Origin of the sequence: Emergencia sp. 1XD21-10 (assembly GCF_009936045.1) — a bacterium.
Taxonomy (GTDB): Bacteria; Bacillota; Clostridia; order Peptostreptococcales; family Anaerovoracaceae; genus Senimuribacter; species Senimuribacter intestinalis.
This window is the reverse complement of record NZ_QWEQ01000010.1, coordinates 113,768-171,438: the sequence shown is the minus strand read 5'-3', so window position 1 is coordinate 171,438 and position 57,671 is coordinate 113,768. Positions and strand designations below refer to the sequence as shown.

The following is a 57,671-nucleotide window of genomic DNA, read 5'->3' as shown; positions in this document are numbered from 1 at the left end:
GTATTTAGTGGGGAAGCCGATGATATAATGGTGGGAAGGCATTATACCGAAAAAGTAGAGATAGAGAAAGACAGACGGTCAAATGAGTATGTTTACCCCGCAGGTCAAAATAGTACGAATGCTACAAAGCGAGCTTTTTGCTATTCGGAGAAACATTATATTGTTTATCAAAGAAGAGTTGGTAATTCACCATATAAACGCAAATTGTATGATGAATATCATACTACTTGGAAGGGACAATGGAGAAAAAAGATTGACAATAGTTATTCAGAATGGTTTGATCATCCTGATTATCCTAAACAAAGTGAAGTTTCACGGGAGAGATCTCCACTTTTGACTATTCTAAGTATAATGGGCGCCTAATAACATTTAAAACTTTCCTGTGCATGACAAGTAGATAATATAGGAAAAAAGGGGGATTATGATGAGTATTTTTATATTCTTAGTGATGATAATTGTAATTTCTTTAACAGTACTTCGTTACTATTTAACAAAAAATAGCGAAGAACAAAGGGGAGAAGAGGAGCCATCTCTTAAGGAACTGATGCTAATGGGCGTTTCTGCACCATCTGAACAGAAAGTGGTAGCAACAACCAAGAACTCTAAAAAGTCATTTTGGGAAAAGGTTTACTCAGGAGAAGGTCCTCAGCCTAAATATATGCGTCATATAGCCAAGCAGGAAAGACTTAGATGTATAGAGGCAGCAAAATTAGCAGAAAGTAAGGAAAAGAAAGAAAAAAATATATAGGTATTCATCTGCAGTGGATTAAAAGGGAATATTAGTTTTTAAACTCATAGAAATATTTTCTTATACTATGGAAAAGTAGAGAGGAAACTCGCTACTTTTCTTTTTTGTTTCTTTTTTTGAACCTGTAAAGTTATTGACTATTGAGTAAAAGTTGCTATAATTATAAAGTCTATAGATAATGAAAGAAGGAAGTTTTATGTCACAGAAAAATCCACAGCAAATTTTAGAAGCGACGATTGATTCTGCCGTAAAGAAGACTGGCTATTCAGTGAAACAGCTGATACTTTTAGGTCTTATGGCAGGTTTTTTTATTGCAATCGCAGGTGCAGGTGCAAATATGGCTGCTTATCGTTTTTTGGCTGATCCGCTTACCAACGGACTTGGAAAAATGATTTCTGGTGTAATTTTCCCGGCGGGACTGATGATGGTAGTCTTTGCAGGGGCGGAGCTTTTTACTGGTAATAACCTTATGCTGGCAGCTGTTTTGGACAGAAAGATTTCTGCAGGCGCCATGTTGAAAAACTGGGTGATTGTTTACCTTGCTAATCTGATTGGCTCTATGGTGGTGGCATGGATGGTTGCTTATTCAGGACTTCTCGGAACAGGTGACGACATGCTTACAGATGTGACCATTTCTATCGCATCTTCAAAAATGGCACTGCCTTTTGGACAGGCCTTTGTGAGAGGAATTTTATGTAATTTTCTGGTATGTATTGCGGTCTGGATGGGAAACGGCGCTGATTCCACTGTAGGTAAAATCTTTTCACTGTTCTTTCCAATCTGGCTTTTCGTTACAGCAGGGTTTGAACACAGCGTCGCCAATATGTTCTTCATCCCGGCAGGGATTTTTGCAGGAGGCGCACAGGTAGGTATTACGTGGAGCGGGTTCTTTGTAAATAACCTGATTCCAGTGACACTTGGAAATATTTTAGGGGGCAGCGTCTTTGTCTCAGGTATTTATTATCTAGCGCTGAAGAAAAAATAGACTATTACATAATTTGGAAACTCCGTTAGAATTTGCGGAGTTTTTTCTTTCACAAAACCCTTGCTTGTAAAAAAGCACATTCTGCATTATACTAAAAAGGAATACAGAAACGAAAAGGAAAGACATATGGGAAACAGAATTGTCATTATTGACGGAAACAGTTTAATAAACAGGGCGTATTATGCGATGCAGCGCCCGATGATTACAAAAGAAGGAATTTATACCCAAGGAATTTATGGGTTTATCAATATGCTGACGAAAATCCAGGGTGACTATGCTCCGGATTATATGGCCGTGGCATGGGATATGAAAGCGCCGACCTTCAGACATCAGGAGTATAGTGAGTATAAGGCAGGACGAAAGAAAATGCCGCCAGAGCTTGCAATGGAACTTCCTCTGATGAAAGATATTTTGACCGCAATGGGTATTACCAATCTGGAAACCCGCGGCTTTGAAGCGGATGATATTATTGGAACTATTGCTAGAATCGGGGAAGAGGAAGGTTTGGCTCCGCTGATTATCACAGGCGATAAGGATGCGCTGCAGCTTGCAACTGATGTAACGCAGGTTTTAATTACCAAAAAAGGGATTTCCGAATTTGAACTTTATGACAGAGAGAAGATGATCGAACGTTATCAGCTGACACCAGAGCAGTTTATCGACCTGAAAGGTCTGATGGGTGATCAGTCTGACAATATACCGGGCATTCCGGGTGTTGGAGAGAAGACCGGCATTAAGCTTCTGACACAGTTTGGCAGTATAGCAAACTTACTTGCAAATACGGAGGAAATTGCAAATGTAAAGCTTAGGGCAAAAGTGGAAGAGCATGCACAGCTTGCCGCTATGAGCAGAAGACTTGCGACTATTAACAAATACGTGCCAATTGATATTGATTTGGAATCCATGAAAACAAAAGAGCCGGATTATACTGCCCTGATTAACCTCTATGTAAAACTGGAATTCAATAGTTTTTTGAAAAAACTGCATATCAAGGAGACTGCTGATATCACCTCCGATTTTACCGAAGATGAGGCAGATTATACTAGAATTACCGTACAGTCGCTAGCGGATATGCAGCTGCTTGATGAAGTGACAGCTGGAAGCGAAGCAATTCTAAAAATCTTTAGCGACAACAATCACGTGGAAAAACCAATCATTTATGGCGCAGGGTTTATATGCGACAAGAAATATTATTACGTAAACTTATCGGATGACCGATTCCTGACAGCCTTCTTACAGTTTCTGCAGAAAAAAAAGCTGCGTTTTGTAGGACATGATTTAATCCGGGATTATTATGTTTTGATGTGGAATGGTTTTTACGATGTAGTGACCGCTTTCGACACAGCTGTTGCCCAATATGTCATCGATCCGACTAAGTCCAACTATGATTTAAAAACTTTAGTCTTTGAGATTCTTCATTATGAAATGGAAGACGAGAAGTCCTTTATGGAGCAGGGCGGACAGATTGATCTTCTTGGAAACAGCGACGAAAGCTATGCAGATTATGGCTTTAAGTGGTGTCTTTCTGTTAAACAACTGAGAAAGAGTCAGCAAAGTCAGCTTGAAAAGGAAAGTCTGATACAGGTTTATGAAAAAGTAGAACTGCCGCTTGTGGAAGTTCTTGCCGCTATGGAAGCGGAGGGTTTTACTGTAAGCAAAGAAACTTTGGAAACCTTTGGAAAGCAGTTGACCTGTGAGATTGAAAAAATTGAAAATCAGATTTATGCCTTAGCAGGTACCAAATTTAACATTAAATCGCCGGTGCAGCTTGGGGAAATTCTGTTTGAAAAGCTTGAATTGCCAGCAGGAAAAAAGAGCAAACGAGGCTACAGCACCAGCGCTGATGTGCTTGAAAAAATTAGAGATTTACATCCCATTGTGGATATGGTGCTGGAATATCGGACTCTTACCAAGCTGAACAGCACCTATGTAGAAGGACTGAAACCATTGATTGGCACAGATGGCAAGATTCGGGCTCATTTTCAGCAGACAGTGACGGCGACAGGGCGTATCAGCTGCACAGAACCAAACCTGCAGAATATTCCAATTAGACAGGAACTGGGCAGAAAGCTTCGCAAGGCTTTTGTGCCTGAAAGTGAGAACTATACTCTAGTCGGTGCAGATTATTCTCAGATTGAACTTCGAATTTTGGCGCATCTTTCGGGTGATGAAAACCTGATTGCTGCATTTAACAACGGAGATGATATTCATCGGAATACAGCCGCCAGAGTATTTGGCTTGACCTACGATGAAGTAACGCCTCTTGACAGAAGCCGTGCCAAGGCAGTAAATTTTGGCGTAATCTACGGTATGAGTGGGTTCGGTCTTTCTGAGGAACTGCGGATTTCCAGAAAAGAGGCAGAAAACTATATCAGGGATTACTTTGATAAGCATCTTGCTGTAAAAGCTTATATGGACGGTCAGATTGAAAGCTGCAAAGAAAAAGGTTATACTGAGACCCTAATGGGGCGCAAACGTTATATTCATGAGATTAATTCTTCGGCTTTTATGGCTCGTCAGCTGGGAGAGCGTCTTGCCATGAACAGCCCGATTCAGGGAAGTGCAGCAGATATCATTAAGCTGGCTATGATTAAGGTCTACGGCGAATTAAAGGAACGCAATATGTCATCCAAACTGATTTTGCAGGTTCATGACGAATTGATTATCAAAACTGCAAAGGACGAAATGGAGCAGGTGAAAGAACTCCTGGTTCGCAACATGGAACATGCTATGGATTTGAAGGTAAAGCTGGAAAGTGATTTGAATCAGGGCGATACCTGGTACGATTTAAAGTAGGGGAACGCAATGAAAGTAATAGGTCTTACAGGTGGAATCGGTGCGGGGAAATCCACGGTGTCTGATTATTTGCTGGACAAGGGATTTACCGTCATTGACGCAGATAAAATTGCTCGCTCTATGACAGAGAAAGGCAGCGAAACTTTGCAGGCGCTTACTGAAGCATTTGGAGAAGATATTCTTTTTACAGACGGTTGCCTTGACCGAAAAAAGCTTGCTGCTATAGTGTTTTCCGACGAGAAAAAAAGGCTTGTTTTGGAAGAATTGACTACTAAAAAGGTGGTACAGATTATAGAGGAGAAGATTACTGGACTGCAGGAAGAAGGCTATGAAGCGCCTGTTTTTATAGATGCACCTCTGCTCTTTGAGTCCGGTGCGGACAAACTGTGTGATGCGGTCTGGCTGGTGGATGCAAGCATAGATATTAGGATACGCAGAGTGATGGCTCGTGATGACGTTACTTCTGAGGAAGTGAAGCGACGCATTCTAAATCAGATGAGCAGTAGCGAAAAAATTGCTCGTTCTACAGATATTATAGATAATTCAAAGGGAAAGGAAGCGCTCTATGAGCAGGTAGAGCGATTGTTAGAGAGATATGCTGAAACAAAATAAAGGGAATAGGAATTACAGAGTATTTGATTTTCTTCACAGACACATTATTATTATCATAATAGCTGTGGTAGTTCTCGCAGGAGGATTGTCCACCATCGCCATCGTGCGCGGCGATGTCAGTCCCTCGGAGGAAGAGCAGGAAACGGTCACTTATGAAACGATGGACAAAATTTATCTTGCTATGGACAGGGTAGAAACTTTAAATCCGCTGGTATCTGGCGACAGTGATGTGTATTATATCAGCCAGCTGTTATTCAGCAGTCTGTTTTATTTAGATGACAAACTGGGTGTAAAGTCTCAGGTGGTGGAAAGCTATAATACCAATGCGCAGGCTGGCAGCGTGTCACTGGAGCTTAGAAAAGACGTAAAATTCAGTGACGGTTCTTCGTTGACTGCCAATGACGTACGAGCAACTATAAACACAATTTTGCGTATTGGTTCTGACGGACCTTATTATGAGTACGTTTCTAAAATTGATTCGGTACAGATTTCTGATACATATGCGATGACTGTCCACTTTGAGGACCCAGCCGATGCAGCGCTGGATAATTTGGTATTTCCAATTATTTCCGCTACGAATTACGATGCAGACAGCGATAGAGTTGTGGGAAGCGGTCCCTATGCGATTAGCAGCTATGACAACACGAAGTGTTTGAATTTAAATCCTAACAAGTACTATTTTGGTGAGAAGCCGGAAAACAAACTGCGTTTTAAAGTGCTGCCGGACAAGTCCAAAACCTCGGGTCTTATGACGATGGAAGCGGTAACTGCCTATGTGAGCAGAGACCAGGACGCTGACGCTGATGCTGAAGATAAGGATTTGAATACGGAGAAGATTAGTTCAAGTGAACTTGAGTATTTGGGTTTCAATTTTAAGAATAAAGTGCTGGCAAAGAAAGAAGTCAGACAGGCTATCGCAAAAGCAATCGATGTGGAAAGTTTGATTCATGACAACTACGGAGGCTGTGGCATTTCTTCGGATTCAATCTATTTTCCGGGCTTTTTAGGTACTGAGAATAAGGGAGATACCTATGCCCAGGATTTAAAGGGCGCTTCGGATTTACTTGCTGCGGCAGGCTACCGTGATGTCAACGAAGATGGACTTTTGGAAGATGGAGAAGGAAAAAAGGTCTCTATGACCATTTTAGTCAATGCCAATGATGGAAATCGTAAAGATACCGCAGAGAGCATTGCCGTCTCATTAAGGGAAATCGGCATTGATGTGAAGATAAAAAGTCTCGGCTGGCAGAGTTATAAAACAGCAGTCAAAGAAGGAGCGTTTGACCTGTATCTGGGCGGCTATAAATTCGATAAGAAGTTTGATTTGAGGCAACTGTTTAGCAGCGGGAATGCAATCGGCTACAAAAACACCACAGTACAGTCCTATGTCAACCAGATGGAAACCTGCCTAAGCAGAAAGAAGCAGAAAGGGATTTATGAGAAACTGAAACCAGTTCTTGCTGATGAGCTGCCGTACTACTGCCTGTGCTACAAGACTTATGCGTTTATTACAGTACCTAGATTCACCGGAGAGGAACTGCCGACTTTCTTTGACATTTACAGAGGCTGTGAAAGCTGGAGCTGGGAACGAACCATGGTGACTGAGAACGAGGAGAAATAAAAAGATAAAATAAATGCTTTACTTTTTGTGCTGTATGGTATATAATCTTTTTTGCGGTTGTGATTTAACCGCATCCTGCGGCAGTGGCGGAATGGCAGACGCGCACGGTTGAGGGCCGTGTGGGAAACCGTGCTGGTTCGAGTCCAGTTTGCCGCACCATATGAGAACTGCTGATTGTCAGCGATGATAGTCAGCAGTTCTTCTTTCAAGGAAGTATTGACGATGAACAGTCGTTATGCTAAAATATAACCAATGTGCCGGCGTGATGGAATTGGCAGACGTGCGGGATTCAAAATCCCGTGGTGGCAACACCGTATGGGTTCGACCCCCATCGCCGGCACCAATAGAAAATCCGAATTGGAGATATGTAGGAGGAACATATGAGTAACGGTGGTGGCAACGCATTTGCAATGCAGTTAATAATCCTGGTAGTTTTTATCGGTGCGATGTATTTCTTACTGATTAGACCGCAGAAGAAGAAAGAGAAAACCATACAGCAGATGAGAAACACGCTGCAGGTTGGAGATGAAATTATCACAATTGGTGGTATCTGCGGCAAGATTGTAAAGACCAAAGAAGATTCCATCGTAATTCAGGTTGGTGCTGATAAGGTTAAGTTTGAGATGATGAGATGGTCTGTTTCATCAGTTGTAAGCTCCAGTAAGAGTGCAGGTAAGTCTGCAGTTGCAGAAGACGAAGAAGAAAAGAAGGTTAAGCCTAAACGTCTGAGAAAAGCTGCTGATGTAGAAGAGCAAATTCCTGAAGATGAGAAATAAGATGGCTCTATAAGTTCATATGTATGATTAGATTAAGACTCCCTACAGTTAGGGAGTCTTTTAGCATATGTGGGGCAGGACGACTTCGTCAACTCGTTTTTCTAAACTGTAAAAAGTTTTGTCTTTAGAAAACGAATACAGAATTTTGGAAAACAGCTATCCTTTGAAGATTTGATGTTTGCCTCATAAATTAAGAATTACCCCTTGCCCAAGCTCTGAAAACGTAGTACAATAAAGAGTAAAATAAAATGCCGGTATTATGGGCAAATTTTGACTATATAGAAGGTGAGAAGAAGAAAATGAATTCAAAACTAAGAAAAATTTTAGCTAGTTTAGTCATCATTGCGCTTCTTATTGGATGGTATATTTCCATCTTTGGGATTGGTTCGATAAATTCCATTAAGGACGTAATGAAGTTTGGGCTGGATATCAACGGCGGTGTCTATGTTGTTCTTGAAGCCGATGCAGAAGATATACAGGGACTTTCAGACAGTGATTTATCGCAGGTGATGGAGCAGACCAGAGCTGTTCTGAATAATCGAGTCAACGCAATGGGTATTTCCGAAGCGACTGTATCCATTGAAGGAAACGACAGACTTAGAGTAGAGATGCCTGGAGTGGAAGACGCACAGCAGGCAATCGATCAGATTGGTAAGACTGCGCAGCTTCGTTTCCTGCTTGCAGACGGCACGGAGGTACTCAGCGGCGATGAGGTAAAGAATGCTAACATCGACACTGATACAGAGAACGGCGGATATAAAATCGTTTTGGAGTTTACAAACGAAGGCTCTAAGAAGTTTGAGGAAGCGACCAGAAAAACTTCCGCAAACGAAATAACACCAAATCAGGAATTTTCTGATTTAGGAATCGGCGGACAGGCTATTATCATCATGCTGGATGATGAGATTGTAACTTCTCCAAATGCACAGACGGTTATCACCAGTACAACTTGCGAAATTACAAGTAACGGTGGTTATACGCAGGAGGATGCATCCAATACGGCAGCACTGATTCGAGGCGGTGCACTGCCTATTTCCTTAAACGAAGTAACATCTTCTGTACAGACTGCAACTATCGGTGTGAATGCACTAAACAAGAGTATTGTGGCAGGTGCTGTAGGGCTTGGACTGGTATTCCTGTTAATGCTGATCATGTACAATATCTTAGGTCTGGTTGCAGACATCGCGTTGCTGCTTTATGTACTGATTGTACTTTGGATTATGGCTGGTCTTGGAAGCGTGCTGACTCTGCCTGGCATTGCAGGTATTATTCTGTCCATCGGTATGGCAGTTGACGCAAATGTCATCATCTTTGCCAGAATTAAAGAAGAGATTGCAGCAGGAAAGACTATTAGAGTAGCCGTTTCTCAGGGCTTTAAGAATGCGCTTACTACAGTCCTTGACGCACAGATTACAACTCTGATTGCTTCTGTGGTGCTTTATGAAATTGGTTCTACAGCAGTAAAAGGCTTCGCACTGACTCTGATGATTGGTATCATCGTAAGTATCTTTACAGCCGTTGTAGTAACCCAGCTTCTCATCGGTCTGGTTGCTGACAGCAAAGCCTTTGCAAAGAACAAGTTCTTTGGCGTAAACGAAGACGGCACAGAGAAGAAACTCTTAAAGAAAGAATTCAACTTTATTAAAAATAGAAAGATTTTCTATGGAATCAGCGCAGTGATTATTATTGCAGGTCTGATATTCTCTGTAGCAAGAGGATTCAACTATGGTATTGACTTCACAGGCGGTACTATGATTCAGCTTGATATGGGCAAAAAAGTTGCAACTGAAGAAGTACAGGACGCACTTGCTGAATATAATCTGGAAGACGTATCCATTGTGCTTAGCGGAGACAATCAGGAGCAGATTATCATTAAGACAACCAATGCTCTTGACAACGACGCAAGAGGCGAGGTAATTAAGACTTTAGAAAGCAAATTTGGTGTAACCGATAAAGATGTGCTGGCTTCTGAAGAGTTTGGCCCAACAGTTGGAAAAGAACTGAAGACCAATGCAGTGAAGTCCGTGCTGATTGCAGCAATCGGCATGCTGATTTATATTATTTTCCGATTCAGATCCTGGAAATATGGTGTTGCTTCTATCGCGGGCATTGCTCACGATGTTCTGATGGTGCTTGCATTCTATGCAATCTTCAATGTAACTATTAACAATCCGTTTATCGCAGGTATTCTGACTGTAGTAGGTTACTCCATCAACGATACCATCGTTGTGTTTGACAGAATCAGAGAGAATAAGAAACTTTACAAGAAGGATAACAATCAGGTGGTAATTGACCGCAGCATCAATCAGACTTTGAACAGATCAGTCATGACATCACTGACTACTCTGATTTGCATGGTACCGCTGTTTTTGATGGTATCGACGTCTATCAGAGAATTTGTAATTCCGCTTATGGTCGGCGTTTTGGTAGGTACTTATTCCTCCATCTTCCTGTGCAGCCCGCTGTTCTATGAATTCAGCAAGAATGAAGAAAAATCCAAGTATATGATTGCAGCACAGGCAAGCGAAAAGAAGAAAAATAAGAAATAAATTAACCAAAATTAGATTAAACTGATTGCAGGAGCAGAATAGACATTAATGGAAACAAAAGCAAAATTTTTAGAAGAAATTACCAGTATCAATAAAAATTATGACACCGATTTAATAGGGCGAGCCTTTGATACGGCTCGCACCTTGCACGATGGTCAGCTTCGTAAGAGCGGAGAGCCGTATCTGATTCATCCTATTGCTGTCGCCAAGTTATTGGCGCAGCTTGGTATGGACGAGGAAACCATCGTCGGTGGGCTTTTGCATGATGTCGTTGAAGACACAGAATATACCAGAGAGCAGCTCGTATGTGACTACAGTGAAGAGATTGCTCTCTTGGTAGATGGTGTCACTAAACTGGGAAGCATAAAATTTGACAGTAAAGAAGAGGCGCAGGCGGAAAATCTCAGAAAGATGTTTCTCGCCATGTCCAAGGATATTCGCGTACTGATTATCAAGCTTGCAGACCGTTTGCACAATATGCGGACACTGCAGTTTATGCGTCCTGAGAAAAAAATTGAAAAATCCAGAGAGACTCTTGATATTTATGCGCCTCTAGCAAGTCGTCTCGGTATTTATACTGTGAAATTTGAGCTGGAAGATTTGGCGCTTTCCTATCTTCACCCGGAAGAAGTAGGAAAGCTGGAGTCTGAAGTTACTGAGAAAAAAGAGCAGAGAGAACAATTTATCAATACAGTAATAGAGGAAATTAAAGAAGCACTGGACCAGATGAACATGCACTATGATATTTCTGGACGTTCCAAACATCTTTACAGCGTATATAAAAAAATGGTACTGCAGCACAAGCAGCTGGATGAAATCTTTGACCTGACTGCAGTTCGCGTTATTGTAGAAAATGTCAGGGATTGCTACGCTGTTTTAGGTCAGGTGCACACCATGTGGAAACCTATTCCGGGTAGATTCAAAGATTATATTGCCATGCCGAAACCGAACATGTATCAGTCGCTTCATACAACGGTACTGGGCGATAACGGTGAACCGTTTGAAATTCAAATCAGAACTTACGAAATGCACAGAGTTGCGGAATATGGTATTGCTGCTCATTGGAAGTACAAAGAGGGAAATACGAAAGGCGACCAAAATCATGAGGAAATGAAGCTGGCATGGGTGAGACAGACGTTGGAATGGCAAAGTGAACTGAATGATCCAAAGGAGTTTATGGAAACTCTTAAAATGGATCTTTTTTCCAGTCAGGTTTTTGTATTTACGCCAAAAGGAGAGGTCATCGACCTGCCGGCAGGTTCTACGCCGCTGGACTTTGCATTTAAAATTCATACAGCAGTTGGCTGTAAATGTGTTGGCGCAAAAGTAAACGGAAAAATGGTCACCATCGACCATACCTTGAATAACGGAGATATCGTTGAAATTGTCACTTCTTCGAATTCAAGCGGTCCAAGTATAGATTGGTTAAAAATTGCCAAGAGTTCTACTGCTAGAACAAAAATCAGGCAGTGGCTTAAGAAAGAAAGTAAACCGGATGACGTCTCAAGAGGAAAAGACGCACTGGATAAATATATTAGAAAGAAGGGCTTTGATCCACAGCTTGTGGGTAAAGCAAGCTATCTGACAAAAGCGACCAAAGAGATGAATATCGCAACCCAAGATGAAGCTTATATGCAAATCAGTAAAGGCGGTACCATCTTAAGTAAATACGCAAATCTTCTGTTCAGCTATTTTAATGAGGATAAGAAGCTTGAGCAGAAGAGAGAAGAAAAGCAGAAAAAAATGCTGGAAAATGACGCTAAGAAGGAAAAAATGCAGCGTTACCAGCGAGAAAATCCCGGCATTATTGTCAAGGGAGCTGATAATTTGATGATTCGAGTTTCCCGGTGTTGTAATCCTGTTCCGGGGGATGATATTGTCGGATTCATCACAAAAGGCAGAGGCATTTCTGTTCACCGCAAGGACTGCTCCAATATCACTTCGCTTCCAGAAGGAGAGAAAGCAAGATTTATTGAAGTAGAATGGGAAGACCTGAAGGTCGGAAAATCCTATAATGCGGACATTTGTATTGCGGCAGGCGAGAGAAAGGGAATTTTTTCGGATATTTCCAGAGCCTGTGAAGATATGGACGTGAACATTTCCGGAGTCAATGCAAAGAGCGGAAAGGACGGCGTAGTCAATATCACTCTGACCCTGTCCATTGCCAGTACGCAGCAAATGCAGAGAGTATTGCGGACTCTGAGAAATGTCCAGAGTGTCACTAACGTTTATAGAGCAAGGAGTTAATGGACTTGCTCCAATTTACAAAGTAAATTGATGAGAAGTCCTTATGCTGTTGCACCCCGAGAGCGCAGCGATTGGCTAGGTGCAAGTCGTATAAGAAAGAGGAAAGAATATATGAACATTCTTAAGTTTATTACCTGTCCGATTCAGGTAAACACCTATTTGGCTTATGATGAAACAAAGGAAGGTTTTATTGTGGATCCAGGCGGCTACAGCCCGCTGCTGACCCAAAAAGCAAAGGAAGAGAATATTGAAGTAGCATACATCATTTTGACCCATGGTCACGCTGACCACATTGGTGGTGTCGATGACTTTTTAAAGGATTTTCCGAGTGCAAAAGTGGTTGCATATGAAGCAGAGAGAGAAATGCTGATGGATTCTAACTTGAACGTTTCTCTGGAAATCTGTGGAAAACCGGTCATCGTTGATGCGGATATCTATGTGAAAGACCGAGAAAATCTAACGGTGGGAAACACTGCTCTTACCTTTATCCATACGCCGGGACACACCAAAGGCGGTATGTCCATCATTACAGATGGGGCAGTATTCAGCGGTGATACGCTGTTTCGCCAGTCCATAGGCAGAACTGATTTTTATGGTGGAGATTTTGGAGAAATCATCAATTCTATCAAGGAAAGGCTTTTCGTGCTGCCGGACAACACCATGGTATATCCGGGTCATATGAGCGAAACTACGATTGGTTACGAAAAGGAGCACAATCCTTTTGTTAGATAAGATAAAGATTCAGATTTTTCATTTTGAAAAAAAATATTTATTAGAAGAAATGATCAAGATATTTCTTCGTCCTGACCAGTATGTTCTGGTTTCAGAGGATTATGTACAGCAAGATGGAGAAACGTTTCTTGTCTTTAATAAAGAAAATTTTTCTGATAAGAATCAGATTAAAAGACAGATTTACGATCAGCTATCTGCGCTGACCGGAGTATATCCCCAGTGGGGGATTTTGACTGGAATCAGACCGGTAAAGCTTACTGGGGAAATCTACGAAAAAGTCGGCAGTGAAAATGCTGTGCTTCAAATCCTTATGAGCGAGTATTATTTAACAGAAGAAAAGGCGAAACTGCTGATTGAGATGTATTTCCATCAGCAGAGGACATGCGGTAAAGCTGTACCGAAGTCTGCAGGCGTTTATATCGGCATTCCATTCTGTCCGACCAGATGTGTCTATTGTTCCTTTGCGTCCAATCAGGTAGCAGACAGTGAAATCGCCAGATATTTTGAGGCGCTTTTAAAGGAAATTGCCTATGTAGGAAGACGAATGCAGGAGTGCGGTATGATGGCGGAAACCATCTATGTGGGCGGCGGCACACCGACTACGCTGAGCGCAGAGCAGCTTAGGATTTTACTGCAGAGGGTAAAACAAAATTTCGATTTGATGGCGCTTAGGGAATTGACTGTAGAAGCAGGACGACCAGACACTATTACGGCAGAGAAGTTGATGGTACTGAAAGAGGCAGGGGTAGATCGAATTAGCATCAACCCGCAGTCTATGCATGAAAAGACGCTGGAACGCATCGGAAGGAATCATAAGCCGGAAGATATCATCAGCGCCTTTGAAATGGCGAAGAAACACGGATTTAGCAGTATTAATGCAGATCTAATCGCAGGACTTCCGGATGAATCTGAGGAAGATTTTGCTAGATCTCTGAAAGAAATTATCGCGCTTGGGCCTGACAATATTACGGTGCACTGTCTTGCGGTAAAGCGGGCGTCCCGCCTTGTGGACATTGACAAGGATTTCCACTATAAACAAGCTGATCTTGTTTCTGAGCAGCTTTCTGAAAGCAGACGAATCCTTAAGGACGCAGGCTATATACCGTATTACCTGTACAGGCAGAAGCATATGGCTGGCGCTTTTGAAAATACCGGATACTGCAAAAAAGATAAAGATTGCATTTATAATGTGCGTATTATGGACGAACATCAGACGATTATTGCCCTTGGAGCAGGAGGAATCACCAAGGTTTACTACCCGGAGGAAAACCGTCTGGAACGAGTGCCCAATGTAACCAACTATCAGGAATACATAGCGCGTATTGATGAAATGCTGGATAGAAAAGAGAAAAATTTATTTATGGAGGTAGAAAAATGGCAATCATAGCACCAAAAGGAACGAAAGATACGTTGCCTGCACAGGTGTACAAGTGGCAGTACGTTGAGAAAAAATTCTCCGAATTCTGCGATAAATACGGCTTCAAGGAAATCAGAACGCCGGCATTTGAACACACCGAGCTGTTTAAAAGAGGTGTTGGAGACACAACCGATATCGTACAGAAAGAAATGTACACCTTCGACGACTATGCAAAGAGAAGCATTACTTTAAAACCGGAAGGAACTTCACCGGTGGCGAGAGCTTTTATTGAACACAAGCATTATGCGGAAGTGCAGCCGACCAAATACTATTATATTACACCGTGTTTCCGCTATGAAAAACCGCAGTCTGGAAGACTTAGGGCATTTCATCAGTTTGGTATCGAAATTTTCGGAACCACCAACATGCTGGCTGATGCAGAGGTTATCTGCCTTGGTTATGATTTCCTACACGACATGGGAATTAAGGACATCAAACTGAAAATTAACAGTGTGGGTTGTCCTTCCTGCAGACAGAAACATAGGGAGGCTCTGAAAAAATTCTTGGAGCCGGTTTATGACCAGCTTTGCAATACCTGCAAAGACAGATATGAGAGAAATCCGATGAGAATTTTGGATTGTAAATCGGAAATCTGTCAAGAATTAGTAAAAGATGCACCGGATATGATCGATTACCTTTGCGATGACTGCAAAACGGCATTCACTGATGTACAGAAGAACCTGGACGCTATGGGCATTGAATATATTGTGGATCCGAGAATCGTAAGAGGGCTGGATTACTATACCAAGACAGCTTTTGAGTTTGTAACAGATAGTAACGGAACACAAGGAACCGTATGCGGAGGGGGCAGGTACGACCACCTCATCGAAGAAATTGGCGGACCTCCGATTCCTGGCGTTGGTTTTGGACTGGGTATTGAGCGTCTTTTGATGCTGATGGAGGAAAATGGTGTTGAAATTCCACAGCCGGAGCCGCTAAAAGCCTTTATCGCTGTCATGGGCGAGGATGCAAAGGCATTCGGTCTCAAACTTCTTCGCCAGCTTAGAAACAAAGGTGTGAAAGCTGAGATGGATACTCTTGCAAGAAACATCAAGGGGCAGTTTAAATATGCCGATAGACTGGGCGCACAGTACACCGTAGTCATCGGCGATAACGAACTTGCTGAAGGCGTTGTTTCTGTAAAGGAAATGGCAACCTCCCAGCAGAGAGAAGTAAAATTAGAAGATCTGACAGAAGAATTAGCAAAATAGGAGAGATAAGAAATACATGGCAGAATTATTAAAGAGAACCCATTATTGCGGCGATTTACACATTGCAAATGTAGATGAAGAAGTCGTGCTTAACGGTTGGGTTGCGAAACAGAGAAGTCTGGGCGGATTAATCTTTGCTGACCTTAGAGATAAGACCGGCATTGTGCAGATTACTTTCGACGATACGATTTCCGAGGATGTTTTTAAAAGAGCAGAATCATTGCGCAGTGAGTATGTCATCGGTGTGAGAGGCATTGTAAAGGAGCGAAGCTCGAAAAACCCTAATATTCCGACTGGTGAAATCGAAGTATTTGCAAAGGAACTTCTGGTTTATAATGAATCAGAAACACCGCCAATTTACATCAAAGACGATGACAATGTAGACGATAACCTTCGTTTAAAATACAGATATTTGGATTTGCGCAAGCTGAAAATGCAAGAGAACATCAGATTCAGACATAAACTTGCCAAGCTGACCCGGGATTATTTTGACGAAAACGGATTTACCGAAATCGAAACACCGATTTTAATCAAATCCACACCGGAAGGTGCCAGAGACTATCTGGTTCCGAGCCGCGTTAACGAAGGCAGATTCTATGCGCTGCCCCAGTCGCCGCAGCTTTTCAAGCAGCTTCTCATGGTCAGCGGCTGTGATCGCTATATTCAGATTGCAAAGTGCTTCAGAGATGAGGACCTGCGTGCAGACAGACAGCCTGAATTTACGCAGATTGACATGGAAATGTCCTTTGTAGATCAAGATGATGTGATTGCTATGCAGGAAGGCTTCTTAAAGAGAGTGTTTAAGGAGCTGCTCGATGTAGAAATCGCTGTGCCGTTTCCTAGAATCCCTTTCGATGAAGCTATGGAGCGTTACGGCAGCGACAAACCTGACACCAGATTTGGATTTGAACTAAAGTCTTTAAATGATGTGGTTGCCGGTACAGAGTTTAAAGTCTTTGCTGATGCGCTTGCCGCAGGCGGCGATGTCAGAGGTATCTGCATCGATAACGCTTCCGACAAGTTCAGCAGAAAGGATATCGACAAGCTTACAGAGCAGGCTAAACATTACGGTGCAAAGGGTCTGGTATGGCTGAGAGTAGAAGAAAACGAATATAAATCTTCCGTAAATAAATTCTTTACGCAGGAACAGCTTGCTGAGATTGCAAAGGTCTTTGACGCAAAGGTGAATGATCTGATTCTCATCGCCGCTGACAGAGCAAAAGTCGTATTTGACACTTTGGGATTCCTGAGAAGACATATTGCAGGCATTCTGGGACTCTTAGACGACAAGCAGTTCAATTTGCTGTGGGTAACGGATTTTCCGATGTTTGAAAAGGATGACGAAACAGGTGAACTGAAAGCAATGCACCATCCGTTTACACATCCGAGAACAGAAGACATTCCGCTTCTCGATACAGCGCCGGAAAAGGTTAAAGCGATCGCTTATGACATCGTAATGAACGGTGTAGAAGTAGGCGGCGGCAGCATCAGAATCCATGAAAAGGATTTACAGGCGAAGATGTTTAAGGCATTGAGACTGACAGAGGAGGAATGCCAGGAAAAATTTGGTTTTCTTCTGGAAGCTTTCAAATATGGCGCACCGCCGCACGGAGGTCTTGCTTACGGTCTTGATAGACTGGTTATGCTTCTTCTTGGCGAGCACAGCATCAGAGAAGTCATTGCATTTCCGAAGAACCAGAATGCACAGTGCATGGTCTGCGAAGCGCCGGGCGTTGTAGAAGAAGAACAGCTGACTGAACTAGGAATCAACTTGAGGTAATCATGAGTGATATCGGAATATTAGGCGGATCCTTTGATCCATTCCATAACGGGCATTTATCCATCGCAAAGGCTGCAATGCGCGAATGTGGCCTTTCGCAGATTATTCTTCTGCCTGCAAAGGTGCAGCCCTTTAAATTGGGACGTCACATGGCTGCAGAGGAGGACAGGGTCAATATGGTCAGTCTAATTGCCCATCAGAATCAAAATTTTGTTGTATCCACTGTGGAGGCATTCAGCGAAGAGATTTCTTATACTTATAAGACGCTGCAGACATTGAAATGTCAGTACCCCAAAGACCGCCTTCACTTTATTCTTGGTACAGACTCGTTTCTCAGTTTGGAAACGTGGTATAAGGGGGCTGATCTTTTGCGGGAGTTTCCTTTCGTTGTCGGTGTAAGACCAGGTTATAAGGAAAGTGAAACTATTGAGATGGTTGAGAAAGTACGCCGCTGTTATGATGCGAAGATTAAAATTTTGCACAACAAAATTTTGGAAGTATCTTCCACGGAAATTAAAGAAAATATAAAAGCAGGAAAATCTATCAGATCGTTGGTACCTTTTCCGATAGAAAGGTATATCCATGAACACAGACTCTATCAAGACGTATATTGAGAAGAATTTTTCAGAGAAGAGAAAACTTCACACAGAAGGCGTCAGAGTTACTGCGATGAATCTTGCGAAAAAATATGGTGCAGATCCCGAAAAAGCAGAGGTTGCGGCATTGTTTCACGATATGTATCGGGGCGTTAGCGTCGATGTACTGAATTACTATGTAAAACATCTGGGACTTTCTGAAATCTATCTGAACAACGGCAATCTGGCCCACGGAAAAATTGCCGCTATCGTGATGGAACGGGATTTTGAGATAACAGATTCGGATATTATTAATGCGGTCAGCTATCATACGACAGGACGACCTGCCATGAGCGCGCTTGAAAAAGTAATCTATATTGCAGATGCCATTGAGCCAAATCGAAATTATCCGGGTGTAGAGGAGATCCGACAGGCGGCAGAAGAAGATTTAGATAAGGCGTGTTTACTTTCTCTGAGCAGAACCATAGAATATGTTCGGCAGCAGGGAAATTTCCTTGATACAGACACGATTGCTGCCAGAGATTATTTACAGAAACAATATGCCATAAAGGAGAACGAAAATGGACAATAAAAGTTTTGCGCTGCTTGCGGCGAAAACCTTAGATGACAAAAAAGCGCTTGATATTGCTGTCATCGATATCATGGAAAAAGCAACATTTGCAGACTATCTGGTGATTGCAACCGGTAATTCAGAGAGACAGGTAAATAGCCTGGTTGATGAAGTAGAAGATCAGTTTGCAAAAGAAGGACTTCTTGTAAAGAACATTGAAGGAAAGCAGAACTCCGGCTGGGTTTTGATGGACTTTGGCGATATCATCGTCAATATCTTTACAAAAGAAATGCGAGAAAAATATAATATCGAAAAGGTGTGGGGCGACTGCAGCTTTTTAGATTTGGAGGATTAATAAAAGCAATGAACGAAAAATACAACTTTAAAGAAATTGAAAGTAAATGGCAAAAGCACTGGAAAGAGAATGATTCTTTCAAAACTGACATTGATGAGAGCAAGGAAAAGTACTATGTGCTGGAAATGTTCCCTTATCCTTCGGGAAAACTGCACATGGGACATGTGAGAAACTATTCTATCGGTGATGTCATTGCAAGATGCAAGGCAATGCAGGGATTCAACGTGCTGCACCCGATGGGCTTTGACTCCTTTGGACTTCCTGCTGAAAATGCAGCGATTAAACACGGCGTGGAACCGAGCAAATGGACCTGGGACAATATCCACGAAATGGAAGCGCAGCTTGACCAGCTGGGGCTTGCTTATGACTGGGACAGAGAGGTGCAGACCTGCAATCCGGATTATTACAAGTGGATGCAGTGGATCTTTATTCAGTTCTACAACAAGGGCCTTGCCTATAAGAAGGAAAATCCTGTAAACTGGTGCCCGAGCTGCCAGACTGTACTTGCCAATGAGCAGGTCGTGGATGGCTGCTGCGAAAGATGTAAATCACCGGTTGGAAAGAAGAATCTTTCCCAGTGGTACTTCAAAATTACAGACTATGCTGACAGACTTTTGAACAACCTTGACAAGCTGGAAGGCTGGCCTAACAAGGTTAAGGTCATGCAGAAAAACTGGATCGGAAAGTCCATCGGTGCGGAAATCGATTTTACAATTGATGAAACTGATAAGTTGTTAAAAGTATTTACCACTCGCGCTGATACGCTCTTTGGTGTTACTTACATGGTTATGGCGCCAGAACACCCATATGTAATGGACCTTGTAAAGGGTACAGAATACGAAGCGCCAGTTCTTGCATATCTGGACAAAGTACAGCATATGAACGACATCGAAAGAACTTCCACCACCAACGAGAAGACTGGTGTATTCATCGGAAAATACGCAGTCAATCCGGTCAACGGAAAGAAAGTTCCGATTTTTATTTCTGACTATGTGCTGATGGGTTATGGAACAGGTGCCATCATGGCGGTACCTGCTCACGACCAGAGAGATTTCGACTTTGCAAAGAAGTTTGATTTAGAAATTATTCCGGTTGTAGATTCTAACAATCCAGAAATTGATGTTCATGACTTGAAGGAGGCCTTTGCCGCAGAAGGTACTATGATTAACTCCGGCAAGTTTGATGGTATGAACAATCAAGAAGCTATCGGTGCAGTTATCGAATGGCTTAGCGAAGAAGGTATCGGTAAGAAAACTGTCAACTACAGGCTCCGTGACTGGCTGATTTCAAGACAGAGATACTGGGGTACTCCGATTCCGATGATTTACTGCGAAGAGTGCGGCTGGGTTCCTGAAAAAGAAGAAAACCTGCCGGTGCTGCTTCCGACTGACGTAGAATTTACCGGAAAAGGCGAGTCTCCACTGACCACTTCCAAAACCTTTGGCAAGTGCACTTGTCCGAAGTGCGGAAAAGAAGCCAGAAGAGAGATGGATACCATGGATACTTTCCTGGATTCCTCCTGGTATTTCCTCCGATACTGCGATCCGAAGAATCAGGAAATAGCTTTTGCCAAGGACAAAGTCGACTACTGGATGGATGTTGACCAGTACATCGGCGGTGTAGAACATGCGATTTTACATCTGATGTACGCAAGATTCTTCCAGATGGCACTTTATGACCTGGGACTGACCAAACACGAAGAACCGTTCAAGAACCTGCTTACACAGGGCATGGTAAACAAGGACGGCAAGAAGATGAGTAAGTCACTGGGTAACGTTGTCAGCCCTGAAGAAATTATCAACAAATACGGCGCTGATACTGCAAGATTATTCATTCTCTTTGCAGCACCGCCGGAAAGAGAGTTGGATTGGTCCGATGCAGGGGTAGAAGGAAGCTACCGTTTCCTAAACCGTGTATATCGTCTGGTTTATGATTTCACCCAGAATTATCAGGGCACAGGTGGTGCATACGAAATCAAAACAGACGCAGATAAGGAATTGAATTATGTCCTCAATACTACTATCAAGAAAGTAACCGACGATGTAGGAGGAAGATTCAGCTTCAATACAGCCATCAGTTCTATTATGGAACTTGTCAATGCGCTGTACAGATATAAAGAATTGGAAGACGCAAACCAGGACTTCATGAAGAAGGCAATCGATACACTGGTTATCATCCTTTCACCGTTTACACCGCACATTTGCGAAGAAATGTGGCAGACTCTGGACGGCACTAAGACCTTGACCGAGGTTAGCTGGCCTGCATACGATGAAGCTGCACTGGTGAAAGATATGGTTGAAATTGTAGTTCAGGTGAACGGAAAATTAAAAGAGAAATTAAATGTAGCAAATAATTTAACAAGAGAAGAACTGGAAAAAACTGCGCTTTCTGATGACAAAGTAAAAGCTTTGACAGAGGGCAAGAATGTGGTAAAAGTCATTGCAGTCCCTAATAAGCTTGTAAATATTGTTATAAAGTAGAGGGGAGTATATGAGAGATTACAACAGTAAGAAGCCGCAAGCTAAAAAAGCGGCTGTCCGGAGACCGCAGAATAAAGAGGTTTTGCCGCTAAAGAAGTCTACGAAAAAATCCTCACCAAGAAAAAATGTAATGAGGACAGTGAAGCCTGCGCAGCAGACGAAAAAGGCAGAAAACCTGAAAGTTATTCCAATCGGAGGTCTCAATGAAATAGGTAAAAACCTGACGGTTTTAGAATATAAAGACCAGATATTACTCATTGACTGCGGCATGTCTTTTCCAGAAGATGAAATGTACGGCATTGACGTCGTCATTCCAGATTTCAGCTATCTGGTAAAGAATGCGAAAAAAATTGTAGGTATGGTAATTACCCACGGTCACGAAGACCATATCGGCGCAATCCCATATCTTTTAAAACAGATTCAGGTACCGATCTATGGAACCAGGTTAACCCTTGGACTCATAGAAAATAAACTGAAGGAACACGGACTGAAAGCAAAATTTCATATTGTAAAAGCTGGAGAAAAATTTAAAGTAGGAGAATTTAAGGTAGAGGCAATTAGAACTACTCATTCCATTGCGGACGCCATCTGTCTGTACATTCAGACACCGGCTGCGACCCTGTTTCATACAGGAGATTTCAAAATTGACTACACGCCGATTGATGGCGAACCGATTGATTTAGCAAAGTTTGCTGAAATCGGAAGACGCGGCGTAGATTTAATGCTTGCAGACAGTACTAATGTGCTCAGAAAAGGCTACACTGCCTCTGAACGAGTGGTAGGTCAGACGCTGGATGGTATTTTCAGAGAGGCAAAGAATCGAATTATTATTGCCACTTTCTCTTCCAACGTCCATAGAGTACAGAAAATTGTAGAACTTGCTGCAAAATACGGCAGAAAAGTAGCTGTTTCCGGCAGAAGTATGGACAATGTAGTAAATCTGGCAAGTGAACTTGGCTATCTGCATTTTCCTGCAGGCACCTACGTAGACCTGAATAAGACCAGAAATATTCCTGACAACCAGTTGGTGATTATTACTACGGGAAGTCAGGGTGAACCGATGTCTGCGCTGTCGAGGATGGCAAATGATGAGCATCGCAGTGTAAAGCTGAAAAAGGGCGATACTGTGATTCTGTCTTCGACGCCGGTTCCGGGAAATGAAAAGACCGTATCAACGGTCGTAAACAGACTTTACGAAAAAGAAGTAGAAGTCATCTATAACGATATAGCGGATATTCATGTTTCCGGTCACGCCTGTCAGGAAGAACTGAAGCTGATTCATACGCTGATCAAACCAAAGTTTTTCATGCCCGTACACGGTGAACACAGACATTTAGTGCAGCATGCAGCTCTGTCTGAATCCATAGGCATGAAAAAGAAGAATATTTTTATCTTGTCTAATGGAGATCAGCTCACTGTGGATAAGCGCAATGCAACGAAGTTCCAGAATGTTGTCAGCGCAGAAGATGTATTGGTTGACGGTCTGGGTGTGGGTGATATTGGAAATATCGTTCTTCGGGACAGAAAACTGCTCTCCGAATCCGGTTTGATTATTGTGGTTGCAGCCATCGACAGAGCTAGCGGAGAGGTGATTTCAGGACCAGATATTGTTTCTCGTGGTTTTGTCTATGTCAGAGAGAACGAGGATCTAATCAACGATGCCAGAGCTGTGGCAAGACAATCTCTGGAAGATACTCTATCGGGAAATGGCAGCAAAGACTGGAGTGCCATTAAGAACAACGTAAGAGAAGACCTTCGGAAATTCATCTTCCGAAAAACCAAGAGAAGTCCAATCATCCTTCCGATTTTCCTGGATGTATAATGGTCCTGCCCCAAGAAAACGAGCGAAGCGAAGTTTGCTTGGCAAGGCAGACCTTATGCTTTTGCGTCCCAAGAGAATGAGCTAAGCGAAATTCGATTGGGTAGACGCTAGTCGTATAATGGTCCTGCCCCAAGAAAACGAGCGGCAGTATTAAGGAGGTAACACATGAACGTTTATGATCAGGCTCACGGACTTGCCAAAGCAATCAGAGAGTCCGAAGAGTTTAAACAGTACGATCAGCTGAAAAAAGTAGTTGATCAGAATGAGGAACTTGCTTCGATGATTAAAGATTTTCAGGCTAAGCAATTTGAAGTGCAGGCAAAGCAGATGATGGGCGATGACAGTGCGTCAGGCATGATGCAGTCTGTGCAGGATCTCTATCAGATTATCATGAAAGATCCTATGGCAGCTCAGTATATGCAGGCGGAGATGCGCTTTTCCCTGATGATGAATGATGTCTATAAGATTTTGGGCGAAGTAATGGGTATTGGCAATATGCAGTAAATCTGTTATAATACCGATAGAGTTTATTTTATTAAATTGTTTTATATTGAAGAAAGTGAGAATAGACCGATGATTTATGCAAGTGATTTTAGAAAAGGCAGAACATTTCAGATTAATGGAGAACCTCATGTAGTTCTTGATTTCATGCACGTAAAGCCGGGCAAGGGCGCAGCGTTTGTAAGAACCAAGTACAAGAACATCATTACTGGTGCTACCAGAGAAGAAGCGTTCAATCCTGACGATAAGTTTGAAGAAGCAATTATCGAAACCAAGAAGATGCAGTACCTGTACAATGATGGAGATTTGTATTACTTCATGGACGGAGAAACTTATGAGCAGGTTCCTGTTGCCTACGATATGGTAGAGGATGCAATCAAGTACATGAGAGAAAACGATGAAGCAACATTGAAATTCTATAAAGGCGAACCGTTCATCGTAGAAGCCCCGAATTTTGTTGATTTGGTAGTTACCGAAACCGAACCAGGTGTAAAAGGCAACACTGCTACAAACGTTACAAAGGCTGCTACAGTAGAAACAGGCGCAGTCGTTCAGGTTCCAATCTTCATCGAAGAAGGTGAAAAGATTCAGATTGATACCAGAAGTGGAGAGTATCTGGGAAGAGCAAAATAATTTGCAAAGCATAATTCAAAGATGAAGGGACGAAGCTTTCGTCCCTTTCTTTTTCATCACACCAGGAAGCACGAAAAGAGGTAAGGGACATTGAAAAAATCCAAAATCATTATTATAGCAATCGCCGTAGTTCTTATCGTTATTGCCGCCGCGGGATATCTTTTTTATCAGAATGGTCTCAATGCAGCAAAGCCAGGAGATACAGAGCCGGTTACTGTCAGCATTCCATCGGGCAGCGGGGCTTCTGCAATCGTAGAAATTCTGGATGAAAATGGTCTAATCAAGAATAAGACCTGCGCTAAAATTCACGTGCGTATAGCAGGGTATGATTCATTGCAGGCCAACACCTATATCTTTAATAAAAGTATGAACTTACTGGAAATCATGGATGCTATCAATACCGGAAACTTTGCCTACCTGTCCAAGAATGCATTTACAGTTATTGAAGGCGCTACCGTGCCGCAGGCTGCAGAAGCGATGGCTGAAGGACTTCCTTTTACCGCTGAAGAAGTTTTGAAAAAATGGAACAGCAAGAAATATCTTCGCCAGCTCATCGAAAAATACTGGTTCCTTACTGACGAAATTCTGCAAAGTGGCATTATGTTTCCGCTCGAAGGATATATCTATCCTGAAACTTACTTTGTGAGCGATGAAAATCCGTCCATCGAACAGGTAACAGAGATGATTTTGGATAAGACAGAGGAAGAACTGACAGCAAGAAAAGGTGCTATTACTGAAATGGGAATGACGGTTCATGAGTTTTTAGCTCTGACTTCTATTGTTGAAAACGAATCCCTTTTTGAAAAGGACAGACCAATTATTGCAGGAGTTTTTGTCAATCGTCTTGCAAAGGATATGACACTACAAAGTGATATCACGGTTCTTTATGCCCTGCAGGAAAAGCGGGTTGACGTAACTTATGAAGATTTAGAGGTTGATTCAAAATACAACACCTATAAATACGCAGGACTCCCTGTAGGACCTGTTTGCTCACCGTCTGCGCCTGCTATGGATGATCTTTTAAACTACGAAAAATCCGACTATCTCTATTTCTTTGCAACTGAGGACGGAAAAGTGCTTTATTCAAAGACTTTAGAGGAGCATAATAAAGTCGTAAGGGAAAACATGTGGTACTGATATGAACATCACCAATGATATCGTAACAGAATATTTGACTAGCTTTTACAGAGCGGTAAGCGAAGAGCTTGCACTGCTTCGGGAAATAGGAGAAAGAGACCGGGTTCCTATCATTTTGCGGGAAACAGAGATGTATCTAAATACGCTGCTTTCTCTCACGAGACCGAAAAAAATTTTGGAGATAGGAACTGCAATCGGCTATTCAGCGCTATATTATGCCGAAATGTGTCCAGCGGCTGAAATTTACACCATCGAAAAGGATGAAGCTGCTTGGAATGCTGCCAGACACAATATTTCAGCCGCAGGAAAGACTGTGCAGATACACAGCCTCTTCGGTGACGGGCAGGAGCAGATAGAAAAACTGCGGGATCAAGGCTGCTGTGACTTTGATTTTGTCTTTATCGATGCTGCGAAGAGCCATTATAAGCGGTTTTTAGATGCGGCGCTTTCTGTATGCAGAGAAGGGGCAGTTATTGTTTCCGACAATATTCTGCAGAAAGCCATGACGGCTTCTGATGCTTATGACCCACAGAACAAACACAAAACTAACATTAGACGAATGAGAGAATATCTCACCTATATTACCAGTGACAATACCTTGCAGACGTCTCTTCTCAGCATAGGAGATGGTCTTGCAGTAACAATTTACAGAGGAGAACATGAATAAAGAACAGTTTGAACTGCTTGCGCCTGCAGGCGATTTGGAAAAATTAAAGACAGCCATTATTTATGGTGCAGACGCTGTGTATTTCGGCGGCGAAATGTTCAGTTTACGAGCAGGAGCAGGCAACCTGACCATTGAAGAAATGAAAGAGGGCATTGCGTTCGCCCATGAAAGGGGAAAACGCTGTTATCTTACCATCAATATCTTTGCCCATAACGAGGATATTGAGCCGTTGACTTCTTATCTGCAGCAGATTAAAGATTTGGGGCTTGACGCTTTTATTGTGTCTGACCCGGGCATTGTAGATCTGATTCAGGAAGTGATTCCTGCTGCTGAGATACACCTGAGCACTCAGGCAAATATGACTAACTACAGAACGGCCGGATTCTGGCATAAATTAGGCGTAAAACGACTGGTTTTAGCCAGGGAACTGACACTGCCGGAAATCAGACAGATCCGTGAGAATATCCCACCAGAAATGGAAATAGAGGCTTTTGTTCATGGGGCAATGTGCATATCTTATTCAGGAAGATGTCTTCTCAGCAACTTTATGATTGAACGCGATGCCAACAGAGGTATGTGCGCTCATCCGTGTCGCTGGAAATATGCCTTAGTAGAAGAAAAAAGACCGGGCGAATATTATCCGGTGGAAGAAGATGAACGAGGCACTTATATTCTCAATTCTAGGGATTTGTGTATGATAGAGCATATTCCGGAGATTGTTGGCTCAGGCATTATGTCTGCGAAAATCGAAGGCAGGATGAAAAGTATCTTTTACGTGGCGACAGTAGTTCACGCTTATAGAAAAGCAATTGATGCGTATTTTGCAGATCCTGAGCATTACAAGTTTGATGAAGACTGGATGCGTGAACTGAAAAAGGTAAGTCACAGAGAATTTACGACAGGATTTTATTTTCATCAGCCGACAAATAAAGATCAGAACTATCAGACCAGTGCATATACCAGAGAGTACAGCTTTGTAGGGCTTATAAAAGAATACGATGAAGAAACTGGTTTTGCTTTGGTAGAGCAGCGAAATAAGATGACCCTCGGCGAGGAAATTGAAATTTTTGGTCCTGATATTGATTTCTTTACGCAGAATATCACAGAAATGCTTGATGCGCAAACTGGTGAAAACCTTGAAAGCGCGCCGCACCCCCAGCAGCTTCTGAAAATGAAGATGGACCATCCGGTGAAACCTCACTATATTTTGAGAAAGAAAAAATAATTACCAAGTAATAAGGAGATGATTGAACATGACACCTGACCCCAGTAGCCTGCCGCTTGCGTTAAAAGTCACTTTTATGGTGCTTGCAATGGTTGGTAACGGCATTGCAGTTTTGATGAACACCGCTATGAACAGCGTAAACAGAAGCAAAATCAGACAAATGGCAACAGAAGAAAATGAAGTAGCAATACGTCTTGGAAATTTGCTTGCTTTACCGACCGATTATCGGTTTACGAACCGGCTGCTTAGTTACATTTTTATCGTTATCGGCGTATATTTTGCACTGGCACTGCCTCAGCACCCAATTCTTTCTGCGCTGGTTTACGTAACAGCGACCATCACTTTTAGTGAGTATTTTACTCGTAAGCTGGCGCAGCAGCACAGTGAATCTATTGCTATGAAGCTTTCCGCACTGCAGAAGTTCTTTGTCATCATATTAAAGCCATTTGTTGTAATATTGACTTTTATTGCAGATGTTTTTCTGAAGATGTTCAGACAGGAAACGAAGATTGAATACAGCGGATATTCCGAAGAGCAGGTAATGTCCATTTTAGAATCAGGGCAACAGAGTGGAGCAATCAAAGAAGAAGGTAAGAAGATGATCAATAGTATCTTCCAGTTTGATGACGAACTTGCCTATGAGATCATGACGCCTCGTACCGATGTGTTTCTTATCGACATCAATGATTCAACCGACGAGTATTTAGATGAGCTGATGGAACTACGCTATTCCAGAATTCCGGTATGTGAAGACGATACAGACAACATTATCGGTATTCTTCACATCAAGGACTATCTCATAAAAGCTAGAGAAACGGGATTTGACAAGGTGGATATTCGCTCTATTTTGCGCAAACCGTATTTTGTCCCTGAAACAAAGAATATCGACGCGCTGTTTTTTGAACTGCAGATTGAAAAGCAGCATATCGCCATTCTCATCGACGAATACGGCGGCTTCAGCGGTATTGTAACCATGGAGGACATCGTCGAAGAAATCGTAGGCGACATCGAAGACGAATATGATGAACAGGGGCACGTCATCAACAAGGTAGACGATAATAATTATTATTTAGATGGAAACGTTTATCTCAGTGACCTTTCTGAAGAGATCAATATCAATCTCGAATCTGAAAACAGCGAGACCATCGGAGGCTTTATCATTGATATTCTGGGAGAAATTCCGGAAGAAGGTGATGAAAACAGGGAGGTTGTCTTTGAAAACTACATCTTTACGATTCTCTCCGTAAAGGAGCGTCGTATTGAAAAAGTAAAGCTGCACATTGAAGAGCCTGAAAAGGAAATTTCGGAAGATGAATCAGAAGAATAATAAACCCACCCTTCCGCAAAGCAAAGCTTTAGGTGGGTACCCGGGAACCTTGTTGTACCCGGACAATAAGCTTACAATGGGCATTGTCGCTCATGTGGACGCCGGAAAGACAACTTTGTCTGAAGGCGTCCTTTATCAAAACGGCATTACCAGACAGATGGGAAGAGTGGACCATGGGGATTCTTTCCTCGATACGTTTGTGCTGGAAAAAAACCGCGGCATTACTATTTTCTCTAAGCAGGCAATTTTTCCACTGGGCGATAAGGAGGTTACACTCCTGGACACACCGGGTCATGTAGATTTTTCTGCAGAAATGGAACGAACCCTGCAGGTTCTAGATTATGCTATTCTTTTAATCAGCGGTCCTGACGGTGTGACCGGACAGGTGCTGACCCTATGGGAACTGCTTTCCCGCTACCACGTACCGACTTTTATTTTTATCAATAAAATGGATCAGCAAGGGATGGATTTATCCGCAATTATGGAGGAGGTTCAGGCTCGTTTAAGTGCGCAATGCGTACTGGCGGGCAGCGAGGCTTTCTATGAAAAGGCAGCGCTGTGTGATGAAGCTTTGCTGGAAGCCTATCTGGAAACAGGAAGAATACCAGCGGAATCATGCGCCGGGTTAATCAAAGAGCGAAAGCTGTTTCCATGCTATTACGGCTCTGCACTGAAAATGCAGGGCGTAGATACACTTCTTGAAGGTCTTGCAAATTACACGATCTGTCCAAATTATGGAAGCGATTTTGGTGCTATCATTTATAAAATCAGCAGAGACGAACAGGGCAATCGCCTAACGCATATGAAGATAACCGGCGGTAGCCTTTCTGTGAAGGAACAGATTGGAGAAAGCAAGGTTCATCAGATTCGAATTTATAACGGTAAAAAATATGAGGCAGTGCAGCAAGTGTCTGCTGGTACGGTCTGTGCTGTGACAGGTTTTGCTGACACTTTTTGTGGACAGGGACTGGGCTTTGAACCTGCCGGCATTGAGCCGTATCTGGATACTGTGCTCAGCTATGAGGTGCTGCTGCCGCCCGATTGGGAGCCTCATGAGGCTTATGAGAAATTTTTGCAGCTGTCAGAGGAACTGCCGGAGCTGCATACCTCTTGGAGCGAAGAAAGCAGCTGTCTGCGGATTCGTATGATGGGAGAAATTCAAGGAGAAATCTTAAAGAGTCTCGTCTCTGAACGCTTTGGAAAGTCTATCGAATTTGGAGAAGATACGGTTTTATACAAGGAAACTGTCGCAGATACAGTTGAAGGTGTAGGTCATTTTGAGCCTCTTCGCCACTATGCGGAGGTTCACTTGCTTCTCACGCCGCTTCCTTCCGGCAGCGGTATCGTTGTTGATACAGCTTGCAGTGAGGACACGCTGGACAGAAACTGGCAGCGACTGGTTATGACACATCTGAAGGAGAAAGTTCATACAGGCATTCTGACAAATTCACCTTTGACTGATATAAAAATTACGTTAACCACCGGTCGCGCCCATGTGAAGCACACGGAAGGTGGTGATTTTCGTCAGGCAACCTACAGAGCACTTCGTCACGGTCTCAGAAAAGCCGGCTGCAGACTTTTAGAGCCTTACTATGATTACCGGCTGGAACTGCCAACAGATTTTGTTGGCAGAGCCATGAATGATATTCAGAATATGCACGGAACCTGTGAACCGTCGTCTGCGGCTGGAAAAAACACCGTTTTAACCGGCAGAGCACCAGTTTCTACTATGAAGGACTATCAGAAGGATGTTACTTCCTATAGCAAAGGGCAGGGAAGACTTTACTGCACCTTGGCAGGATATTTTCCATGCCATAACGAAGAAGAGGTCGCACAAGCTGTCGGATATGAAGCCGATCGGGACCTGGAAAATCCCAGCGATTCTATCTTCTGTAAATCCGGCTCTGGTGTTAGTGTCCCTTGGCAGGAAGTTGAACAGTATATGCATCTGCCTCTTTCCTGGCAGCCTGAAAAAATACAGAAAAATGAAGGGTCTGTACGAGGTGGCAGTGAATCTCGCCAGTACAGCGACGAAGAGCTGGAAGCAGTATTTAAGCAGACCTATGGTACAAGTAAAAGAGAAACAAGTCGCTTTAAGAAAAGTGCCAGAATCATTACGGCAGAAAGCGGATTTTCCGGTCCCCGGATTAAAAGCGCCTATAATAACGCTTCTGCAGAGGAAGTGTTGTTGATTGATGGATATAACATGATATTTGCATGGGAAGAGTTAAAGGATATGGCTGCACTGAGTCTTGCAAGTGCCAGAGATTTACTGATTGAAATCCTTGGCAACTATCAGGGCTACAAAGAGAATCGAATCATCGTTGTCTTTGATGGTTACAAGAAACCAGGTAATCCCGGCACCACCCAGACTATTCATAATATGCAGATTATCTACACGAAAGAAGGCGAGACTGCAGACCAGTTTATCGAAAAATTTGTGCTGGAACATGTGAAAAAGCTGCGAATTACAGTTGCGACCTCCGATGGACTAGAGCAGATGATGATATTTGGTCAGGGAGCCCTTCGCATGTCAGCCAGAGAGCTTCGCATGCATATCATGGATACCAATGAAGAAATCAGGCAGAAATTCCTGCATAAGTTCTAAATACTACCATCTATTTGCAAAAAAACACCATTTATCATAAATGTCTTGAAATGGTGTTTCTTTTGTTGTAAAATGAAATGGTATGAGTATTTACATTAAATGTAAAATTTAGAACAAAAAGAGGTGGAAGAGATGGAACAGGCAATCAAAGTAACTCATTTATCGAAGCGATTTAAAGATACTGCTGCCTTATCAGACGTATCCTTTGAAATCAAAAAAGGCGAGATTTTTGGTTATCTTGGACCTTCAGGGGCAGGAAAAACAACGACAATCAAGCTTCTCAGCGGACAGCTTTCTGCTGACAGCGGAGAGATTTCGCTATTTGGCACATCGCCTTTTGATTCTGAAATTCGAGATAGAATTGGTATCATGAGTGATAACAGTGGTCTTTATGATAAGATGACTGTATATGAAAATCTGAAATTATTCGCAGATATTTATCAGGTTTCCAGAGAGAAAATCGATGACGTATTAAAGCGTATCGGTATGGAAGACGCAGTAAAGAAGCCGGTTGAAAAACTTTCAAAGGGTATGCGTCAGCGGCTTATTTTTGCGAGAACCATTCTGCATAATCCAGAGATACTCTTTCTCGATGAACCTACAGCGAATCTTGACCCTGCAACAGCAGAAGAAGTGCGCAGTCTGGTTTTACAGATGAAAGAGCAGGGAACAACAGTATTTTTGACAACGCACAACATGGAAGAGGCCAATGAACTCTGTGACCGCATTGCATTTCTCAATTGTGGGAAAATTATTGAGTGTGGAAGTCCATATGATCTGAAACTGAAATATGCTAAAAAACAAGTAAAAGTTACGACAGCTTCGGAAGAAGTGCTTTTACCGCTGGAAGCGGATAAACTTTCTGCATATCTTGCCGGTGCTGGTGAAATCAAGATGATTCATTCTATCGAACCAAGCCTAAAAGAAGTATTCTTAGCGCTGACAGAAGAAGGGGGGAGAGCATAATGGGAAAGAGAATTAGGATGCATGTACTTCGTACTTTGTTCAAAAAGGATATGAAAGGATGTTTCGGCAATCGAAGCATTCTAATCACACTGCTGCTTCCGGCTGTCTTTGCGTTGCTTTATACATATGTATTATCAGATATTACGGGACTTCCGGCTGATTATGTGCTGCTTCTTTGCAGTGTAATGGAGCTATCTATCATTCCGCTGACCGCGCTTTCCACGATGATTGCAGAAGAAAAGGAAAAGCATACCCTGCGTTCACTGATGATGGCTAATGTATCAGGCGCAGAATTTATCTTGAGCAAGGCTCTTGTATGTTTGCTGCTGCTTATTGTAGAGGGTGTGATTCTATTTTTTGTCTGTGGCGCCGATATGGCGGGATTTGCCGGGTATCTGTTTATTATGATTCTAGCCTCCCTTGCGATTATCTGCTTCGGTGCAGTGGTAGGCATTGCGGCAAAAGACCAAATGTCAGCTGGAACGCTGGGCTCTCCTTTGATGATGCTCATGTTAATGCCGCCGATTTTCGGGCAGTTTAGCGAACTCATTGGAAAGATTGCTAAGCTGTTTCCTACGATGTCACTTTATACAGTGTATCCGTCTGTTGCAGCAGGAGAGTCCCTTGTTCTAGCGGATAACCTCGTTGCAATTGGAGTATGTATTGTATGGATCATCGCAGGTGTCATTCTGTTTCAGAGGATTTATAAGAAAAAGGGCTTGGATGATTAATCGTTCAATTTTGAGTAGTGAGGATTATTTGCCATGGCAAAACGATTTATCATTATACTTTGCATTTTTCTTGCACTTCCTATAGAAACTTTCAGCGCCAGCAGCGATATCGTCAGTACCAGCGATAGCAAATATACCTACAGTGATTTTATAGAGGATCTGAATGCGCTGACCGATAAATATCCGGACAGACTCTCTAAAACTTATCTGGGTAAAACGGCTGATCGCAGAAGTTTGTACTGTGTCGTTCTTGGGAATCCCAAAGCAGAGAAACAGATTTTTGTGACCGCCGGTATCCACGGCAGGGAGTACATTAACAGCCAGCTGGTTATGGGTATGATTGAGTATTATTGTAGAAACTACAAATCAGGTCTTTATTGCGGCGTTTCTTACGAGGAACTTTTTGATTCAGTCAGTATCATCATCGTCCCTATGGCAAATCCTGACGGTATTGCAATCAGTGCCCTTGGACCTGACGCTATCAGAAATGCAACTCTTCGAAAAAAGATCAAGAAAATGCCGAGAACCGGAGCTTATTCCAACTGGCAGGCCAATGCAAGAGGGGTTGATTTAAATAGAAATTACAAGATGTACAGTACGTATCCAAGTACAAAGACTTATGCCAGTCAGTATTATCCGGGACCAAAGCGTTTTTCTGAGAATGAAACCCAGAGTATTTTAGCAGCTTTAGAAGACTGCTCCAATGTACAGGCTGTCATCAACTACCATAGTATGGGAGGGGTGATTTACTGGGGCTATCACAACAAAAGCTATAAGAAAAAGTGCTGGAGCTTTGTAAAACTGTTTCGCGACATGACCGGCTACAGCACCATTGATGAAAGCTACACTAAGGCGACATACGGGGATTTTGAGCATTACATCATGCATGAGTATAAAATTCCTTATGTATGTATCGAAAATGGAATCAGCGGCGTACCCGTTCCAAACAGAGAGTTTTCCTCAATATTTAAAAAGAATAAATTGGGCTTTGCTAAAGCTGCGTATCAGTACAGGTAGTAGGCAGGGCTTTGAAAAGACTGTTTTTACTTGAAAGTAGAGGCAGTCTTTTGTGTATTTATTTTTCGTAATTTTTTTATTGTAAACTAATAGGGTTTTGGTAGTAATTAGGAGGATTTAGCTATGAAACGAACTACAAAACTTTTACTCATATGTCTGCCGCTTCTCATGCTGTACAGCTGTAAAAATACAGAACCTGCGGCAACAATCGCTGCGCCGTCTGTCAGTGTGCAAAGCTTTCCGGGATCAGGAAAAATGCTGATTTCGTGGAAGCCTGTTGAAACCATAGAAAATGTAGACGGTTACGGTGTTTTTCGTGCAGACAGCAAAGACAGTGAATTTCAATGTTTGTACGAAACTGATAAAGTCGAAAATACGTTCCTTTATAACTACCTTGATACCGATAGAAAAGTAGGACAAACTTATTTTTACAAGGTAAAGAGGTATCATTTAGACGGTGAAAACAGGGTATACAGCGATACCGAAAGTCCTATTATATCTGTGAAAGCAGAACCATCAATCGCTAAAGACCCTGAAGATCCGCTAATGCTGGTAAATAATTCCTGCTGGCTTTCTGAGACCTATGTACCGTCAAATCTGGTTTCAGTCAGTGAATTTGCTATGAAAGCCATTGATGCAAAGAAAATTGTTCGAGATGCCTATGAAAAACTGTATCATGACGCAGAAAAAGCCGGTTTTGATATCAAAATCGTATCTGCGTATAGAGATTACGCACTACAGGAATATCTGTTTGCTTATTGGTGTGAAGTCGATGGGGAAGAACTGGCTCTAAGACTCAGCGCAAAGCCTGGAAGAAGTGAACATCAGACCGGCTATGCACTGGACGTATCCTGTGAATCTTCCGGTTGGGATCTTCTTGAAAGCTTTGGCAGCACACCTGAAGGAATATGGCTTGTTGAAAACTGTCACAAGTACGGTTTCATTATTCGCTACGAAAAAGATACAGAAGATATTACTGGATATGCTTATGAACCATGGCATTTAAGATATGTCGGTGAAAAAACTGCAGGAGAAATCAAGTCCCAAGGCATTACCTTAGAAGAATATCTGGGAGCTGGTATAAGATAAAAGGTGATTGGTCGTAAGTGTAATAACTATTCCTAAAATCATAATTTTGGGAATAGTTATGGAAGGTTTATGAACACTTTGCCAAAACCATATCAAAATACCTTAAGTTTCTAATCCAACATCAGCAAAATTTGTTCTCTAATCATCAATAATTTTTTTTTATTTTATCTTATCTTGTTTCATAAAACTTATCTTTAAAGATTCAAAATAAATCTTCATAGTTTCTGCTTTGCGTTTACATCTACTCACGTAATCACTTATGTTTTTTCTTAGACAAAAAACTCAGGACTTATGTGTAAAGGCACATATAGTCCTGAGTTTCGGAATGTCTTCTACTTAAAAGGAATTGGCGCAGCAGACATTCCTTTATGGGATAAAATTTCTGAAGCTCTAATTTGCGTTTTAAGCGATTTTATCGTGTGTAATCGATATCTTGGTCGACGAAAAAACTCGCTCAAAATGGTGTTTTTTCTAAATATGTCTAAATTCATAAAAGCAAGTTTATTGATATACCGGGACGACGATTTTCTGACCGGCTGTCAGTTCATCTGCGGTGATTTCGTTAATGTCACAGATATCCTCAACGATTCGGCGTGCGTCTGAACTGGTCGGTCCATATTCTGTGGCGATATCCCAGATGGTGTCGCCGGCTTCAATCTCAACTACGTTATATAAATCCTTGGAGGAACTGTTTGCGGTATTGAAACCCAGTAATGTTCCTGCAATAGTAACAAGACAAAGAATTAAAACTGTCATAAAAAATGTAAATCTGAATTTGGAAACTACTCTATATTTCTTGGTCATGTGTTCTCACCTCTCTAAACATTTGTTCGTTTTCTATATATTATCAGAATAAATGTTCTTTGTCAAGAGAAAAATAAACAAATGTTCGAAAATAGTATAATAAAAAACGTTCGCCCTGAAAACAGGCTGCGAACGCTTGCTTTTCCATATGAAATTATAAGGACTTTCCAAGAATATAAGCTTTTTCAGGATAGTCGGTCTGCTCGATATCCCCTTTCTCTGCACAGGCTATGGCATAAATTTGCCCTTTATCCTCCCACTTCAGATAGTGTATTGCCTCTTCGTAAACAGCCTGAATTCCTCTCGCCGTGCGAACATCTGTGTCTGCTGCAGTAACCAGCAGTGCAGATGATTTTTGAGCACCGCAGAGCATTTTATCGATACTGTAGAAGCGATCGATGACAGCTTTTATCTGAGAGGTAAACCCGGAATAATATACCGGCGATATGAAGACCACCATATCCGCAGAAAGCAGAGCCGGAATCAGCTCCTGCATATCATCCTCAAATACACAGACTGCGTCTCCTTGTCCACAGGCGTTACAGGCAATACAGCCATTCACTTCTTTCTGTGCAGCGTCAAAGCGATAAATGCTGTGGCCGGCTTCTTCTGCGCCCTTTATAAATGAATCTGCAAGAACAAAAGATGTTCCATTTTCATGAGGGCTTCCAGTTAAGACTACAATTTTCATTAAAACCTCCATTTATTTAGTAACTTTATCATAAAATTTATCAAGATATTGATTGATTTTATCTCTGTAAATGACGCAGAGAACAAATGCGATGACAGCAAAGGCGCCGATTACAGCCATTCCAATATAATGCTGTTTAAAATAGAATGCGCCAATCAAAAGGCTTCCTCCCATGCCGAAGACTCTTCCTGCCATAGAAAATGCCATAAATGCCTTAAATTTCATCTCGGAAACACCAGCAGCGTAGCTGACTACATCTTTCGGCAGCCCCGGAATCAGGTATAAAAGAAAGACTATGATATATGCCCTTTTGCTGTTCAGCCTGTCTATAAAATGGTTGATTCGTTCTTCGCCAAAGAACAGATGTACTGCGTCCTTTCCCAGAAGTCTCGCCAAATAGAAGGAAATCAGTGTGCCGAGAAAAGCACCTATCATGGAAAAAATCAGCCCTGGGATAAATCCGTACAAATATCCGGCGGCAAACTGAAATGCCTGTCCTGGAATCACGCTGATGACGATTTGCACCACCTGAATACCAATGTAGATGAAGATACTTTCAAATTTATATCTCTCCAAATAAGCAAGCACATCGTTAAAAGAACGGAACTGCTCGATAAAATCCCTCTGGCAAAAGATAATGTATAAAGGGATGCCGATTACAATGCCAGAAAGCACCGCCAGCTTTAAAATAGAAAGGATCAGCTTAGTTTTCTTCGCCTTTTTGATATTCTCCTTTACATCATCTTTTGTTTTATGCGCATTTTCTTTCCATGTTTCTTTGTCCATAAATTCCTCAAATCCCTTTTAAATATCTAATAACCCTTTTTTGTAAAGCTGCTGAATTGACTTAATCACGCCAAATTTTGAGTGCTCGTAGGTAAGTCCCCCTTGGAAATACACGATGTATGGCTCACGAATCGGCGCATCGGCGCTGAGCTCAATGGAAGAACCCTGAACAAAAGCGCCCGCGGCCATAACCACATCAGATTCATAACCCGGCATAGCCCAAGGCACAGGTGTTACGTGAGCGTCAATAGGTGCAGCCGCCTGAATTCCTTCGCAGAATGCAACTACAGCCTCTGGCGAACCCAGTTTCACAGACTGAATAATATCGCTGCGACTGTCGGAAACGCCTGGCCTGATTTCAAAACCCAGCATTTCATAAGCCTTTGCGCAGAGCATTGCACCTTTCACTGCCCCGTTTACAACCTTTGGTGCCATAAACAGTCCCTGCAAAATAGCGCGGGTCTGTCCGAAGGTAAGACCGCATTCTGCACCGATTCCCGGACAGGTCATGCGGTAAGAAATCTTGTCAATCAAATCTCTGCGTCCGCAGACATACCCGCCGGTCAAGGCAAGTCCGCCACCCGGATTCTTGATAAGAGAACCCGCTATCACGTCAATTCCAACGTTTGTAGGCTCTTTCACATCGAGAAACTCGCCGTAGCAGTTGTCCGCCATACAGACGATATCCGAATTGATGCCATGAACAAAATCAGCAACTTCTGCAATTTGGTTTACAGTAATTGAATTACGCCAACTATATCCGGTAGCTCGCTGAATGGAAACCATTTTGGTTTTATCTGAAATGGTTTTACCAAGGGTCTCAAGATCAATGGAACCGTCCGGCAGCAAGTCTACCTGTTTATAGGTTACGCCATATTCTTTGAGAGAACCCATGCCTTCACCGCGAATACCGATGACTTCTTCCAGGGTGTCGTAAGGACCACCACTGCAGTAAATCAGCTCATCGCCGGGACGAAGGATGCCCATTAGCGTAATCGCTAGAGCGTGAGTACCGTTTACGATGGTCGGACGAACCAAAGCAGCTTCTGTTCCAAAAATCTCTGCATAGACCTTTTCAACTGCCTCTCTTCCTGGATCATCGTAGCCGTATCCTGTATTCCAAGCAAAGTGCATATCCGCAATTCTGTGATTTTGCAGCGCCGACAGTACTTTATACTGGTTATATGCCATGATATCATCAAGGGTCTGGTAGGAGTCAGCAATCTCCTCCTCTGCCCTGTTTACAAGATTAAGAACCCTTGGGCTGATACCAAATTTTTCGATAAGTAGTTTGTCTGTGTAATTCATCTGTATTCTCCATTTATATTACAATTAAAATTATAAGCCTCTTTTCAGGTTTGTAAATCCCCCTGCATCATTCTTCACAAAACCTTAAGATTTTCGTTGCATTTGTGAAAGAATGATGGCGCAGAAAATCAGTCCGCAACCGAGATATTCTCTGAAAGCCAGCTTTTCCTGAAAGAAAATCATGCCCGCAATCATGGTAAAGACGGTCTCGCTGGAAAGGAGCAGCGACGCCTTTGCAGGCTCCATATAGCGCTGACCGATGACCTGAAAGGTGTAACCCAGCCCGCAGGAGCAAATGCCACCGTAAAGAAGCGGAACTATAGCCGCCTGCACGTCAGCAAGACTTGTATCTTCAAAAAGAAGAGATATTACGCTACATACAATTCCAGTCACAATAAACTGACAAGAGGAAAACTTGACAGGATCTAATTGCTGCACAAAGTGATCCACCATATAAAAGTAAACAGTATAAAACACGGCTGCAAACAACATCATCATATCACCGCGATTAAAAGCGGCACTGCCGCCGTAAAGGCACATGAAATAAAAACCTGTCATTGCAACCACTACTGCAATCCATACTGTCTTTTCTATTTTTCTCCCCAGAAAAACACCGGCAAGGGGTACTAAAATAATATACAGCGCCGTAATAAAACCTGCTTTTCCAATAGTTGTAAACGGAAGCCCCAGCTGCTGTGCAATCGTAAAAGTCATCAGATTGAGGCCGCACACAATGCTGCCGATTACAAGGGTTTTCGGATTGCGTTCCACTTCCCTTTGCGCCGGACTTTTTCTTTTGTCCACAAATAGCCAGAGTGGAATCAGAGATATGCCGCCTAAGAGACAGCGATAACCGGTAAAGGAAAAGGGCTGCAGATTTTCCGTACCTGCTTTTAGGGCAACCATGGCAAAGCCCCAGATGAAAGCAGCCACAAGAAGGAAAACTGCGCCTTTTAAAGTATTCTTATCTGTCACTTTTCGGTCCTCTCCTTTTCCCATTCCATGCCGCTTACCAAATCACGTTTTACATTTTGCTTGTGCTGTGCGTAAAGCTGGGTTGTCGTCACCTGTTCATGATCCAAAAGAGCTGCCACATCGTAAATCGAATTGCCCCTGCCGATTAAGCTGGTCGCAGCCGTCGCTCTCAGCTTATGAGGGCTGTAACCGGCTTTTGATGAAGTCTTTAATGCAATTGCGGTATATTTCTTTACAAGCTCTCGAATCTGTCTGTCAGTCATACGAGTGCCTTGCAGAGAAAGAAATAATGCGTCGCGGTGGTCTTCTAGCAGAGTTTCCTCCTCAGGTCTTTCATTTGCCAGATAGTCCTCCAATACAGCTGTTACCGACTGGTTTAAAGGCATGATGGATTCCTTACCGCGCTTTCTATAAATCTTAAACTCGCCGCGGGAAAAGTTAAAAGACGAGACATTCAGCTGCTGCAGCTCGGAAAGTCTGAGACCATAGGTCAAGAACAACATCAAAATGGCCTTATCCCGCTTTTTTGTTTTTTGCCAATAGGAATAGGCGTGCTTGGTTAGGCCTGTGCCGTTTGTCACAGCGTCCAGCATAATCATGACCTCATCATCCTGCAGCGCTTTAATCTCCCGTTCTCCTGCCTTCGGTACGCGAATCGGGTCAAAGCCGTCGGTAATATTCTTTTCGAGGAGCTGATCCCTGTACAGCTGCTTAAACATTACTGAGACAGAAGATTTTTTCCTCGCCAGTGTCTTATTGTTGTTTTCATAGACGTAAATGTTTTTTTCTGTTTCTACTTTATATTTTCTGCAGTAATCCAGATAGATATTGATGTCAGCGGCTTTTATTTCGGCAAATTCTTTTAAAGTAATCTGTGAGGTCGTCTCCGCCTTTGTCAAATCCGTTTCAGCAATCAGATAATTGCAGAAGAATTTAATATCGTGCAGATAGGCAAGTCTGGACATAGGCAGCACATTCCCTTTTAGATAGATGAAAAATCCGCGTAAAAACTTGGGAAGTTCCGACTCAATGTCTTCGCACTCTTGAAAAATCTGCGCTTCTTTTTTTACGATATTATCCGGTTTGTCACTTTTATTGTGAATTTTTATTTCTTTTCCAGCCATTTAAAGATCTCCTCAAGACAGCTTTCGTCACTGCCATATTCTGAAATGTTAAACCACTGCATATCCTTATATCGTTTAAACCAGGTCAACTGCCTCTTGGCGTAGTGTCTGGTATTTTTCTTGACTAAATCGACAGCCTCTGCTAAATCGTAGCGTCCCTCCAAATAGCCGATAATTTCTTTGTAGCCGATGCCCTTCATGGAAATATCGCTTTCTGTAAGACCTCTTTCCATCAGCCCTTTTACCTCATCACAAAGTCCCTGCTCCATGAGCAAGTCAACTCTCTGATTAATTCTATCATAAAGCTGCTGTCTGTCTCTGGCAAGCCCGATAAGTCTGGCACTGTAATCAGAGGTCAGCTTTAAATCTGACGCAAAGTCCTTTACTTTTTCTCCCAAAGATGCCGCCTCGATGGCGCGGACTACTTTCTTGATGTTGTTGGGGTGTATCCGTTTTGCGGCTTCAGGGTCCGCTTCTTCCAATTTCTTGTGAAGCCAGGCAGGTCCGTAGGTTTCAGCTTCTTTGTAAAGGCTGTCGCGAAATGCCGTATCACCCGGCGGCGCGCTAAAATCCATATCGTAAAGCAGCGCACTCAGATAAAGACCCGTACCGCCTGCAATGACCGGCGTTTTGCCTTTTGCAAAGATTTCCTCGATGGCGCCTTTCGCCAGCTTTTGATATCTTGCTGCTGAAAAAGCCTCAGTCGGCTCAATTTCGTCGACCAGATAGTGTTTCACACGTCTTCGTTCCTCTGCCGTAGGCTTAGCGCTGCCGATGTCCATGTATTTGTAAAGCTGCATGGAGTCGCAGGAAACCACTTCTCCATCCATATGCAGCGCAGTCTCTATGGCATATTTTGTTTTTCCCACTGCGGTAGGTCCGCAGATTACAATGATTTCCCGGTTCATAACATTTATACTCTCTTAAACATCTTCTCTATTTCGTATTTTGAAAGTCTGATAAAGGTCGGTCTACCGTGAGGGCATGAAAACGGATTTTTACATGCGGAAAGCAGTTTGATAAGTGCTTTCATCTCCTCCATGGAGAGGTTGTCGTGAGCCTTTACCGCCGCTTTACAGGATTTTGTAATCAGTTTGTTTATGACAACGGTATTTTGAATCTTTGTACCATCAGCGACGCTGTCGATAAAGTGTTTCACAAAATCTTCCGCTTCAGAAATAGTCATAAAGGTTGGAATTTCCTTGATAATATAGGAATTCTGCCCGAATTCCTGGACAGCAAATCCCATATCAGAAAGGCAGTCTAGCCAGTCATATTCATTTTCCTTTACAGCCAGAGGTACTTCTAGAAGTATCGGTGTCAGAATAGGCTGGCGCAGCTTTTCTTCCTCCAAATACTCACCGACAAGCTTTTCATAGAATACACGTTCGTGAGCTGCGTGCTGGTCAATCAGATAAAAGTAATTGCCGTCAACAGCCGTGATATAGGTGCCAAATATGGCGCCGGTTAAAGTAAGAACCTCAAAATCAAATGGCTGCATTGCAGGTGTATCAATGGAAAGCACAGGCTTTTCAAGCTCTGTATTTTCAGCTTTCGACTGCGGAAGTTCCGAAAACGCATCGGTTACTTCGTCTGACGGTTTGTTCGCTTCATGGAAGACCTGCGGCATATCATAGGACACTTTTTCTTCGGCAACCTTTAAAGTTTCTCGACGGGTGGATAATATCTGTTTTATGTCTACCCGCGGTTCGGATTTATTTTCAGATTTTTGCTCGTGTTTCTGTTCAGGCTCTGCCTTTGACTTTTGCGGCGGCTCAGGTTCAGAAATTGTAACTTGAGTTTCTACAGGGCGCACGTTCTCCTTTATCGGCGATTTAAAGATGTTTTTGACCTCTGTAACAGCGGCCTTGGCTCCGAGCGCCTGCACAATTCCCTCTGCCACTAAAGCAGTGATATCTTCCTCCTTGTCAAAGCGGACTTCCTTTTTGTTTGGGTGAATGTTGACATCCAGCTTTGCAGGATCTGTCTTGATAAACAAAAATGCAACCGGATATCTGCCGTCAAAAAGTCTTTCTTTATAGCCGGCAGCGACTCCTCTTTCGATGACTTTGCTGGAAACAACCCTTCCGTTGACAAAGAAAATTTGATTTTTCCGATTGGTTCTTGACAGAGATGGTCTTGATATGTAGCCGCTGACCTTACTACCGTCTTTCTCATAAGTAACAGGAACTAAATCCTTGTATTCACTGATTTTATAAACCGCCAGAATAGCAGCCAGCACATCACCTTTTCCGACTGTAGAAAATATGATATTACCGTTATTGATGAAACGAAATTTGACCGCAGGGTAAGCCAGCGCAATCTGGGACATAAAGTCGATAATCTGACCGCTTTCTGCACCATCAGATTTAAGGAATTTGCGTCTGGCAGGAGTATTATAAAACAGATCTGTTACGATAATGGTCGTACCGTCAGGACAGCCAGTTCCACTGTTTGCAATGACTTCGCTGCCGTGGATCAATAGTTTCACGCCCATTTTGGCATCCTTTGTCTTAGTGATAAATTCCGTATGGGTTACTGCGGCGATGCTGGCAAGAGCTTCACCACGAAAGCCTAGGGTTTCGATAGCATCCAGATCTCTTGCTGTAGAAATTTTGCTGGTTGCATGGCGAAGAAAGGCTGTTTCTGCCTCTTCCCGCGGTATACCGCAGCCGTTATCAGTGACACGAATATAGGTTTTTCCACCGTTTTTTATCTCCACTATGATTGAGTCAGCGCCTGCATCAAGGGAATTTTCTACAAGTTCTTTAATAATGGAGACTGGTCTTTCGATGACTTCTCCAGCAGCGATTTTATCAGCGATGTTCTTTTCTAAAACTTTAATCATCGATTGCTTCCTTTAACTCTTCTAAAATACCAATAGCTTGCGAAGGCGTAATTTCCATCAGATTCAGTTTGCGAATCCGGTCTACTACAGGATTTGGTCCTGGGGTAAAAAAGGAAATTTGTTCCTCAACAGAAACTGCCGCAGGCTCTTTTGCAGCGGTTTGCACATATGTATATGGGGATATTTCTATGCTGCCTGCTTCCAATTGCTCCAGCTTTTTCTGGGCATTTTCAAGAAGCGGACTTGGTACCCCTGCTAGTTTTGCTACATGAATGCCATAGCTTCTGCTGGCAGAGCCGCGCACAATTTTGTGTAAAAATACGATGTTTCCATTTTCTTCTGAAACATCCACATTGAGATTGCAAACCCCCGGTATCTGCTCTTCCAGTGCAGTCAGCTCGTGATAATGGGTCGCAAATAGGGTTCTAATATGGGTAGCTTCATTGCAGAGGTAATCCACAGCAGCCCAAGCGATGGAAAGTCCGTCGTAGGTGCTTGTTCCCCTGCCGATCTCATCGAGAATAATCAGGCTTCGCTCTTTGGAGCAGCTGAGAATATAGGCGAGTTCGCTCATTTCTACAAAGAATGTAGACTGTCCCTGTGCCAGATTATCAGAGGCTCCGATTCTAGTGAAAATCCTATCTACGACACCGATTCTGGCGTACTCACAAGGGACAAAACAACCCGCCTGCGCCATCAGTACAATGAGTGCGGTCTGCCGCATGTAAGTAGATTTACCAGCCATATTAGGTCCGGTGATGACCAGCATACTGGTGTCTGTGTTGTTCAAATAGGTATCGTTGCATACAAACATACCATCTGTAATCATCTGTTCGATAACCGGGTGTCTGCCCTTTTCGATCTGCAGTTCAAAACTTTCGTCGATAATTGGCTTTACATAGCCCAGCTTATTGCTGACATTGGCAAAACTGCAAAGGACATCCAGCTGCGCAATAGCTTGAGATGTTTGCTGAATTTCTCTGATAAAGGCTTGAATTTTATTTCTGATTTCTGTAAAAAGTTCATATTCCAGCTGGTTAATTTTCGTCTCCGCATTGAGAACCAGATTTTCCATTTCCTTCAGCTCCGGCGTGATGTAACGCTCATTATTGACAAGGGTCTGTTTGCGGATATAGTCCTCGGGAACCAGCGCAGCATTGGCTTTCGTTACGTCAATATAATAACCGAAAACCTTATTAAAACCGACCTTTAAGGTACGAATGCCCGTTCGTTCTCTCTCAGTATTTTCTAAATTTGCAATCCACTGTTTGCCGTCTTTGATGGAAAACTTGATATCGTCAAGTTCTTTGGAATAGCCTTCTTTAATCAGCCCACCTTCTTTGATGGCAAATGGCGCATCTTCTCTGATGGCGCTTTCTATCAGGGTATAGATTTCTTCTAAATCATAAATCTGAGCAGAAAGCTGCTGCAACAAGGCTGAATCTACGTACTGCAGGCTGTCTTTAATTTCAGGCAGCACAAAGACCGAGCTTTTCAGTGCAATCATGTCCTTGCCGTTGGCATTTCCTGACGCAATTCTTCCGGCAAGCCGCTCAAAGTCATAGACCTGTTTCAGTGCTTCGCGCAGGTTATTCTCTAAAATCGGCTGCTCGGAAAGTTCCGATACTGCGTCGAGGCGCAGATTGATTTCGGCGGCATTGTTCAAAGGTTCCCTCAGCCACTGTTTCAGTTTACGGCATCCCATAGCCGTTGCCGTCTTGTCCAAAACGCCCAGGAGCGAGCCCTGAACTCTTTTATCGTATAATGTCTCTGTAATTTCAAGGTTTCTGAGTGTCGCCTTGTCGAGAGACATGTGTTTTCCTATTTCATAAAATCTGCACTGAGTCAGCTGTGAAAGGTTTTGCTTCTGGGTTTCCAGCAGATATGAAAGCAGCGCCCCAAGAGACAGTACGCACAAGTCTCTTCCCGAAAGTCCTAAACTTGTCAGCGAAACCTGGCTGAATTGAGCCTTAATTGCGTCCTCAGCGGCTTTTTGCGCATAGTAGGATTCATTCCTTGCAAAGACAAAAGCGCCAGTGACAGCTTTGATTTCGTCACAGTCTATGATGGACTGTGCACCTTCGTTTATCATGATTTCTTTTGCATCGATTTTGGCAAGCTCATTGAGCATATTCTGTGCAAAATTTAGTCCGGAAAGTTCTTCTGTTGTATAAAGCTCACCTGTTGAAATATCACAGTAAGAAATGGACATACCCTTCTTGTCCAAATATACCGAAGCCAGATAGTTATTTTCGTTTTCCTTCAGCATGGTCTGTGAAGTCACCGTGCCTGGTGTAACAATCTGTATAACCTCACGTTTTACAATACCTTTAGCGGCAGCAGGATCTTCCACCTGTTCGCAGATGGCTACTTTGTATCCTTTTTCTACAAGACGAGCGATATAGGTATCAGCAGAGTGAAACGGCACGCCGCACATAGGAGCTCGCTCCTCCTGCCCGCAGTTTTTGCCGGTTAAAGTCAGCTCCAGTTCTCTGGACGCAAGTTTGGCGTCGTCGAAGAACATCTCATAAAAATCGCCCAATCTAAAAAAGAGAATACAATCCTGATATTCTGCCTTAATTTCTAAATATTGCTGCATCATTGGTGATAGCTTGTTTTTTGCCATGAAAGTATTACTCCTTTTTTATAGTTCATTTCTTCTAAAAATAGTCCGAAAATGTATAGAGGAGATTGTCCATACAGTCCGGTTTCGTCGTCGGCAAGCAGCGCACCTGTGTTAGACTTATAAAATCGTTCCAGCGCCTGCTCCTCAGTTATTTGAAATTCCTTTGCAATCATCTCTACGATGAGCAGAAAGTTTGAAAAGATAGCTTACTCATAAAATTTCTCCGAATATCCATTTAGTTTTTCAAAATATAAATCCTCTGCCAAATACTGATCGCTCATGCAGTGCATATCGGAAACGCCTTCACTTAGAAGCTCATAAGTCTTTGAATGATAAAAAAACGATAATGCTTCACGCTTTGTTATATTTGAAAGTGCTGCAAAGCGGCTGATAACACGGGCGTATTTCATCTGCAGCAAAATGGGATTTGCATTCATATCGAATCACTCCTTTCAAATTTCAAGCATTTTTCTATCATATCTTGACTTCTAAAACAAATTTGCAGGTTTGGATCCTCAAATTTCAGCCGTTTCAGAGCTTCAGTTTTGTCGATTAAACCATCGAAATACAGCTCTATCGTATTGAATACTTTATCGTTGGCAACACCGCCGATTACCATATCATAGTCGGTCTTGTCCTGACCGTTTCTGCACGCCAAAACAAAATCCAACCAGGATTCAGAGTAACTTTCAAATCTCAATATCTTGAATTGATGACTTTCTAACTCACAAAACTGATACTGGTTGAGAATGGCCTGCTGGTCACGCCGCTTAAATTTTTGACACCAGTTTTCAGCCTGTGCCAGAATCGGTGTCGTATAAAACCCTTTTCCAAAATCTACATTCAATCTAGAAAACTGAATATCGGGGTATTTAATTTCTGTATTAGAACCATGGTATAAAATCATATTTTTATTCCTTTTTCGTTCAGGAGCGACAGAATGTCTTCTAAAATATATTCTTTGCTCTGGGTATGAAGAATCGGATAATTTGGGATAATGTAACTATAAAGAATATCGCTGTCTTCCGTAAAAGCCTTAAATATCCTCTGGCTGCCTACACTTAGTTTCTTTTCCAGATTCTCAACACAAAATACAGCAAATTCAAGTTCCTCTTGGCTGATGTCATGTTCTTTTTCTCTAGACGCCATTTCCTCATCTCCATTTCCTATAATACTTAATTATACCAAAAAACACGCTATAATAAAAGTCAAAATCCGGTTTTTGTTTCGTACATACGAATCTCGGCCCCATCGTCTTCTTTGATGATTCCATAGAACGCCCAGCCGCATTTCTCGTAGAATTCAGTATGATCTGTGATGAGATATAGTTTGTCAAAACCTGCTGCTTGGGTTTCTTTTCTCGCAAAATCCATCAGCTTTTTCGCTAAACCTTGTTTTCGATAGGGCGGTTCAACAAACAGCGCGCACAGGTTTGGAGTTAAATCCTTTCTCTGATGAAAGTCATTTTCGATGATACCTGCGCCGGCAATAGTACTCTCTTTCTCATCTAAAATAACAAACCATTTCGGAATTCCGACAGGATTACCAATATATGCTTTCATACTTTCCATGTATGCTTCTAAAGGCACGCCCCATTTGTCCGAAAACCAAGAGGCAGCTTCGACTAAAAGCTGTGGATTATCGCAAATTGTTTTGATTTCCATTTATATACACTACCTTCCATTTAAAACAAAAGGGACACAGAATTATCCATGCCCCTTGCTTATCTTTTTTATCAACATTGACAAAATCAAAATATTTTTCGTTTTTTGTCAATAAATCAGGTAAAAACACCTCAATTTCCCTCAATTTTCTCGAAGTTTTTGACAGAATTGACAAGAATCTTAGAATCTGTCAATTTTAGCAATGTTTTAACCCGATTTCTTTGACAGAATTGACTAAATCATGATTTTTTGTCAATTTTGTCAAGGCAGCCGCTGAGTCGATGCACAAACTTCTCGGATTACAATGTTCCACAGCTTATGCAGATTCTGCAGCTTGGTACTCTCGCAGTGCTTATCTCTTGTTATAAGCCTCGATTCCCAATCTGATCAGCTCTACGCCTCTTCTCATATCTGCCTGATTCAGCACGTATGCGATACGCATTTCATCTTTACCAAGACCTGGTGTTGCATAGAAACCTTCAGCAGGTGCAAACATAACAGTTTCACCGTTATCTTCAAACTCAGTCAGAAGGAACATCAGGAAGTCTTCTACACTGTCCACAGGAAGTTTTGCAGTCATATAGAATGCGCCGCCAGGCTTTCTGCAAACAACGCCAGGAATCTTCATCAGTTCTTCGTATACGACGTCTCTTCTTCCGCAGTATTCAGCTTTTACTTCATCGTAGTAAGAAGCTGGCAGTTTAAACAGTGCAGCAGCGCCAACCTGGTCAACGGTGGATACGCAAAGTCTGCCCTGTGCAATCTTCATCACGCTCTGCATAAATTCCTGATTCTTGGAAACCAGCAGACCGATTCTTGCGCCGCAAGCGGAGAATCTCTTGGAAACGGAGTCAATGATGATAACTCTGTCTTCTACGTCCTTGACCTGACCGAAGGAAACGGCTTCTCTTCCGTCATAAGCAAATTCTCTGTATACTTCGTCCGCGATAATCCACAGGTCGTGTTCCTTTGCGATATCGCCGATCAACTGCATTTCTTCTTTAGTAAGTACAGTACCGGTTGGATTACCTGGGTTAATGCAGCAGATAGCCTTCGTTTTTTCTGTAATCAGCGGTTCAATCTGCTCTCTCTTTGCATAATGATAGCCTTCCTCTGCTTTTGTAGTAATAGGAACAACCTTACCGCCTGCAGAAGTAGCAAATGTATGGTAGTTGGTATAGAACGGTTCTGCGATGAGAACTTCGTCACCTTCATTGAGCAGTGCCAGGAAAGTCATGGTCAGTGCTTCAGAACCACCGGTTGTAACGATCATATCGTTTCTGCCGATTTCCATACCGTAAGTTTTGAAGTAATCAGATACAGCGTCCTGCAGTTCAGTAATACCGCCGGATTCAGCATAAGCGATTACTTTGTTTTCATAAGCTCTGATTGCATCCATAAAGCATGCCGGTGTTTCTACGTCCGGCTGACCGATGTTCAGGTGATAAACTTTCTTACCTGCGTCCTTTGCTTTCTGTGCAATCGGGTTGAATTTTCTGATTGGTGAAAACTGCATTGCTTCCACTTTGTTTGATAATTTCATTTCTCTCGATCTCCTTGTTTTCCTAAAAAATATACGTGCTTATTCTAACTCTGCATGAGAGTTTTCAACCACTTCTTGTATACATGATACATTATAACACATTTCCCTTGATTTGGAAAGATGTAAAAGATATTCTATATTACCTTTTGCGCCGGTAACCGGAGAAAATGTCAAACCATGGGCATATAGACCGTTAGCCTCCCCATAAGAAATCACATTTTCGATGACTTCTCTGTGAACATTTCGATCTCTGACAATACCTTTTTTGCCAACCTGCTCTCTTCCGGCTTCAAACTGCGGCTTTACGAGGCAGACGATCTCCCCGGCATCTGCAAGAACAGCAGCCGCCACAGGAAAAATCAACCGCAGAGAAATAAATGACACATCAATACTGATAAAATTGATAGGTTCTGCAATCAAATCGGTATCCAGATAGCGGACGTTACATTTTTCCATATTGACGACTCTCTCGTCATTTCGAAGTTTCCAGTCCAGCTGTCCATAGCCCACATCGATGGCATAAACTTTGGAAGCACCGTTTTGCAGCATGCAGTCGGTAAAGCCGCCAGTGGAGGCACCGATGTCCATGCAGACTGCCCCATTAAGTTGCAGATTAAAATGCCCCATAGACTTTTCAAGTTTCAAGCCGCCTCTGCTCACATAAGGACAGAGATTCTCTTTTACGAAAATCTCTGCCTCCGTATCTACCTGATTTCCCGCTTTATCGCTGCGCTGTCCATCGACATAGACAATCCCTGCCATGATGGCAGCTTTTGCCCGCTCGCGGGACTGATAATATCCTTTTTTTACTAATAAAATATCAAGCCTTTCTTTCAAGGTGTTCACAAATCCTTTCTGCAATGGACGCCGTATCAAGTCCGTACTTATGATACAAATCGTCACAGCTACCATGTTCTATAAACTGGGCAGGCCATCCAAAACTGAGTACATCACTGCACCCTGTCTCTGCCCGAAATCCTTCGCCAAAGCCTCCGGCAAGGAGATTATCTTCTAAGGTTACAATTGTTTTATTTTTTTCAAGGCAAGACAAATCCATCGGCTTTACACAGCCTACTTCGATGATGCCTGCTTCAATTCCTTTCTCCAAAAGAACCACCCGGACCTCCTCTGCAACAGTGGTCATCTTCCCCACTGCCCAGATATCAACGTCTTTACCTTTTGTCTTGCGTCGGTTTTCTCCGGCATACGGCATCAGATTTGCAGTATCAAAGTCGCAGACGCCTCTCGGATAGCGAATTGCTACAGGTGTACCAAGGGAGAGTGCATAACTCAGCATAGTGCAAAGCTGAGTACCGTCTCTTGGAGTCAACACGGTCATATTTGGAATCGATCTCAAATATGAAAGGTCGAAAACACCATGGTGTGTTTCTCCGTCCGCGCCTACAATCCCTGCCCTGTCGATGGCAAAGACTACTGGCAGTTTCTGCAGACAGACATCCTCAATAATCTGATCGTACCCTCTTTGCAAGAAAGAGGAATAGATGGCAACCACCGGCTTCATACCGGCTTTTGCAAGACCTGCTGCAAAAGTTACGCCATGAGCTTCTGCGATACCTACATCAAAAAATCTGGTCGGATACCGCTTTGCAAAAGCCCCGAGACCTGTAGCATCACACATGGCAGCAGAAATAGCAACAATTCGTTCGTCTTCCTCAGCAAGCCCCACTAAAGCACTGCCAAAGACTTTGGAGTAGGTTCGCTCTGCCTGCTGCAGAGCAGCGCCGGTTTCCGGATTGAAAGGTCCGATTCCGTGAAATTTATTGGGATTAATTTCCGCCGTCCGATAGCCTTTTCCTTTTTTTGTTATAATATGGATGAAAACTGGGCCGTCAATATTCTTTGCGATCTGCAGCACATCTAAAAGTTCCTCCAGATTATGTCCGTCCACCGGTCCCAAATAGGTAAATCCCAGTTCTTCAAAGATGACGCCCCCTGACAGCAACGCATATTTTAACCTGTCCTTTGCATGCGCCAAATTGGAACTGATATCGTTTCCGATGACAGGAATGCTGCCCAGTGCTTTCTTGATAGCTTTTTTTGCATGAAGATAACTGTTAGAGGTCCGAAGCTTCGACAGATGCTGCGATACGCCGCCAATGTTTCTTGAAATAGACATGCCGTTGTCATTGAGCACCACAATCATTTTGGACTTAGAAGCCCCTACATTGTTCAATGCTTCATATGCCATACCGCCGGTGAGAGAACCATCACCGATGACTGCAATGACTTCATGGTCTTCGCCTTTTAGATCTCTCGCAGCAGCCATGCCCGCAGCAGCGGAAATTGAGGTACTGGAATGTCCAGTCTCATACACGTCGTGAACACTTTCCTTAGTCTTTGGAAATCCGCTGATTCCGCCCATCTGGCGCAAATGGTCGAATTCTGAAGCTCGTCCGGTTAAAATTTTGTGTACGTAGGACTGGTGCCCTACATCCCAAATAATTTTGTCCTTCGGGCTGTCAAAGACCTTGTGCAAAGCAATCGTTAGTTCCACTACGCCAAGATTGGAGGCCAAATGGCCTCCTGTCTTTGATACCTTATCTAATAAAAAATCCCGTATAGCATAACTCAAAAGAGACAGCTCATCCTTGTCCATCTTTTTCAGGTCGTCCGGAAACTGATACTGTTCCAGTTCATTACTCATTCAAATTCTCCGTTTTATCCTTTATTTTGTGCGGTTTTCCAGTCTCAAAACCAAATCTCTGAAAAACTCCGCATTGTCGTAATATTTTTCAATGGATTCCACAGCGTTTATGGTCAATTCTTTGAGGCGCTGCTCTGAAGCCTCCATGCCGTTTAAGGCAACATAGGTAATTTTTTCACATTCTGCGTCTTTTCCGGTGTTTTTGCCCAGTTCTTCTACATTGCCTTTGATGTCTAAAATATCGTCGGCAATCTGGTAAGCAAGCCCCAGATTCTCCGCATAGCAGGTCAAATCTTTCATCATCTCTTCGTCAGCGCCGCCAAGGTAAAGTCCTGCTCTGATGGCTGCTACAATCAGGGCTCCTGTTTTATTGATGTGAATGTATTCCAGCATTTCGTTGGAGCATTGTTTGTGTTCGGAGTCTATATCCGAAGCCTGCCCTGCGACCATGCCCTGCACGCCGGAGTGCTTGACGATGGTGTAGGATGCGTTGATACGTTTTTTTAACTCCTTCATATTATCAAAGAACAAGAACATGTCCTTGCTCATAATTTCAAAAGCAGTGGTCAGAAGACCGTCCCCGGCAAGTACCGCAATGCCGTCGCCAAAGACCTTGTGATTGGTCGGAATGCCGCGGCGTAAATCATCGTTATCCATAGCCGGCAAATCGTCATGAATTAAAGAATAGGTGTGAATGTACTCGATAGCGCAGGCATAAGGCAATGCGTCTTTTGCGTTTCCACCTGCAAACTCACAGGCAGCTAAAAGCAGCACAGACCGTATCCGCTTTCCGCCAGCCATCAAGGAATACTTCATTGAGTCATAGAGAACGCTGCTCTTGGTGTCAATGCTCGGCATAAAATCCAATAGGTACTCGTTAATCATTTCTTTGTATTCATCATAATTTTCTCGCATCATGGGTTACACCTCTCCTTCAAAGGTTTCGATTTTCTGTTTCGCTTGTTCCAAAATATCGCTGCAGGTTTTGTAATACTTCATGCCTTCCTCATAACAGGAAATGGCTTCTTCAAGGCTTGTCTCTTGAGATTTGATTTTTTCTGCCATAGTCTGCAGTTCACGCAACGCCTTTTCAAAATTCCCCTGATTCATCGCTGGTTTCCTCCTATTTCTGTAATCCTGCATTTGGCGAAACCGTCCTGCAGGGTAATTTTATATTCTTGCTTTTCGCAAAGCTGGCTGATTGCGGAAATGACTTTACCATCCTCATCTGTAAGGACGCTGTAGCCATTTTCCAGAATCTGCGTTGGATTGTTCTCCTCAAGAAGCAGTTTGGACTGTGTAAGCTCATTCTCCAGCTTGGCAATCTGCCCATTTAAGCAGTTTTTCATCTCCTTTGCCAGATTGTCGATGAGCAGCCTGTGATACATCAGCTTGTTGGAAAGCTGAATGTAGAGATGTTCCTTTAAATCTTCCATTTGCTTTCGCATTTGCTCCGTATCGGGTACAACAAGCTGCGCCGCTGCGGTCGGAGTCTCAGCCCGCAAATCCGCCACAAGATCAGCTATGGTGAAGTCTATTTCGTGTCCCACAGCAGAGATAATAGGAATTTCCGAGCGATAAATGGCTCTCGCCACGTTTTCCTCGTTAAATGCCCAAAGGTCATCGGCAGAGCCGCCGCCCCTTCCTACAATCAGTGTATCGATATCATCAAAATTCTCATTGATATAGTCAAGCATAGCGGCAATATCCGCAGAAGCCGCCTCTCCCTGCACAAGCACCGGAAAGATCATCACATCGACAAGGTGATTGCGGCCTTTTAAGATTTTGAGAATATCCTTGACCGCCGCTCCCGTGGCAGAAGTTACAATGCCGATTTTGTTCGGATACTTTGGTATAGGTTTCTTGTGGGACTGGTCAAAGAGTCCTTCCTTGCTCAGCTTTTCTTTCATCTTTTCAAAGGCGATAGCAAGGTTTCCCTCCCCTGAAACCTCCACGATTTTTACGTAGAGAGAATAAGTGCCATTCTTTTTAAAGACACTGACACTGCCAGTCAAGGTCACTTCCATGCCGTCTTCCAGTGGATAATGCAAGCTCATGGCGTAATCCCGTGGTAAAAAACAGTTGATTTTGCTCGTCGCGTCTATAATGGAAAAGTACACATGTCCGCTGCCGTGATACTTCAAATTGGAAATTTCACCTTTCACTACTACAGCGCCAAGAAGCGGATCCGTGCCGATTACCCGGGAAATATATTCATTCAGTTGTGAAACAGTTACCGGTTTTAAAGCCATTGTTTCTTTCCTCCAAGGAGCGCAATGCCTGCCGCATTGTCGGTACAAAGCGCTGGTTCACCGAAGTGAATCTGCATCTTTGAAAGCTTTGTTTCTAAATTTTTTCGTATCAGACTGCTTGCTGAAACACCGCCAGCAAAGAGAATGCTTTCCGTCTGATAGGTGTTTACAAGATATAGACTCATATCACAAATCGCCTCAGAAATTCTTTGAAACAACATAGGAATCAGAACTTCCGGCGCTGTTTCTGTAAGGCTTCTCTGGCATCTTGTCTCTATGCCCGAAAGATTGATATATCCTTCTTCACATTTGATTTTAGGCAGGAAATTATCCTTAACCTGTCCGTCGGCAGCCTGTGCTGCCACTGCTATTTCGTCCAAAGACTGACCACACGGAAATTCCATGCCCAGTGCAACGCCTACCCTGTCCAGCACTTGCCCAAAGGCTAAATCCTTTGAACCACCTACGATGGAAATTCCATCTTCGCTCACCAGCAGCGCCTCCGTGGTGCCGCCGGAAAAATGAAAAGAAATAAAGCGATTCGCCTCTGCAAGCGGCGAACGCCAGCGCGCTGCTTCGATATGCCCTTCCTGATGGGAAAAGGTATAACACGGCACGCCAAGAGCCGCTGCGATGGATTTTGCTGTAGAAAGCCCCGCCAAAAAGCAAGGCATATAGGAGCCATCTACAGGTCTTGGCTTTTCCGACACGCTGATGCAGGCAATTTCTGCTTCTTCTTCCCGGCGCAGCTTTGCTAAAGTTTCAAAGGTTTCTTCAAGGAGATGCGGCAGATTCTGCACATGCTGAAAAAGCGCCGCCGACTGCCTCAGCCCCCGCTCACCTTTCTTTACAGTCAGATACTGCTGCAGATTGGATAAAATTTCGCCGCTATGGTCTGTCAGGGCTACAGAAGTCTTATAATTGCTGGTGTCAATGCCAAGAGACAGCTTACGCATGTTCTTCCTCGTAAGACACTGCAGCAGGTTCTGCTGCCAGTTCCTCTGCAATTCTTCCCAAAATGCCGTTGACATATTTTCCTGAATCATCGGTTCCATATTTTTTCGCTAAGTCTACAGCCTCATTGATGGATACTGCCGCAGGAACTTTACCATAGCGCATCTCGCATACTGCAAGACGCAGCACCGCAAGGTCGGTCTTTGGCATTCTTTCGATTTTCCATTTTGTGCTGTACTTTCTAAGTAAATCGTCAACTTCGTCTTTTTTGTTGCATAGCAGCGAATGTAGCTCATTGCAGTATTCCTTCTGGTCTCTGATCTTCTCCTGACTCATGAAATCAGTTCTACTGTTTACATCAAAATCTCCACAGGCTTCCATCTGAAAAAAAACCTGCATCATAAATTCTCTGGCTTCTGTTCTTGTCATCTAGTTCTTATCTTCCTCTCCGGGCAGGCTCACGCCCTGTACATGTATGTTTACTTCTTTTACTTTCAGACCTGTGACTGATTCAATCTCGCTCTTGACATGGCTCTGAATATCCCAGGCAAGCTGAGGTATCTTGACTCTGTACGCTACGATGACGTAAACGTCCAGAGAAATTCCTTCTTCGTCGCGGGACAGCTTAATCCCTTTGCCTTCCGGCTCTTTTCCCAAAATATTGATGGAAAGATTATCTGTAAAACCTCCGGCAAGCTGACATACGCCTTCAATCTGCAAAGCGGCGCTGGCCGCACAAGCTGTAATCACATCGTCAGAAATCTTAACGGTGCCAATATTTTCTTCCTGCATACGTAACCTCTATTCATTCAAAATTTGTCATCGGCAGCGCCGGTATAAATCTCTGCATTCATTATATCATTATTCAGAGACCTTCGCAATGTTTCGGGGAAAGAAAACCACAGGCATACTTGCGAAATTAAGATTGCACAAACCACCTGGTTTGCATGAGCTTTAGATGAAAATAGCAGGGTTTAACTTATACGAGAATTACATTAGAAAAATGTATAAGAAATTCTTTAAAACTTAACCGAAAATCTAAGAATCTGAGAAAAATGTATAAGTTTGTTGTGATAATCGGGTCAATTGAGCCCATTTTAGTGATAAAACTTTCCATTTACGTAAAATTACCGTATGCAAATTCACATATCTTGCGGATTATGCAAGTTACACCAACGATATTGACTATAGATTTATACATTTTTGAAGGAAAATCTTAAGGCAGGTTAAAATCCTTTTTTGCCTACCCAAATGATTTGCTTCTTACTTATCCTCAAACTTTGCCTGCGGAAAATCCTCGAGCCAAATCCCTCTATGTTTTTTTCCGTTTTTACTGACTTTCACTCTAGGATGACATTGGATTATCACTTGTTTTCCGTCTTTCCAAAAATATAGTCTATAAAACATAAATCCATATACAACTTTAATAATATCTCCAGCAGAAAACCTGCGTATTTCGCCTTTGAAATTCAGCAAATATATCTCAGCACCACGAATCTCAATCCAGCAGCAAAAATTACCCGTTACAGGATGGAAATTTAAAATAATCATTCCAATGTCTATAAGAAAGAAAACTATATTTAAGACGTCTATCCCATAGAAAAATACGCAGCATAGATCAATCAAGAAAATCGCTGTAAGTATACACAATATAATTGCTTTTTCAATACGAATGTAACGTCTAAGTTTTTCCATTTTTATAAATCCAAATTCTCCAAAACCTCTAAAGTATGTGTTTCATTGCAATGCAGGATTGCACCAAGTCTTACAGTATCCTGCGCAAATTATATTCTTCAGATTTCTCTGGACATCCGCTGATGTATTATATAAAACGCCCCATCGCTAGTCAGGTTTCCACTTTCATCATACCTTGTTTCGGTCCATCTGTAAAGGATTTTGCTTCCTCTCTCAAACACATCTTATGGATTCAGCTATGTAAAAAAGCCACATTGTCTTGGTGTGGCTTTTTGATTTTATTTATATTATTTATATAAGTATTTGCTATTATTTAGAAAATGCTTTAGTAGTTACTCTGAATAATGATTTTATCGGCACCTCTGCCTGTTTCTGCCATGACAATATTGCAGATTTTGGCTACAGTGTTTTGTGTCAGTTCCTGCTCATCGACAGTTACGGTGATGGTGCTTTCTGTGATGATAACAAGGCATTCCGGCAGATTTTTGCTGCTGATCAGACTTTCGATAGAAACTTCCTGTTCCATATATTTGGTCAGTTTTTCTTTGTTTGCCACAG

53 protein-coding genes and 2 tRNA genes (2 of these 55 running past the window's edge) are annotated in these 57,671 nt (G+C 42.7%); 31 read left to right on the top strand and 24 right to left on the bottom strand.

What is annotated here, in order from left to right:
• The 31 genes from D1151_RS07880 to D1151_RS07730 form a co-directional block, all read left to right on the top strand.
• Positions 1-363 carry the 3' portion of a hypothetical protein gene (locus D1151_RS07880; RefSeq protein ID WP_161908524.1) on the top strand. 159 nt of this gene lie to the left of the window's left edge, so 363 of the gene's 522 nt are visible here — the last part of the coding sequence; its start codon lies off the left edge, out of view; the stop codon is at positions 361-363.
• Positions 364-424: 61 nt separating this feature from the next.
• On the top strand, positions 425-748 hold the full coding sequence (locus tag D1151_RS07875; RefSeq protein WP_161908523.1) for a hypothetical protein: 324 nt from the start codon (positions 425-427) through the stop codon (positions 746-748).
• Between the two features lie 196 nt (positions 749-944).
• Positions 945-1,733, top strand: coding sequence for a formate/nitrite transporter family protein (locus D1151_RS07870; protein ID WP_161908522.1), 789 nt, complete (start codon positions 945-947; stop codon positions 1,731-1,733).
• 126 nt (positions 1,734-1,859) lie between these two features.
• Positions 1,860-4,529 carry a DNA polymerase I gene (gene polA, locus D1151_RS07865; protein ID WP_161908521.1) on the top strand — a complete coding sequence of 890 codons (2,670 nt, stop codon included), beginning with the start codon at positions 1,860-1,862 and terminating at the stop codon, positions 4,527-4,529.
• A 9-nt stretch (positions 4,530-4,538) separates the two neighbouring features.
• A complete protein-coding gene (coaE, locus tag D1151_RS07860) occupies positions 4,539-5,141 on the top strand; it encodes a dephospho-CoA kinase (protein ID WP_160202636.1) in 603 nt (200 codons plus the stop codon).
• On the top strand, positions 5,125-6,762 hold the full coding sequence (locus tag D1151_RS07855) for an ABC transporter substrate-binding protein (RefSeq protein ID WP_161908520.1): 1,638 nt from the start codon (positions 5,125-5,127) through the stop codon (positions 6,760-6,762). Before coaE ends, D1151_RS07855 begins: the two co-directional genes overlap by 17 nt.
• Positions 6,763-6,839: 77 nt before the next feature.
• A tRNA-Leu gene (locus tag D1151_RS07850) sits at positions 6,840-6,921 on the top strand.
• A 97-nt stretch (positions 6,922-7,018) separates the two neighbouring features.
• Positions 7,019-7,105 (top strand) — tRNA-Leu (locus D1151_RS07845).
• 37 nt (positions 7,106-7,142) lie between these two features.
• Positions 7,143-7,538 carry a preprotein translocase subunit YajC gene (gene yajC, locus D1151_RS07840; RefSeq protein WP_160202634.1) on the top strand — a complete coding sequence of 132 codons (396 nt, stop codon included), beginning with the start codon at positions 7,143-7,145 and terminating at the stop codon, positions 7,536-7,538.
• Positions 7,539-7,837: 299 nt separating this feature from the next.
• The gene (gene secF, locus D1151_RS07835; RefSeq protein ID WP_161908519.1) at positions 7,838-10,087 is read left to right on the top strand and encodes a protein translocase subunit SecF; all 2,250 of its coding nucleotides are present in this window, start codon (positions 7,838-7,840) and stop codon (positions 10,085-10,087) included.
• 48 nt (positions 10,088-10,135) lie between these two features.
• On the top strand, positions 10,136-12,334 hold the full coding sequence (locus tag D1151_RS07830) for a bifunctional (p)ppGpp synthetase/guanosine-3',5'-bis(diphosphate) 3'-pyrophosphohydrolase (RefSeq protein ID WP_161908518.1): 2,199 nt from the start codon (positions 10,136-10,138) through the stop codon (positions 12,332-12,334).
• A 111-nt stretch (positions 12,335-12,445) separates the two neighbouring features.
• Complete coding sequence (locus D1151_RS07825) at positions 12,446-13,066, top strand: MBL fold metallo-hydrolase (protein ID WP_161908517.1); 621 nt, start codon at positions 12,446-12,448, stop codon at positions 13,064-13,066.
• Positions 13,056-14,453 (top strand): coproporphyrinogen dehydrogenase HemZ, encoded by a 1,398-nt coding sequence (gene hemZ, locus D1151_RS07820; protein WP_161908516.1) that lies wholly within the window; start codon positions 13,056-13,058, stop codon positions 14,451-14,453. Before D1151_RS07825 ends, hemZ begins: the two co-directional genes overlap by 11 nt.
• A complete protein-coding gene (gene hisS / locus D1151_RS07815; RefSeq protein ID WP_160202630.1) occupies positions 14,441-15,694 on the top strand; it encodes a histidine--tRNA ligase in 1,254 nt (417 codons plus the stop codon). Before hemZ ends, hisS begins: the two co-directional genes overlap by 13 nt.
• 16 nt (positions 15,695-15,710) lie before the next feature.
• The gene (gene aspS / locus D1151_RS07810; RefSeq protein WP_161908515.1) at positions 15,711-17,474 is read left to right on the top strand and encodes an aspartate--tRNA ligase; all 1,764 of its coding nucleotides are present in this window, start codon (positions 15,711-15,713) and stop codon (positions 17,472-17,474) included.
• Positions 17,475-17,476: 2 nt separating this feature from the next.
• Complete coding sequence (nadD, locus tag D1151_RS07805; protein ID WP_161908514.1) at positions 17,477-18,088, top strand: nicotinate-nucleotide adenylyltransferase; 612 nt, start codon at positions 17,477-17,479, stop codon at positions 18,086-18,088.
• Positions 18,057-18,641, top strand: a complete 585-nt coding sequence (yqeK, locus tag D1151_RS07800) for a bis(5'-nucleosyl)-tetraphosphatase (symmetrical) YqeK (protein ID WP_161908513.1) — start codon at positions 18,057-18,059, stop codon at positions 18,639-18,641. Before nadD ends, yqeK begins: the two co-directional genes overlap by 32 nt.
• Positions 18,631-18,975, top strand: coding sequence for a ribosome silencing factor (rsfS, locus tag D1151_RS07795; RefSeq protein ID WP_160202626.1), 345 nt, complete (start codon positions 18,631-18,633; stop codon positions 18,973-18,975). Before yqeK ends, rsfS begins: the two co-directional genes overlap by 11 nt.
• 8 nt (positions 18,976-18,983) lie before the next feature.
• Positions 18,984-21,455, top strand: coding sequence for a leucine--tRNA ligase (gene leuS, locus D1151_RS07790; protein ID WP_160202625.1), 2,472 nt, complete (start codon positions 18,984-18,986; stop codon positions 21,453-21,455).
• A gap of 10 nt (positions 21,456-21,465) precedes the next feature.
• On the top strand, positions 21,466-23,277 hold the full coding sequence (locus tag D1151_RS07785; RefSeq protein WP_160202624.1) for an RNase J family beta-CASP ribonuclease: 1,812 nt from the start codon (positions 21,466-21,468) through the stop codon (positions 23,275-23,277).
• 165 nt (positions 23,278-23,442) lie between these two features.
• Positions 23,443-23,781 carry a YlbF family regulator gene (locus D1151_RS07780; protein WP_160201452.1) on the top strand — a complete coding sequence of 113 codons (339 nt, stop codon included), beginning with the start codon at positions 23,443-23,445 and terminating at the stop codon, positions 23,779-23,781.
• A 69-nt stretch (positions 23,782-23,850) separates the two neighbouring features.
• Positions 23,851-24,411 carry an elongation factor P gene (efp, locus tag D1151_RS07775; protein WP_160201462.1) on the top strand — a complete coding sequence of 187 codons (561 nt, stop codon included), beginning with the start codon at positions 23,851-23,853 and terminating at the stop codon, positions 24,409-24,411.
• Positions 24,412-24,501: 90 nt separating this feature from the next.
• Complete coding sequence (gene mltG / locus D1151_RS07770; RefSeq protein WP_160201451.1) at positions 24,502-25,548, top strand: endolytic transglycosylase MltG; 1,047 nt, start codon at positions 24,502-24,504, stop codon at positions 25,546-25,548.
• A gap of 1 nt (position 25,549) precedes the next feature.
• Positions 25,550-26,215, top strand: coding sequence for an O-methyltransferase (locus tag D1151_RS07765; RefSeq protein WP_160201450.1), 666 nt, complete (start codon positions 25,550-25,552; stop codon positions 26,213-26,215).
• Positions 26,208-27,440 carry a U32 family peptidase gene (locus tag D1151_RS07760; protein ID WP_160201449.1) on the top strand — a complete coding sequence of 411 codons (1,233 nt, stop codon included), beginning with the start codon at positions 26,208-26,210 and terminating at the stop codon, positions 27,438-27,440. The genes D1151_RS07765 and D1151_RS07760 overlap by 8 nt, the downstream gene beginning before the upstream one ends.
• Before the next feature lie 28 nt (positions 27,441-27,468).
• Positions 27,469-28,767: a hemolysin family protein gene (locus D1151_RS07755; protein ID WP_161908512.1), complete on the top strand. Its 1,299-nt coding sequence runs from the start codon at positions 27,469-27,471 to the stop codon at positions 28,765-28,767.
• Positions 28,751-31,375: a translation factor GTPase family protein gene (locus D1151_RS07750; RefSeq protein ID WP_161908511.1), complete on the top strand. Its 2,625-nt coding sequence runs from the start codon at positions 28,751-28,753 to the stop codon at positions 31,373-31,375. Before D1151_RS07755 ends, D1151_RS07750 begins: the two co-directional genes overlap by 17 nt.
• A 132-nt stretch (positions 31,376-31,507) precedes the next feature.
• A complete protein-coding gene (locus D1151_RS07745) occupies positions 31,508-32,341 on the top strand; it encodes an ABC transporter ATP-binding protein (protein ID WP_160201446.1) in 834 nt (277 codons plus the stop codon).
• Positions 32,341-33,072: an ABC transporter permease gene (locus tag D1151_RS07740; protein ID WP_202620401.1), complete on the top strand. Its 732-nt coding sequence runs from the start codon at positions 32,341-32,343 to the stop codon at positions 33,070-33,072. Before D1151_RS07745 ends, D1151_RS07740 begins: the two co-directional genes overlap by 1 nt.
• A 33-nt stretch (positions 33,073-33,105) precedes the next feature.
• Positions 33,106-34,089 (top strand): M14 family zinc carboxypeptidase, encoded by a 984-nt coding sequence (locus tag D1151_RS07735; RefSeq protein ID WP_161908510.1) that lies wholly within the window; start codon positions 33,106-33,108, stop codon positions 34,087-34,089.
• A 123-nt stretch (positions 34,090-34,212) separates the two neighbouring features.
• Positions 34,213-35,178, top strand: a complete 966-nt coding sequence (locus D1151_RS07730; RefSeq protein ID WP_161908509.1) for a D-alanyl-D-alanine carboxypeptidase family protein — start codon at positions 34,213-34,215, stop codon at positions 35,176-35,178.
• Between the two features lie 501 nt (positions 35,179-35,679).
• Here the strand turns inward: D1151_RS07730 and D1151_RS07725 are convergent.
• From D1151_RS07725 to D1151_RS07610, 24 genes are all read right to left on the bottom strand, one after another.
• Positions 35,680-35,982: a LysM peptidoglycan-binding domain-containing protein gene (locus tag D1151_RS07725; protein ID WP_161908508.1), complete on the bottom strand. Its 303-nt coding sequence runs from the start codon at positions 35,980-35,982 to the stop codon at positions 35,680-35,682.
• Positions 35,983-36,136: 154 nt separating this feature from the next.
• A complete protein-coding gene (locus D1151_RS07720) occupies positions 36,137-36,673 on the bottom strand; it encodes a flavodoxin family protein (protein ID WP_160201442.1) in 537 nt (178 codons plus the stop codon).
• Between the two features lie 12 nt (positions 36,674-36,685).
• Positions 36,686-37,459, bottom strand: coding sequence for a TVP38/TMEM64 family protein (locus D1151_RS07715; RefSeq protein ID WP_160201441.1), 774 nt, complete (start codon positions 37,457-37,459; stop codon positions 36,686-36,688).
• An 18-nt stretch (positions 37,460-37,477) separates the two neighbouring features.
• Positions 37,478-38,767, bottom strand: coding sequence for a methionine gamma-lyase family protein (locus D1151_RS07710; RefSeq protein WP_160201440.1), 1,290 nt, complete (start codon positions 38,765-38,767; stop codon positions 37,478-37,480).
• An 84-nt stretch (positions 38,768-38,851) separates the two neighbouring features.
• Positions 38,852-39,742: a DMT family transporter gene (locus D1151_RS07705; RefSeq protein WP_160201439.1), complete on the bottom strand. Its 891-nt coding sequence runs from the start codon at positions 39,740-39,742 to the stop codon at positions 38,852-38,854.
• The gene (locus tag D1151_RS07700) at positions 39,739-40,866 is read right to left on the bottom strand and encodes a tyrosine-type recombinase/integrase (protein ID WP_160201438.1); all 1,128 of its coding nucleotides are present in this window, start codon (positions 40,864-40,866) and stop codon (positions 39,739-39,741) included. The genes D1151_RS07705 and D1151_RS07700 overlap by 4 nt, the downstream gene beginning before the upstream one ends.
• Positions 40,848-41,774: a tRNA (adenosine(37)-N6)-dimethylallyltransferase MiaA gene (gene miaA, locus D1151_RS07695; protein WP_161908507.1), complete on the bottom strand. Its 927-nt coding sequence runs from the start codon at positions 41,772-41,774 to the stop codon at positions 40,848-40,850. Before miaA ends, D1151_RS07700 begins: the two co-directional genes overlap by 19 nt.
• A 5-nt stretch (positions 41,775-41,779) precedes the next feature.
• Entirely contained in the window at positions 41,780-43,714 is a 1,935-nt protein-coding gene (gene mutL, locus D1151_RS07690; RefSeq protein WP_160201436.1) for a DNA mismatch repair endonuclease MutL, read from the bottom strand.
• Entirely contained in the window at positions 43,707-46,340 is a 2,634-nt protein-coding gene (gene mutS, locus D1151_RS07685; RefSeq protein WP_243151026.1) for a DNA mismatch repair protein MutS, read from the bottom strand. Before mutS ends, mutL begins: the two co-directional genes overlap by 8 nt.
• A 206-nt stretch (positions 46,341-46,546) precedes the next feature.
• Entirely contained in the window at positions 46,547-46,777 is a 231-nt protein-coding gene (locus D1151_RS07680; protein WP_160201435.1) for a DUF3791 domain-containing protein, read from the bottom strand.
• Positions 46,774-47,247, bottom strand: a complete 474-nt coding sequence (locus D1151_RS07675) for a DUF3990 domain-containing protein (protein WP_160201434.1) — start codon at positions 47,245-47,247, stop codon at positions 46,774-46,776. The genes D1151_RS07680 and D1151_RS07675 overlap by 4 nt, the downstream gene beginning before the upstream one ends.
• Positions 47,244-47,489 carry a DUF3791 domain-containing protein gene (locus D1151_RS07670; RefSeq protein ID WP_160201433.1) on the bottom strand — a complete coding sequence of 82 codons (246 nt, stop codon included), beginning with the start codon at positions 47,487-47,489 and terminating at the stop codon, positions 47,244-47,246. The genes D1151_RS07675 and D1151_RS07670 overlap by 4 nt, the downstream gene beginning before the upstream one ends.
• A gap of 59 nt (positions 47,490-47,548) precedes the next feature.
• Positions 47,549-48,004 (bottom strand): GNAT family N-acetyltransferase, encoded by a 456-nt coding sequence (locus tag D1151_RS07665; RefSeq protein WP_161908506.1) that lies wholly within the window; start codon positions 48,002-48,004, stop codon positions 47,549-47,551.
• Between the two features lie 352 nt (positions 48,005-48,356).
• Entirely contained in the window at positions 48,357-49,547 is a 1,191-nt protein-coding gene (locus D1151_RS07660; protein WP_160201431.1) for a pyridoxal phosphate-dependent aminotransferase, read from the bottom strand.
• A gap of 39 nt (positions 49,548-49,586) precedes the next feature.
• The gene (locus D1151_RS07655; protein WP_161908505.1) at positions 49,587-50,384 is read right to left on the bottom strand and encodes a TlyA family RNA methyltransferase; all 798 of its coding nucleotides are present in this window, start codon (positions 50,382-50,384) and stop codon (positions 49,587-49,589) included.
• A complete protein-coding gene (gene dxs / locus D1151_RS07650) occupies positions 50,368-52,212 on the bottom strand; it encodes a 1-deoxy-D-xylulose-5-phosphate synthase (protein WP_161908504.1) in 1,845 nt (614 codons plus the stop codon). Before dxs ends, D1151_RS07655 begins: the two co-directional genes overlap by 17 nt.
• A gap of 21 nt (positions 52,213-52,233) precedes the next feature.
• On the bottom strand, positions 52,234-53,130 hold the full coding sequence (locus D1151_RS07645; RefSeq protein ID WP_243151181.1) for a polyprenyl synthetase family protein: 897 nt from the start codon (positions 53,128-53,130) through the stop codon (positions 52,234-52,236).
• A 3-nt stretch (positions 53,131-53,133) separates the two neighbouring features.
• Complete coding sequence (xseB, locus tag D1151_RS07640) at positions 53,134-53,322, bottom strand: exodeoxyribonuclease VII small subunit (protein WP_161908503.1); 189 nt, start codon at positions 53,320-53,322, stop codon at positions 53,134-53,136.
• Positions 53,319-54,464 (bottom strand): exodeoxyribonuclease VII large subunit, encoded by a 1,146-nt coding sequence (gene xseA / locus D1151_RS07635; protein WP_161908502.1) that lies wholly within the window; start codon positions 54,462-54,464, stop codon positions 53,319-53,321. The genes xseB and xseA overlap by 4 nt, the downstream gene beginning before the upstream one ends.
• The gene (locus D1151_RS07630) at positions 54,455-55,420 is read right to left on the bottom strand and encodes a hypothetical protein (RefSeq protein WP_161908501.1); all 966 of its coding nucleotides are present in this window, start codon (positions 55,418-55,420) and stop codon (positions 54,455-54,457) included. Before D1151_RS07630 ends, xseA begins: the two co-directional genes overlap by 10 nt.
• Positions 55,413-55,847: a transcription antitermination factor NusB gene (nusB, locus tag D1151_RS07625; protein WP_161908500.1), complete on the bottom strand. Its 435-nt coding sequence runs from the start codon at positions 55,845-55,847 to the stop codon at positions 55,413-55,415. Before nusB ends, D1151_RS07630 begins: the two co-directional genes overlap by 8 nt.
• Positions 55,848-56,210, bottom strand: a complete 363-nt coding sequence (locus D1151_RS07620) for an Asp23/Gls24 family envelope stress response protein (RefSeq protein WP_160201424.1) — start codon at positions 56,208-56,210, stop codon at positions 55,848-55,850. It abuts the gene before it with no gap.
• Between the two features lie 471 nt (positions 56,211-56,681).
• Entirely contained in the window at positions 56,682-57,113 is a 432-nt protein-coding gene (locus D1151_RS07615) for a hypothetical protein (RefSeq protein ID WP_161908499.1), read from the bottom strand.
• Positions 57,114-57,438: 325 nt separating this feature from the next.
• On the bottom strand, positions 57,439-57,671 hold the end of the coding sequence (locus tag D1151_RS07610; RefSeq protein ID WP_160201422.1) for a SpoIIIAH-like family protein. The gene runs 400 nt beyond the window's last position; 233 of the gene's 633 nt are visible here — the last part of the coding sequence; the start codon falls outside the window, past its right edge; its stop codon occupies positions 57,439-57,441.

What these genes read in the sequence shown, in the direction of transcription:
- polA (WP_161908521.1), top strand. Translation starts at nt 1,860, where the DNA reads ATGGGAAACAGAATTGTCATTATTGACGGAAACAGTTTAATAAACAGG.
- D1151_RS07745 (WP_160201446.1), top strand. Translation starts at nt 31,508, where the DNA reads ATGGAACAGGCAATCAAAGTAACTCATTTATCGAAGCGATTTAAAGAT.
- D1151_RS07660 (WP_160201431.1), bottom strand. Translation starts at nt 49,547, where the DNA reads ATGAAATTATCAAACAAAGTGGAAGCAATGCAGTTTTCACCAATCAGA.
- D1151_RS07630 (WP_161908501.1), bottom strand. Translation starts at nt 55,420, where the DNA reads ATGCGTAAGCTGTCTCTTGGCATTGACACCAGCAATTATAAGACTTCT.
- hisS (WP_160202630.1), top strand. Translation starts at nt 14,441, where the DNA reads ATGGCAATCATAGCACCAAAAGGAACGAAAGATACGTTGCCTGCACAG.
- efp (WP_160201462.1), top strand. Translation starts at nt 23,851, where the DNA reads ATGATTTATGCAAGTGATTTTAGAAAAGGCAGAACATTTCAGATTAAT.
- D1151_RS07755 (WP_161908512.1), top strand. Translation starts at nt 27,469, where the DNA reads ATGACACCTGACCCCAGTAGCCTGCCGCTTGCGTTAAAAGTCACTTTT.
- D1151_RS07715 (WP_160201441.1), bottom strand. Translation starts at nt 37,459, where the DNA reads ATGGACAAAGAAACATGGAAAGAAAATGCGCATAAAACAAAAGATGAT.
- D1151_RS07725 (WP_161908508.1), bottom strand. Translation starts at nt 35,982, where the DNA reads ATGACCAAGAAATATAGAGTAGTTTCCAAATTCAGATTTACATTTTTT.
- D1151_RS07855 (WP_161908520.1), top strand. Translation starts at nt 5,125, where the DNA reads ATGCTGAAACAAAATAAAGGGAATAGGAATTACAGAGTATTTGATTTT.
- nusB (WP_161908500.1), bottom strand. Translation starts at nt 55,847, where the DNA reads ATGACAAGAACAGAAGCCAGAGAATTTATGATGCAGGTTTTTTTTCAG.
- D1151_RS07875 (WP_161908523.1), top strand. Translation starts at nt 425, where the DNA reads ATGAGTATTTTTATATTCTTAGTGATGATAATTGTAATTTCTTTAACA.
- mutL (WP_160201436.1), bottom strand. Translation starts at nt 43,714, where the DNA reads ATGATTAAAGTTTTAGAAAAGAACATCGCTGATAAAATCGCTGCTGGA.
- D1151_RS07735 (WP_161908510.1), top strand. Translation starts at nt 33,106, where the DNA reads ATGGCAAAACGATTTATCATTATACTTTGCATTTTTCTTGCACTTCCT.
- D1151_RS07645 (WP_243151181.1), bottom strand. Translation starts at nt 53,130, where the DNA reads ATGATGCGAGAAAATTATGATGAATACAAAGAAATGATTAACGAGTAC.
- D1151_RS07620 (WP_160201424.1), bottom strand. Translation starts at nt 56,210, where the DNA reads ATGCAGGAAGAAAATATTGGCACCGTTAAGATTTCTGACGATGTGATT.
- yqeK (WP_161908513.1), top strand. Translation starts at nt 18,057, where the DNA reads ATGAACACAGACTCTATCAAGACGTATATTGAGAAGAATTTTTCAGAG.
- D1151_RS07700 (WP_160201438.1), bottom strand. Translation starts at nt 40,866, where the DNA reads ATGGCTGGAAAAGAAATAAAAATTCACAATAAAAGTGACAAACCGGAT.
- D1151_RS07825 (WP_161908517.1), top strand. Translation starts at nt 12,446, where the DNA reads ATGAACATTCTTAAGTTTATTACCTGTCCGATTCAGGTAAACACCTAT.
- D1151_RS07665 (WP_161908506.1), bottom strand. Translation starts at nt 48,004, where the DNA reads ATGGAAATCAAAACAATTTGCGATAATCCACAGCTTTTAGTCGAAGCT.
- mutS (WP_243151026.1), bottom strand. Translation starts at nt 46,340, where the DNA reads ATGGCAAAAAACAAGCTATCACCAATGATGCAGCAATATTTAGAAATT.
- D1151_RS07760 (WP_160201449.1), top strand. Translation starts at nt 26,208, where the DNA reads ATGAATAAAGAACAGTTTGAACTGCTTGCGCCTGCAGGCGATTTGGAA.
- D1151_RS07780 (WP_160201452.1), top strand. Translation starts at nt 23,443, where the DNA reads ATGAACGTTTATGATCAGGCTCACGGACTTGCCAAAGCAATCAGAGAG.
- D1151_RS07750 (WP_161908511.1), top strand. Translation starts at nt 28,751, where the DNA reads ATGAATCAGAAGAATAATAAACCCACCCTTCCGCAAAGCAAAGCTTTA.
- D1151_RS07830 (WP_161908518.1), top strand. Translation starts at nt 10,136, where the DNA reads ATGGAAACAAAAGCAAAATTTTTAGAAGAAATTACCAGTATCAATAAA.
- nadD (WP_161908514.1), top strand. Translation starts at nt 17,477, where the DNA reads ATGAGTGATATCGGAATATTAGGCGGATCCTTTGATCCATTCCATAAC.
- D1151_RS07720 (WP_160201442.1), bottom strand. Translation starts at nt 36,673, where the DNA reads ATGAAAATTGTAGTCTTAACTGGAAGCCCTCATGAAAATGGAACATCT.
- D1151_RS07710 (WP_160201440.1), bottom strand. Translation starts at nt 38,767, where the DNA reads ATGAATTACACAGACAAACTACTTATCGAAAAATTTGGTATCAGCCCA.
- leuS (WP_160202625.1), top strand. Translation starts at nt 18,984, where the DNA reads ATGAACGAAAAATACAACTTTAAAGAAATTGAAAGTAAATGGCAAAAG.
- D1151_RS07670 (WP_160201433.1), bottom strand. Translation starts at nt 47,489, where the DNA reads ATGGCGTCTAGAGAAAAAGAACATGACATCAGCCAAGAGGAACTTGAA.
- D1151_RS07870 (WP_161908522.1), top strand. Translation starts at nt 945, where the DNA reads ATGTCACAGAAAAATCCACAGCAAATTTTAGAAGCGACGATTGATTCT.
- D1151_RS07765 (WP_160201450.1), top strand. Translation starts at nt 25,550, where the DNA reads ATGAACATCACCAATGATATCGTAACAGAATATTTGACTAGCTTTTAC.
- xseA (WP_161908502.1), bottom strand. Translation starts at nt 54,464, where the DNA reads ATGGCTTTAAAACCGGTAACTGTTTCACAACTGAATGAATATATTTCC.
- rsfS (WP_160202626.1), top strand. Translation starts at nt 18,631, where the DNA reads ATGGACAATAAAAGTTTTGCGCTGCTTGCGGCGAAAACCTTAGATGAC.
- yajC (WP_160202634.1), top strand. Translation starts at nt 7,143, where the DNA reads ATGAGTAACGGTGGTGGCAACGCATTTGCAATGCAGTTAATAATCCTG.
- D1151_RS07615 (WP_161908499.1), bottom strand. Translation starts at nt 57,113, where the DNA reads ATGGAAAAACTTAGACGTTACATTCGTATTGAAAAAGCAATTATATTG.
- coaE (WP_160202636.1), top strand. Translation starts at nt 4,539, where the DNA reads ATGAAAGTAATAGGTCTTACAGGTGGAATCGGTGCGGGGAAATCCACG.
- D1151_RS07680 (WP_160201435.1), bottom strand. Translation starts at nt 46,777, where the DNA reads ATGAATGCAAATCCCATTTTGCTGCAGATGAAATACGCCCGTGTTATC.
- xseB (WP_161908503.1), bottom strand. Translation starts at nt 53,322, where the DNA reads ATGAATCAGGGGAATTTTGAAAAGGCGTTGCGTGAACTGCAGACTATG.
- D1151_RS07675 (WP_160201434.1), bottom strand. Translation starts at nt 47,247, where the DNA reads ATGATTTTATACCATGGTTCTAATACAGAAATTAAATACCCCGATATT.
- D1151_RS07740 (WP_202620401.1), top strand. Translation starts at nt 32,341, where the DNA reads ATGGGAAAGAGAATTAGGATGCATGTACTTCGTACTTTGTTCAAAAAG.
- D1151_RS07730 (WP_161908509.1), top strand. Translation starts at nt 34,213, where the DNA reads ATGAAACGAACTACAAAACTTTTACTCATATGTCTGCCGCTTCTCATG.
- aspS (WP_161908515.1), top strand. Translation starts at nt 15,711, where the DNA reads ATGGCAGAATTATTAAAGAGAACCCATTATTGCGGCGATTTACACATT.
- secF (WP_161908519.1), top strand. Translation starts at nt 7,838, where the DNA reads ATGAATTCAAAACTAAGAAAAATTTTAGCTAGTTTAGTCATCATTGCG.
- D1151_RS07785 (WP_160202624.1), top strand. Translation starts at nt 21,466, where the DNA reads ATGAGAGATTACAACAGTAAGAAGCCGCAAGCTAAAAAAGCGGCTGTC.
- dxs (WP_161908504.1), bottom strand. Translation starts at nt 52,212, where the DNA reads ATGAGTAATGAACTGGAACAGTATCAGTTTCCGGACGACCTGAAAAAG.
- miaA (WP_161908507.1), bottom strand. Translation starts at nt 41,774, where the DNA reads ATGAACCGGGAAATCATTGTAATCTGCGGACCTACCGCAGTGGGAAAA.